This window comes from Clostridium carnis (assembly GCF_054657435.1).
On the sequence record NZ_BAAHYS010000001.1, the window covers coordinates 2,581,193 to 2,638,863 of the forward strand.

Below are 57,671 nucleotides of genomic sequence, written 5' to 3' on the forward strand. Positions count from 1 at the left end.
AAGTATTTATAGAAAAATGCTTTGAAGAAGAAATGATAAGTATTAAAAGTATTGAATTTTCATGTGAAGAAGAAGATTATCAGTTAATGATAAATAATAAAATAGTTAAAGTAATATATAGAGTTAATAAACCGCTATATGTAGATATAAATAAATGTATAAATAAAATTAGTGAAAATGATAATATATTAATGATAAAAGAAATAAATAATGAAGATGATTAATAAAGAAGGAAAATAAAAATTATTAGTAAAATAATAATTTTTATTTTTTTGCACAAATATATATTAAGAAAAATAAATGAAAGTCTAGTATATGCTAGAATGAGGAACTTTACAATGAAAAAAACAAAATCTGTGTTTTTTAAAATTAATTTAATATTTTTAGTATTTTTTCTATATGGAAAAGAAGTATATTCTTTATCTTATAGTGATGAAAAAAATATATTGTATACAATTAATGAGTATTTTAATTTAAAATATAAAATCTTATCTACTTTAGTTATTGATAAAGAATTTGAAAGATTTATAAGAGAGAGTGATGGAAATATAAGTGAAAAAGATATATTAAATTTAACTGTAAAAGAAAGATTAGTAGCAGATGTAGATTTAAAATTCGATAATTATACAAAAGATATAAAGATAAATTCAATTATAGTTAATAGGGATAATGCTACTATAGATTTAATTGAAAGTCATAAAATTTATTTTAATTGTAGTCCATCTGTAGAATCATCATTAAATGGAAAGAGACATAGAATTAGTTTAATTAAAGAAAATGAGCAGTGGTATATAAGCGAAGATAACTATTATGATGATATAAAGGAAGAGTATGATATATATAAGCGTGATAATATGGAGAGAGGTTCAATAGATGATTTTAAGAGATATTACATAGATAAAACTATAAAAGAATCTTCTAATGATGGTTATGATAAAAAAATAAAATGTCTTGATGTAGAAAGAAAAGAAGGAAAAGAAAGATTTAGAACAGGAGAGATAGAGGGAAATTATAATAGAAAAAAAGCAGCAGAATATGCAGTTTCAAATGGATTAACAATTAATAGTAAATATAAAAACTATGAAAAGTTAGGAGGAGATTGTACAAATTTTTCATCTCAATGTATTAAAGAAGGAGGGATTCCATTTGATAATTTAGGCCCTTATAAGTGGTTTTGGTATTCTGATAATAAAAGGACTCCATCATGGACCTCAGCTAATGAATTTAGGAAATATGCAATAAATAATAATAGAGAAAATAGCAACAATTTTGGTTTAATTGCTTGTGAAACTACTTTTCAAGATATAAATCTTTCAGATTTAGTTCAATTTAAAGATGCTACCCACACAATGGTTGTTACAGGATGTATATATCAAAAAGAAGATAAAGGAGATCCATGGAAAAATAAAAAAGATATATTAATAAGTCAGCATTCGGGATCAGAAATAGGAAGGTTAGTAGATTATCCATTATCTGTTAAACCAATATCCAAAGGTAGATTTTTTATAAAAATAAAGGGATATAATAAGTGAAAATATTATTGAGATAAAAAATATTTAATAATTTATTTTAATTATTTGTTGACAAAGTAATTTGATTATAGTATATTTTGATTATCAAAGTATTTAAAATTCAAAATACTTGGTTAGCACCAATTGAATTTTCGACAAAATTAGATTATTATTATAGATAGTATAATTATAGGACAATAATGGAGTGTGAATGATAATGAGAAAAGCAGAGAAAATAGTAAATGAATTATTGGTGCAAATATTTAATGATATTTTACAAATTGAAGAAAGAACTCTTAAGCAAGGACATTTTTCAGATTTATCTGTAACGGAAATGCATACTATTGAAGCAATCGGAATGTATGATAAAAGAACTATGAGCGAGGTAGCTCAAGATCTTGAAATTACAGTTGGAACGTTAACTACAGCTATTAATAAGCTTATAAAAAAAGATTATGTTGAAAGAAAAAGAATTGAGGAAGATAGAAGAGTAGTTTTAGTTGGATTAACTAAAAAAGGAAAGCTTGCTTATAGATTACATGAAAAATTTCATAGTGAAATGGTAAAATCAACAATAGATGGATTAACTGAAAAAGAAGAAGAAGTACTTATATCTTCCTTAGAAAGATTAAATGAGTACTTTAAGGAAAAGCATGAGTTAATCAAATAAGGAGAATTAAATGAAGGAGATAATTATTAGCGGAATTGGGGCTTATTTACCTTCTCGAATTGTAACTAATAGTGATTTGAGTACTTTAGTTGAAACTAGTGATAAGTGGATAACAGAAAGAACTGGAATAAAGGAAAGAAGAATATCAGAAGGAGAAGACACATCAGTAATTGCAAGTAAGGCGGCTTTAAAGGCGATTGAAAGTGCAGGGATTACTGCAAATGAAATTGATTTAATAATAGTTGCAACTGTAACTCCTGATATGTTTACTCCATCTGTTGCATGTATGGTTCAAAAAGAAATAGGAGCAGATAATGCACTGGCGTTTGATATTAATGCTGCATGTTCAGGGTTTTTATTTGCTATGCATACAGCAGAAGGAATGCTTAAGTCTTTTAATTATAGTAACGCACTAATTATAGGTGCTGAAACATTATCAAAAATATTAGATTGGACAGATAGAAGTACATGTATATTATTTGGTGATGGAGCTGGTGCAGCAGTACTTTCTAAAAGTAATAAAAAAGGAATAATTAAATCTATTAGCAAAACAGATGGAGCTAAAGGTGATTGTTTAGTAAGTGGAGCTATGGATGTTATAAATCCATATGTTCAGAATATTCAAAATAAAAAGAAATTTATTTCCATGGAGGGAAAAGCAGTTTTTAGATTTGCAACATCTATTATTCAAGAGTGCATTGAAAAAGTATTAGAAGAAAGTAATTGCACTTTAGATGAAATTAAATTTATAGTCCCTCATCAAGCAAATATAAGAATTATTGAATATGCATCAAAGAAATTAAATATAGAAAAAGAAAAGTTTTTTGTGAATCTTGATAGATTTGGAAATACATCATCAGCATCAATTCCTATAGCATTAGCAGAAATGAATGAACTTGGAAAGTTAAAAGATAAAGATAAAATAATTTTAGTTGGCTTTGGTGGCGGACTAAGCTATGGTGTAGTGCTTATAGAATGGAATAGTTGTATATAAAAAGTAAGGTATAAATCAAAAAAATTATATAAATAAAATTAAAATTTGGAGGAGATTGTTATGGTATTTGAAAAAATTAAAGAAGTTATAGTAGATCAATTAGGAGTAGATGAAAGTGAAGTTAAATTAGAAACTACATTTGAAGAGTTAGGAGCAGATTCATTAGATTTATTCCAAGTTGTAATTGAGTTAGAAGAAACTTTTAATATTCAATTAGAAGATGCAGAAGGGCTTAAAAGTGTTCAAGATGCAGTAAAATATGTAGAAGCAAAATTATAATAATACCCAAATAATAAGTCAGATAGTTTTATCTGGCTTATTAAATAGGAGGAGTTTTTATGAAAAAGACTAGAATTACAGAATTGTTAGGAATAAATTATCCAATTTTTCAAGGGGGAATGGCTTGGATAGCTGATGCGTCTTTAGCTGCTGCAGTAAGTGAAGCAGGAGGCCTTGGAATAATTACAGGAATTGCTCCAGTTGAGTGGGTTAGAGAAGAAATAAGAAAAGCTAAAAAATTAACTAATAAGCCTTTCGGTGTAAATATTATGTTAATGGCAGATAATGCAGAGGAAATAGCAAATTTAGTATGTGAAGAAAAAGTTAAAGTGGTAACTACTGGAGCAGGAAGTCCAGGTAAATTTATGTCAATGTGGAAAGAAAATGGAATAATAGTTATACCAGTTGTTGCATCAGTTGCACTTGCCAAAAGAATGGAAAAGTCAGGTGCAGATGCAATAATTGCAGAAGGGACAGAATCAGGAGGACATGTAGGTCAACTAACTACAATGACTTTAGTACCTCAAGTTGTAGATAATATAAATATACCTGTTATTGCAGCAGGTGGAATAGGCGATGGTAGAGGAGTAGCAGCTTCTTTTATGCTTGGAGCTGAAGGTGTTCAACTAGGAACAAGATTTCTAGTTGCAAAAGAATGTACAGTTCATCAAAATTACAAAAATAAAGTTTTAAATGCAAATGATATAGATACTGATGTAACAGGAAGAATAACTGGTCATCCAGTTAGAGTATTAAGAACAAAGCTTTCAAGGGAGTTTATGAAACTTGAAAAGCAAGGCCTAGTGGATGAAATGGAAAAGTTAGGAAGAGGAGCTTTAGCGAGAGCTGCAAAAGATGGTGATATTGATAATGGATCAGTAATGGCAGGTCAAATAGCAGGACTTGTAAATAAAGAACAAAGTTGTTTAGAAATAATAGAAGAAATATTTAATGAATCTTACAGTGTAATTAATGCTTTTGGAGGAAATAATGAATAGAAAAATAGCATTTCTTTTCTCAGGTCAAGGTGCTCAATATGTTGGAATGGGAAAAGATTTATATGAAAACATATATGAATGTAAGAAAATTTTTGATGATGGTGAAGAAATTCTAGGAATTAAAATTAAAGATATAATTTTTAATGGACCAGATGAAAAATTAATTCTTACAGAGAATACACAACCAGCCATACTTTTAACTTCTCTAGCTTGCTTAAAAGCATTGCAACTAAATGGAATTGAAAGTGATTATATTGCAGGATTAAGTTTGGGAGAATACACAGCTCTTGTTTATAGTGGAGCTATAGGTTTTGAGGATGCTGTAAGACTTGTTAGAGTAAGAGGGAAAATAATGGGCGAAGCATCTAACCTTGGTACAATGGCTGCAGTTTTAAAAGCAAATGATGAAAAGTTAAATGAACTTTTAAAAAGATCTTCTAAGTTCGGAGTTATAGAAGGTGCTAATTTTAATTGCCCAGGTCAAGTTGTTATTGCAGGGGAATTTAAAGCTATAGAGGAAGCTATTAAAATTTCTAAAGAAATTGGATGTATGGCTATACCTTTAAAGGTAGGAGGACCATTTCATAGCTCATTATTAGAAGAAGCAAGTTTTAAATTTGAAGAATATTTAAAAGAAATAAAAATAAATTCTTTAAGTAAAAATATATATTCAAATGTCAAGGGAGAAATATACAAAGAAGATGATGATATAAAGGATTTGTTAAGGAAGCAAATGATGTCTCCAGTTCTTTATGAAAAGACAATTAAAGGTATGATTTCAAATGGAGTAAATACATTTATAGAAATTGGACCGGGAAAAGCATTGTCAGGATTTGTAAAAAGAATAGATAAAACAGTAGATATATTAAATGTAGAAAACTTAGCTACCTTAGAAACTGTAATTAAAAATCTAAAGTAGTAAAATGAGGAGGAAAAAGGTTGAAAGGTAAATGTGCAGTAGTTACAGGAGCTACAAGAGGAATAGGAAGGGCTATAGCAAAAAAATTTGCTTCTTTAGGGGCAAATTTAGTAATTAATTATAGAAATAGTGATAATGAAGCAAAAGAGCTTGAAAAGGAACTAAAAGAGTTAGGGGTAGAGGTATTAATAATAAAGGCTGATATAAGTGACTTTAATGAGGCTCAAAATCTAATTTCTTCTGCAAAGGAAAGATTTGGATCAGTTGATATATTAGTTAATAATGCAGGAATAACTAAAGATGGATTAGTAATGAGAATGAAGGAAGAGGATTTTGATAGAGTAATAGAGGTAAATTTAAAGGGTGTTTTTAACTGTTTAAGAGCTGCTTCACAAATTATGATTAGACAAAAATCAGGTAAAATTATAAATATGTCATCTGTTGTAGGTGTAGTAGGAAATGCAGGTCAAATAAATTATTGCGCTGCCAAGGCAGGGGTTATAGGTATGACTAAATCTTTAGCTAAAGAGTTAGGTAGTAGAGGGATTAATGTAAATGCAATAGCTCCAGGATTTATACAAACAGATATGACAAATGAGCTTTCAGATAAAACTAAAGAAAATATAATTTTAAATATACCTATGAAAAAAATAGGAAATCCAGAAGATGTTGCAGATGTTGCAGCATTCTTAGCAGGACGTGAATCAAATTATATAACTGGGCAAGTAATAAATGTAGATGGCGGAATGGTAATGTAGTGGAGGAATATATATGAGTAAAAGAGTAGTAATTACAGGAATGGGAGCACTTACTCCTATTGGTAACGATGTAGATACATTTTGGAATAATTCAAAGGAAGGAAAATTAGGAATTGATTTTACAAAATCAATAGACACCTCTGATTTAGATATTAAAATATCAGGAGAATTAAAGGATTTTACTGCTGATAAAGTTATAGATAAAAAAGAAGCTAGAAGATTGGATAAGTTTTCTCAATATGCAATAGTAGCTTCAGAAGAAGCAATAAAAAATGCAAATTTAGATTTAGATAAAATAGATAAAAATAGATTTGGAGTTATCATTGGTTCAGGTATAGGTGGATTTGAAACTATGGAAAATGGGTTTAAAAATTTATTTGATAGAGGACCAAAGAGAGTACCACCACTATTTATTCCAATGGCTATTATAAATCTTGGAGCTGGAAATGTAGCTATAAAATATGGCGCAAAAGGAATATGCACTTCGGCAGTAACTGCATGCGCAACTGGAACAAATAATATAGGAGATGCATTTAGACATATAAAATATGGATATGCAGATGTGATTTTAGCAGGTGGATCTGAAGCGCCAATAACAAAAATGGCTATATCAGGTTTTAATAGTATGAGAGCTTTAAATTCTAAAAATGATCCAAGTAGAGCATCAATTCCATTTGATGGAGAAAGAGCAGGCTTCGTTATGGGAGAAGGGGCTGGAGTTTTAGTATTGGAAAGCTTAGATCATGCATTAGAAAGAGGAGCAAATATTTTAGCTGAAATAGTAGGATATGGTTCAACTTGTGATGCATATCATATAACTTCACCAGATCCAGATGGAGAAGGTGCAGCTAGAGCAATGAGCCTTGCTATAGAGGAAGCTGGAATTGATAAAGAAGAAGTTTCATATATAAATGCTCATGGAACTTCAACACAATTAAATGATAAATTTGAGACATTAGCTATTAAGAAGGCTTTTGGTGATTTTGCTTATAGCATACCAGTTTCATCTACAAAATCAATGACAGGACACCTTTTAGGTGCAGCAGGTGCAATTGAAAGTATTATATGTATTAAATCATTACAAGAAGGTTTTATAACTCCAACAATAGGTTATAGTGTTAAAGATGAAGAACTTGACTTAGATTATGTACCTAATAAAGGTAGAAAGGCAAATCTTAAATATGCACTTACTAATTCATTAGGTTTTGGTGGGCATAATGCATCACTATTATTTAAAAAGTGGGATTAGACCCGGAGGGAATTTATATGGATTTAAAAGAAATTAAAGAATTAATAGAGGTAATTAATTCATCAGAATTAGCTTATTTTGAAATGAAAATAAATAATGGATATATAAAGATGGATAAATCCCTGACTAGAAATTCTATAGAAACTGAAGCTAATGAAAAAAATATAGTTAAAAAAGATAACTTTAAAAGCTTAGAAACTACAGATGTAAAAGATGAAACTAAGGAGGAGGTAGTTTTAGAAAAGATAGATGATAAAGATTTATCAATAATAACCTCCCCTATGGTAGGAAGTTTTTATAGTTCTCCTGCACCAGGAAAAGAGTCTTTTGTAAAGGTAGGAGATAAGGTAGAAAAGGGAAAAGTTATATGCATTGTAGAAGCAATGAAATTGATGAATGAAATAGAATGTGAATATAATTGTGAAATTGTAGAAGTATTAATTAATGATGGAGAAATGGTTGAATATTCTCAGCCAATCTTTAAGGTAAGGAGAGTTTAACTATGTTAGGACCTAAAGAAATAAAAGAAATAATTCCACATAGATATCCATTTCTATTACTTGATAGGGTTTTAGAAGTAATAGATGGAGTAAGTGCAAAGGGATTTAAAAATGTATCAATAAATGAGCCGTTTTTTCAAGGACATTACCCTGATTACCCAGTAATGCCAGGAGTTCTTATACTAGAGGCTCTAGCGCAATTAGGAGCAGTTGCTGTAATGAGTAAAGAAGAGAATAAAGGTAAAATACCACTTTTTGCGGGGTGCAATAAAGTAAGATGGAGAAGGCAAGTAATGCCAGGAGATAAACTTGAATTATATATAGAGATTGTAAAATTAAAAGGACCAGTTGGTATTGGAAAAGGAATTGCTACTGTAGAGGGAATTAAAGTTTGTGAAGCAGAATTAATGTTTGCTATAGGGTAGGTGATAATTATGTTAAAGAAAGTACTAATTGCAAATAGAGGAGAAATAGCTGTTAGAATTATTAGAGCTTGTAGAGAGCTTGGTATATTAACTGTTGCTGTTTATTCAGAAGCAGACAAAGAGGCTCTTCATACACAATTAGCTGATGAAGCTGTTTGTATAGGTCCAGCGCCAGCAAAGGATAGTTACTTAAATATTGCTAATATTTTAAGTGCATGTGTTTTAACTGGTGCAGATGGCTTACATCCTGGATTTGGATTTTTATCTGAAAATCCACGTTTTGCAAAAATGTGTACAGAATGTAATATAAAATTTATTGGACCTGATTTTGAATCTATAGAACTTATGGGAAATAAAGCTAAAGCAAGAGAAGTTATGAAAGATGCTGGAGTACCTGTTGTACCAGGGTATGAAGGAGAGATTGAAGATGATGATCATGGTTTAGAAATAGCAGAAAAAATAGGATATCCTTTAATGGTTAAAGCATCAGCAGGAGGCGGAGGAAAAGGAATAAGAATAGTTAGAAGCTCTGATGAATTTAAATTAGCATATAATACTGCTAAAGCTGAAGCAAAAGCATGTTTTGGAGATGATAGGATATATATAGAAAGGTTTGTTGAAAAACCTAGACATATAGAATTTCAGATTTTGGCAGATGAATTTGGTAATTTAATTCATTTAGGTGAAAGAGAATGTTCTCTTCAAAGAAAAAACCAAAAGGTTTTAGAAGAAGCTCCATCAACTTTTTTAAGTGAATCTTTAAGAAATGAAATGGGTGAAGTGGCTAAAAAAGCTGCAAAAGCTGTAAATTATAAAAATGCAGGAACAATTGAATTTTTAGTAGATAATAATTGTAACTATTACTTTATGGAAATGAATACCAGAATACAGGTTGAACATCCAATTACTGAGATGGTCACTGGAATAGATTTAGTAAAAGAGCAATTAAAAATAGCTTCTAATATAGAACTTAAAATAAAACAAGAAGATATTAAGATATTAGGACATTCTATTGAGTGTAGAATAAATGCAGAAGATCCTAAAAATGATTTTAGGCCTTGTCCTGGTACAATAAAGGAACTTTGTATGCCAGCCGGTATGGGGGTAAGGTTAGATAGTGCAATTTATTGTGGATATAAAATTCCACATAATTATGATTCTATGGTTGGAAAGTTAATTACATTTGCCAAAACTAGAGAAGAAGCAATAATTAAGATGAAAAGATCTCTTCAAGAATTTGCAGTTGGTGGAGTTATAACAAATATAGACTTTCAATATTGGCTTATTCAACAAGAAGAATTTTTAAATGGTAATTATGATACTTCATTTTTATCAGAAAAGATGGTGAAGAAAGATGCTTAAGGATTTATTTAGAAAAACTCAATATGCCACTGTAAGTAAAATGGCTTTTACTAAATTAGAAGAAGTAAAACCTAATATACCTTCAGGTATGTGGAGTAAATGTGAAAGCTGTGGAAGTATATTATATACTGAAGATTTAAACTCAAACCTTCATGTTTGCAATAGATGTAATTTTCATTTTAGAATTGGAGCTAAAGAACGAATAAGACAATTTTGTGATAAAGATACTTTTAATGAACTTTTTAAAGAGATAAAAACACAAAATCCATTAAATTTTAAGGGGTATGAAGAAAAGATAAAAAGTTATAAAGAAAGCTCAGGAAATGATGAAGCGGTAGTTGTAGGTATATGTAAACTAAATGGTTTAAAGATAGCACTAGGGGTTATGGATAGTTATTTTATGATGGGAAGTATGGGCACAGTAGTTGGAGAGAAAATTACAAGACTAGTTGAATATGCAACTAAAAATAAACTTCCTTTAATTATTTTTACAACTTCAGGTGGAGCCAGAATGCAGGAAGGAATATTTTCTTTAATGCAAATGGCAAAAATTTCAGCTGCATTAGCAAAGCATAGTGAAAAAGGATTACTTTATATTACTGTATTAACAAATCCAACAACAGGTGGAGTAACGGCAAGCTTTGCTATGGAAGGTGATATAACTTTAAGTGAACCTAGTGCATTAATTGGATTTGCAGGAAGAAGAGTTATTGAAAATACAATAAAAGAAAAATTACCAAATGATTTTCAAAAAGCAGAGTTTTTACTTAAAAAGGGATTTATAGATGATATAGTTCATAGAAAAGAATTAAAGAAAAAGATATATATAATATTAAGTCTTCACGGGGTGATTGAGGATGAATAAGGATATAATAAAAGATATTAATTCATGGGATAAAGTAAATATAGCAAGACATAAAGATAGACCAAATGGAAAATATTATATAGAAAAGATATTTAGTAATTTTATAGAGTTACATGGAGATAGAAATTTTGGTGATGATAAGGCAATAATAGGAGGAATAGCTTCAATTAATGGAATAAATGTAACTGTTATTGCAATAACAAAAGGAGAAAACACAAAGGAAAATATAGAGAGAAACTTTGGGATGCCTAATCCAGAAGGTTATAGAAAAGCATTAAGGCTTATGAAACAAGCAGAAAAATTTAATAGGCCAGTTATATGTTTTATAGATACTCCAGGTGCATTTTGTGGAATAGGAGCTGAAGAAAGAGGTCAAGGTCAGGCGATTGCACAAAATTTAATGGAAATGAGTAGATTAAAAACACCCATTATATCAATAATAATAGGTGAAGGTGGAAGTGGTGGAGCATTAGGTTTAGCAGTGGGAGATAGAATTTTAATGTTAGAACATTCAATTTATTCAATTTTATCTCCAGAAGGTTTTGCATCAATATTATGGAAAGATGGAAGCAAAGCAAAGGAAGCTTCAGAAGTTATGAAAATAACAGCTCAAGATTTAAAGGAATTTAATATTATAGATAAAATTATTAGAGAGCCAAGAGGTGGAGCTCATAGGCATAAAATTAGAATGGCTATAGGAATAAAAAAAGAAATATTAGATTTATTGAAAGAGCTTGAAAATATAGATAAAGATACTTTATTAGAAGAAAGATATAATAAATTTAGGAATATGGGAAATTTTTAATGTATAGTATAATTAAAAATTAGATTTTAATAAAGTACTCCCTTTTTTATATATATAAATTGTTATAGATGAAAAAATATGATATTATTAAAAAAACATAAAATAGAAAAAGGGGGGGCATCATTGGGAAAGTGTAGTTTGGAAGTTGCACAATATGCAATAAAGATGGCTATTTCTTCCAGAGAAGAAGAAGAAGATTTAAAAAGAGAGTTTAAAAAGCTTGGAATATTAGCTACAGCAGTAAATATTGGTGGTAACATAAATGAATCTACATCTAAAATCTTAGAAAGAGCGTTAGTGGCTTCAAAAAGAAATAACGTTATAAGAGAAGAACACTTACATGAAGGTGGAGTTATTGGAGCAACAAGAGATGCCTTGATGCAAGTATGGAATAGAGCTAGTGGTCAAAATGTTGGTGGGAAAATAGGTATAGCTAGGAGTGGAGAACATTTAAGCGTTTGTATTTTTTTAAGTGTTGGTTTATTACATTTAGATGAGGTTGTAATAGGAATTGGACATAGAGCTGTTCCAAACTAAATAAATTAAAGAAAAATAAGCTATTTGCATTTGCAAATAGCTTATTTTTACATATTTTTTAATATTATTAACCTTTATAAAAAGAGTTTCTATATTAAAGATTATTTTACAAATGAATATAATTTACATTAAAAAATATAATAGCTAAAACAATTGAAATTTTACATAATTTTATATTTATATAAAAAAACGGTTAAGATTGTTATATTAATAACGAAGTTTTAACACTATATTCTAAAATGTCATAAAGTTAAAGAAATTTTAATGGAATTTACAATTTGTAGAAAATGTTAAATCGCATTAATAATAATAAAATAAAAATATAAAAAAAATAAGAATAATAATAAATTTTAAGGTAAAAATAGATATAAATGTTGAAAAAGAATAAGAAATTTAATAAGAAATATAGGGTGTAAGGGAGTGTTTTAGAAAAAAAGAAAATAATAGAAAAAAATAAAAGAAAAAAGATTGACAAAAAATAAACAATGTAATAAAATAAATTTGTAATCAGTTATGAGAACAAAATAAATTTTCAAATAATATTGAAAAAACTAAAATTAATATATATTGTAGGGGGAATAACAATGGCAGTAACAAATGCACAAGAGTTAACTCAAAGAATTAAGGAATTAAGAGCAGCACAAAAGGTGTTTGCTACATACACACAAGAACAAGTAGATGAAATATTCAGACAAGCAGCAATGGCGGCGAACGATAACAGAATTAAGCTTGCTAAAATGGCTGTAGCAGAAAGTGGAATGGGAATAGTAGAAGATAAAGTTATAAAAAACCATTTTGCAGCAGAATATATTTATAATCAATATAAAGATATGAAAACATGTGGAATTATAGAAGAGGATCATACATATGGTATAACTAAAGTTGCTGAACCAATAGGAGTTATATCTGCCATAGTTCCAACTACAAATCCAACATCAACAGCTATATTTAAAACTTTAATAGCTTTAAAAACAAGAAATGCTATAATAATATCACCTCATCCAAGAGCTAAAAATGCTACAATTGAAGCAGCTAGAATAGTTTTAGATGCAGCAGTTAAAGCTGGAGCTCCAGAAGGAATAATAGGTTGGATTGATGAACCATCAGTAGAATTATCTCAAAATGTTATGAGAGAATCAGATATAATTCTTGCAACAGGTGGCCCAGCCATGGTTAAGTCAGCTTATTCATCAGGAAGACCAGCTTTAGGAGTTGGAGCAGGAAATACTCCAGCAATTATCGATGAAACAGCTCATATAAAAATGGCTGTAAACTCAATACTTCTTTCAAAGACTTTTGATAATGGTGTTATATGTGCATCAGAACAAAGTATATTAGTTATGGATGAGATATATGATGAAGTTAAAAAAGAATTAGCTGCAAGAGGAGCATATATCTTAAAAGGTGAAGAAATAGATAAAGTTAGAAAGATAATATTAAATGAAAAAGGTGGCTTAAATGCTAATATGGTTGGTCAATCAGCTTATAAAATTGCTGAAATGGCAGGAGTTAATGTTCCAACAACAGCTAAGGTGTTAGTAGGAGAAGTTGAATCAGTAGAATTAGAAGAACCGTTCTCACATGAAAAGTTATCACCAGTTTTAGCAATGTATAGAGTTAAGTCATTTGATGAAGCTTTAACAAAAGCTTGTAGATTAATAGAATTAGGTGGTATGGGTCATACTTCAGTATTCTATACTGATCAAATAAAATCAAGAGATAGAATTGAAGCTTTTGGAGCAGCAATGAAAACTGCTAGAACTCTTATAAATATGCCAGCATCTCAAGGAGCTATTGGAGACGTATTTAACTTTAGATTAGCACCATCATTAACTTTAGGTTGTGGATCATGGGGAGGAAACTCAGTTTCAGAAAATGTTGGTCCTAAACACTTAATAAATGTTAAGAGTGTAGCTGAGAGGAGAGAAAATATGCTTTGGTTTAGAGTTCCAGAAAAAACTTACTTTAAATATGGTTGTTTACCAGTAGCTCTTCAAGAATTACATGAAATGGGTAAAAAGAAAGTATTTATAGTAACAGATAAAGTATTGTTTGAATTAGGATATACAAATAAAATTACTGATGTATTAGAAAGATATGGAATACAATATAAAATATTCTCAGATGTTGAACCAGATCCAACATTAAAGACAGCTAAGGCTGGAGCAAAAGAAATGTTAGCATTTAACCCAGACGTAGTATTATCACTTGGTGGTGGATCAGCAATGGATGCTGCTAAGATTATGTGGGTTATGTATGAACATCCAGAAGTTAGATTTGAAGATTTAGCTATGAGATTTATGGATATAAGAAAGAGAGTTTATAGATTCCCAACAATGGGTGATAAAGCTATGATGGTTGCAGTAGCTACTTCAGCTGGTACAGGATCAGAAGTTACTCCATTTGCAGTTATTACAGATGAACAAACAGGAGTTAAGTATCCACTTGCAGATTATGAACTAACTCCAGATATGGCTATAGTTGATGCAGAACTTATGATGACTTCTCCTAAGGGATTAACAGCTTGTGCTGGTATAGACGTATTAGTTCATGCTATAGAAGCTTATGTATCAATAATGGCATCAGAATATACTAATGGATTATCATTAGAAGCTATTAGATTAGTATTTAAATATTTACCAGATGCATATAATGAAGGAACTACTAATGTTAAGGCAAGAGAAAAAATGGCCCATGCTTCATGTATGGCAGGTATGGCATTCTCAAATGCATTCTTAGGAATTTGTCACTCAATGGCTCATAAGTTAGGTGCATTCCATCACTTACCACATGGTATGGCTAACTCATTATTAATAAATGAAGTTATTAAGTTTAATGCAGAAGATGCACCAACTAAACAAGCAGCATTTGCACAATACAAATATCCAAATGCGGCATGGAGATATGCTAGAATTGCAGATTATCTTCAATTAGGAGGAAATACTGAGGCTGAAAAAGTTCAATTATTAGTTAAGGAAATTGAAAAGTTACAAGCTAAAGTTGGAATGCCTAAGACTATTAAAGAGGCAGGAGTAAGCGAACAAAGTTTCTATGCAAATATGGAAGAAATGGTTGAGCAAGCATTTGACGATCAATGTACAGGTGCTAACCCAAGATATCCATTAATGAGTGAACTTAAGCAATTATACGTAAATGCTTATGAAGGTCCAAAGGCTCCAGCAAAAGAAACAAAAAAAGATAATAAGAAAAAGTAATATAAGATTTTAAATAAAAAACTCCAAGATCAATTTCTTGGGGTTTTTTTAATTTTGCTCCAATATAGTTTTGTAGTTTGTTCCATTTTATTATCACCATATTCATAAAAAACTTTATCTTTAATTTTCGTAGGTAGATATTGTTGCTTTACAAAATTATTAGGATAGTTATGAGGGTATAAATAATCTTTGCCATGTCCAAGTCTGTAAGCGCCAGAATAATGAGCATCTTTTAGATGAGGAGGTATATCTAATGTATCATCATTTTCAAGATATGACATTACATTTAAAATTGCTTTACAAGCAGAGTTTGATTTAGGACTAGATGCTAATAATATTACAGCTTGAGACAAAATGATTTTACATTCGGGTAAACCAATTTGGAGAGCACTATCAACACATGATTTTACAATTGTAATTGCATTTGGGTAGGCCAAACCAATATCTTCAGATGCAATTACTAATATACGCCTACAAATAGATTGTAAATCTCCTCCAAGAAGAAGCCTTCCTAAATAGTAAACACTTGCATTAACATCGGATCCGCGAATACTCTTTTGAAGAGCTGATAATAAATCAAAGTGAATATCACCATTAGTATCAAATGTGAAACTTTGAGATATAGAAAGTTCATTTATATCATTAACAGTAATTGTTACCTCATTTTTAACTTTGTAGTTTTTTAAATAAAGAGCAGCTTCTAAAACATTTAAAGCTTGCCTCATATCACCACCACCACTTAAAGACGCTATAAGATCTAGAGCTTCATTTTCTACTAGAATTTTATTATTAAGTTTATTTTCCAATCTTAATAAAGCTTTTTTTAATCCTTCTATTAAATCTTCTTTTGAAAGAGAATTAAACTTGAATACTAAGCATCTACTAACTAGAGCTTTATGTAATGTAAAAAATGGATTTTCAGCTGTAGAGCAAATTAAAGTAATACTACCATTCTCAATATAACTTAGAAGTGCTTGTTGCTGACGTTTGTTAAAAAGATGAACTTCATCTATCCAAAGTATAACCCCGTCTTGATTTTGTATATATTCAGTTTCTTTTATAACATCTTTAATATCATCTAATGAAGCAGTTGAAGCATTTATTTTATAAAATGATTTCTTTAATTTTTTAGCTAAAATTGTTGCAATTGTTGTTTTTCCAACTCCTGGTCCAGCATAAAATATCATATTACTTAGATATCCTACTTCAATTTGTTTTTCTAAAACCCTACAAATATGTTGCTGTCCAACAACATCATAAAATTCCTCAGGTCTTAAATAGTCGGCTAATCTATTCATATTATCACTCCTGTTGTAATTGCTATCTATATTATAAGTTACATATAAAAAAAATTATACCCAAAATAGAGATTATTTTAAGGGTATAAAAATACTTTTTCACCTTGTTGACAATAGTAGAGCAGTTTGATAAGATATAAAAGTAAAGACAAGTAAAATACTCAACATTAAAGGGGGGAAATAAATGAAACTTTCTACTAAAGGAAAATATGGAGTAAAAGCTATGGTAGACTTAGCTATACACTATGGTGAATCTCCAGTGTCTATAAAGACAATTTCACAAAGACAAAACATATCTGAGTATTATTTAGAACAATTATTTTCTCCACTTAGAAGAGCCAAACTAATAAAAAGTATTAGAGGAGCTCAAGGCGGATATGTATTAAATAAAAAACCATCAGATATAAAGGTATCTGATATTATGTATGTTTTAGAAGGACCAATAGAAATATCTGATTGTATAGAAGGTAGCGAATGTAACAATATAGATTGTTGTGCTACTAGGTTTTTATGGGAAAAGATTAAAAAGAGTATAGATGAAGTGATGGAAAACATTACCCTTCAAGATATAGTTAATGATTATAAGAAAATAAAGGATAAAAATGAAGAAATTAAGATCTTAAAGAGGAGTGAATAATAATGAGAACTGTATATATGGATTATGCAGCTACAACATATGTAAAACCAGAGGTGTTAAATGAGATGATGCCATATTTTACTGAGAAATTTGGTAATCCATCATCATTTTATGGTATATCAAGAGAAACTAAAATGGCTATAGATAAAGCAAGAGCCAATGTAGCTAAGGCACTTAATTGTGATGCTAATGAAGTATATTTTACAGGTGGTGGTTCAGAAGCGGATAACTGGGCTATAAAAGGAATTGCTTGGGCTCATAGAAAGAAAGGTAACCATATAATAACTACAAAGGTTGAACATCATGCGGTGTTACATACTTGTGAATATTTAGAAAAAAATGGATTTGAGGTTACATATTTAAACGTCGATAAAGAAGGATTCATAGATTTAGAAGAATTAAAAAATGCAATAACAGACAAAACAATTTTAGTTTCTATTATGTTTGCTAACAATGAAATTGGAACTATACAACCAGTTAAAGAAATAGGTGCAATTTGTAGAGAAAAGAAGATATTCTTCCATACAGATGCAGTTCAAGCTGTTGGGAATATTCCAGTCGATGTAAAAGAAATGAACATTGATTTATTATCTCTTGCAGGTCATAAAATATATGGACCAAAGGGAATAGGTGCTCTTTATATAAGAAAAGGAATAAAAATAGATAATTTAATTCATGGTGGAGGCCAAGAAAGAGCAAGAAGAGCAGGAACGGAAAATATTGCTTCAGTAGTAGGTCTTGGAAAAGCAATAGAATTAGCTACTGAAAATTTAGAAGAACATAGCAAAAAACTTATAAGTCTTAGAGATAAATTAATAGATGGGTTACTTAAAGTACCTCATACAAGATTAAATGGACCAAGAGGAGATAAGAGGCTTCCGGGTAATTCAAATATTACGTTTGAATTTATAGAAGGAGAATCAATACTTCTTTCGTTAGACTTTGAAGGGGTATGTGCATCAAGTGGAAGTGCTTGTACTTCAGGATCATTAGATCCATCACATGTATTACTTGCTATAGGATTACCACATGAACTTGCACATGGGTCATTAAGATTAACATTAGGAGATGGTTCAACAGAAGAAGATGTTAATTATGTTTTAGAAGTTGTGCCACCAATTATAGAAAGATTAAGAAATATGTCTCCATTATGGGAAGACTTTTTAAAGAAGGGAGAAAAATAATTATGATGTATAGTGATAAGGTTTATGATCATTTTAGAAATCCAAGAAATGTTGGGGAAATAGAGGACGCAAATGGTGTTGGTGAAGTAGGAAATGCTAAGTGCGGGGATATAATGAAAATTTACTTAAAAGTTGAGGATAATATAATAAAAGATGTTAAGTTTAAAACATTTGGTTGTGGATCTGCCATAGCATCATCTTCAATGGCAACAGAATTAATTATGGGAAAGACAATAGAAGAGGCGTGGGAATTATCTAACAAAGCTGTAGCTGAAGCTTTAGATGGTCTTCCACCAGTTAAAATGCATTGTTCAGTTCTTGCAGAAGAGGCAATTCATAAAGCAATAAATGATTATAGAAAATCACAAGGATTAGACCTTTGGGATTTTGAAGAACATGATGACATCCATGATCACGTTCATGGACATGAAGAATAACAGGTAGATATATGAAGAAAAAGGTAGTTGTAGGTATGAGCGGCGGAGTGGATAGTTCCGTCGCTGCATATCTTTTAAAGGAACAAGGATACGATGTTATTGGAGTTACTATGAAGCATTGGGAAGAAGATGACGATTTTGTTGAAAGAGAGGGTGGATGTTGTTCGCTTTCAGCAACAGAAGATGCTAGAAGAGTAGCAGATAAACTAGGTATTCCTTTTTATGTACTTAATTTTAAAGAATCATTTAAAGATAAGGTTATAGATTACTTTGTTCAAGAGTATATAGAAGGAAAGACACCTAATCCATGCATTGCATGTAATAAGCATATAAAATTTGATGAATTTTTAAGAAGAGCTAAAGGTATAGGGGCTGACTATGTAGCGACAGGGCATTATGCTAAAATAGAAGAAAAAGATGGAAGATTTTTATTAATTAGAGCAGATGATAATAAGAAGGATCAAACTTATGCATTATACAACTTTACTCAAGAACAGTTAAGTCAAACCTTAATGCCTTGTGGTGAATTTACAAAAGATAAAATAAGAGAAATTGCCAAAGAAATAGGTCTTGCAGTCCATAACAAAAAAGATAGCGAAGAAATTTGCTTTATTCCAGATAATGATCATGGTAGCTATATATTAAAATTAATGCCTAATAAAGTTAAGGAAGGCAATTTTGTTGATAAAAATGGAAATATTTTAGGAAAACATAAAGGAATAGTTTATTATACAATTGGTCAAAGAAAGGGGTTAGGTCTTGCACTTGGAAGACCAGTTTTTGTTACAGATATAAACCCTAAAACAAATGAAGTAGTTATTGGTCCGGAAGAAGATATATTCAAAACAGATTTAGTAGCTAAGGATGTTAATTTCATTCCTTTTGATAACCTAGAAGGAGAACTTAAGGTAACAGCCAAAGTAAGATATCAAGCACAACCGTCAGAAGCAATTATTTCTCCATTATCAAATGGTAGAATAAAGGTATCATTTAAAGAAAAACAAAGGGCGATAACTAAAGGCCAATCAGTTGTTTTTTATAATGGAACAGAAGTTGTTGGCGGAGGAATTATAGAAAGACTCATATAATTTGATATAGTAGTTTAAATTAAAATTCTCGCATAAATTGTGAGAATTTTTTTTGGTATTTAGGGGAGAATATAAAAGTAAGATTTTACTTTTATTTAAATAATATATAAAGGTTAAGATTATTTTAATTATTATAAATTTAGGAGAGGTATCTATGCTGAAAACAAAGGACTTTTATTTGGTTAAGGTTTATGATTTGAAAGGAAAATATCTTGGGGTTATAGATGATTTATGTATAAATTTTAATGAAGGTAAGATAGATGGTTTTTTTATTTCAAACTTTTCATTATTCTCAAAAAAAAATTATGTAAGAGTAGAAGATATAGTTTCATTAGAAGAAGTTTTAATAACAAATGAAATTGTATCATATAAAGGTTTGAGTTTTAAGAGTATAAAGGATTTAGATATAATAGACAAATTTAATATTATGAGGGGAGTTTTAGATGATTTAATTATAGAAAAAGAAATGTTATATATAAGAGGGTTAGTTATGAGCTCAGGAATATTTGATAAAATGATTAGAGGAAAAGAAATACTTCTTTTAAAAGACTGTGTTCTTGGTGAAGATTTTATATTATATGAGGGAAGCGATGAGGTAAGGCTACAAACTATACCACATGGTACAAATAATGTTAAATTACAAGAAGTATAAAAAAATAATAAATAGTACTGTAATTATTCTTTTGAGCTTAATAATAATTTTTATATATTTAAAGTTTAATACATTTAAATCAATTGTAAATATAATATTTATAGGTTTTATATTTGCATATGGTTTAAAGCCAATTAGAGATGCTTTAAGTGAAAAATTTAAATTATCTAAAAGGATTTCCTCAATATCTCTTATAATGACAATATTAGTATCAATAATTTTAATATTTTATTTAGTTATTCCTCAGCTGTTAAGGGAAGGAATGAATTTTGGAGCTATTTTAGATAATCTTGATACATATATAAATAGTTTAGCAAGTAGGTTTAAGTTAAGTGATATAGAATTTTTTGAAAAAGTATACTCTCAAATAAACGATGAAATAAATAGAGTTTTAGGAAATTTAATAAATAATTCAGTAGAGAATATATTTGTGGGATTTGAAAATATAGTTTCATTTGCAATAGTTCCTGTAGTTACATATTACTTTTTAGTAGATGGTGATCTTATATATAATAAACTTTTATTGATACTACCAACAGAAAAAAGAGTGGTTGCTAAAAAGGCAATGGGAAATATAGATAGAATACTTTCAAGATATATAATGAGCCAGTTACTCTTATCAGCAATAATAGGAGCATTAACTTTTATTATTTTAATAATTTTAGATGTTAAATTTGCTTTAATACTTGCAATATTAAATGGAGTACTAAACATAATTCCGTACTTTGGTCCTATAATTGGGGGCTTTCCAGCAGTTTTTATAGCACTCTTAGATTCTCCAAGCAAGGCTTTATGTACAGTTATTGCTGTATTTATACTTCAACAAATAGAAGGGAATATATTATCACCTAAAATAACAGGAGATAGTACAAATATGCACCCAATAATAATAATAATATTGCTTCTTGTAGGAGAAAAACTTGGTGGATTTGCAGGAATGATTTTAGCGGTACCTTTAGGAGTAATTGTAAAAGTTATCTATGATGATATTAATGATTATTTGTTTTAAGAGCTCTTGAAAAATAATTGACATATTTTAATAAATAAACTATAATTTCATTGAAATATAACAAAATTTAATATTAAGTGATGATAAGAATAAGTAGATATTGTTGATGATATATTAGAGAGGAAGTGTTTGGTGAAAACTTCTTACATTACAATATTGAAGCTATCTTGGAGCTTATATTTTCTAAGTGATGTATTAACATAATACATAATTAGGGTGGTACCGCGGAATTAATGTTTTCGTCCCTTTAGGCTTATTAGGGATGAAAACTTTTTTATTTATAAAAGTAAAGAAATAATAATTATAAAATTAGAAATAGTATTTTATGATTAAGCAGATTTAAATTATTGGAGGAAGATAGATATGAAATTTATGGGCGCAAATGAATTAAGAGAAGCTTATTTGAACTTTTTTGAAACTAAAGGACATTTAAAATTAGAAAGTTTTCCTTTAGTACCTAAAAATGATAATTCATTATTATTAATAAATGCCGGCATGGCACCCCTTAAACCATATTTTACAGGATTACAAGAACCACCAAGAAAAAGAATTACAACGTGTCAAAAATGTATAAGAACTGGGGATATAGAGAATGTTGGTAAGACATCAAGACATGGTACTTTCTTTGAAATGCTTGGAAACTTTTCTTTTGGAGATTACTTTAAGGAAGAAATTATTCCTTGGGCATGGGAATTTATCACAGAAACATTACAAATACCAAAAGATAAATTATATGTAACTATTTATTTAGAAGATGATGAAGCTTTTGATATTTGGTGTAAAAAAACAGATGTAGATCCTAAAAGAATATTTAGATTAGGAAAAGATGATAATTTTTGGGAAATTGGAGTTGGACCATGTGGCCCATGCACAGAAATTCATTTTGATAGAGGAAATGGAGAAATAACAACAGTAGAAGAGTTTATTAAAGCAAGTGATGAAGATAGAGTTGTTGAGTTTTGGAATCTTGTATTTACTCAATTTGATAAGGATGAAGAAGGAAATTATAATAAACTTGCAAATCCTAATATAGATACAGGAATGGGACTAGAAAGAATCGCAACTATAATGCAAGGAGTTAACAATATATTTGAAATTGATACAGTTAAAAATATATTACAAAAAGTATCCTCTTTATCTGGTGTTAGATACGGAGAAGATAATCAAAAGGATATATCTTTAAGAATAATTACAGACCATGTTAAATCAGTTACTATGCTTATTTCAGATGGAGTGCAACCAAGTAATGAGGGAAGAGGTTACGTTCTTAGAAGACTTTTAAGAAGAGCCGCTAGACATGGAAGACTACTTGGAATAAAAGGATTATTCTTAACTGATATAGTAGAATCAGTTGTAGAGAATTATGGAAAAGCTTATCCTCAATTAAATGAAAATAAAGATTATATAGAAAAAATAGTTTCACTAGAAGAAGAAAGATTTAATGAAACAATAGATGCTGGTATGAATATATTAAATGGATATATAGAAGAAATGAAGTCATCAAATGAAACTATTTTAAAAGGGGAAAAGGCATTTAAACTATATGATACTTATGGATTCCCTATAGAACTTACTGAGGAAATATTAGAAGAAAAAGGTTTAAAAGTTGATCATAAAGCTTTTAAGAAAGAAATGGAAGAACAAAGAAATAGAGCAAGAAATGCTAGAGGAGAATCATCATACATGGGTAGTGATGAAAATCCTATTAATAAGATAGATGCTTCTATAAATACTGAATTTATAGGATATTCACAAATGAAAACAGATGCACAGGTATTAGTTATTGCAGATGATAATAAGTTTAAAAATGAATTATTAGAAGGCGAAAAGGGATATATAGTTACAGATGTTACAACTTTCTATGCAGAAATGGGTGGTCAAGTTGGAGATAAAGGAACAATTGTAGGTGAATGTGGAGAAGCTTATGTTTATAATACTAAGAAAAATGTAGGTGGAAAAACAATTCATTATGTTAAAGTAACTAAAGGATCAATAAAGGTTGAAGAAAAAGTAAAATTAAATGTTGAAACCTTAAGAAGATCTAATATATGTAAAAATCACACTGCAACTCATATGTTACATGAAGCTTTAAAGGAAGTTGTAGGTAAACATGTAAATCAAGCCGGATCTTATGTAGATGATGAAAGATTAAGATTTGACTTTGCTCACTTTAAAGGTTTATCAGAAGAAGAAATAGATAAAGTTGAAGAACTAGTAAATACTAAGATTATGGATGTATTTACTGTTAATACAGATCTTATGTCACTTGATGAAGCTAAAGCTTGTGGTGCTATGGCATTATTTGATGATAAATATGGCAATAAGGTTAGAGTTGTTAGTGTTGGGGAATTCTCAAAGGAGTTATGTGGTGGTACTCATGTACAAAATGCTGGAGAAATTGGATTATTTAAAATCATAGCAGAAACAGGTGTAGCTGCAGGAATAAGAAGAATTGAAGCTGTTACTGGATTTAATGCTATTAAATATATGGAAGAAAAGCAAAGATTATTAAAAGAAGCATGTGGCGCATTAAAGTGTACAGAAAAAGATATATTAAAGAAAATATCAGCACAAACAATTGAATTAAAAGATAGGGAAAAAGAGATAGCAGATCTTAAGGGTAAATTAACTTCAGGAGTAGAAAGTGATATAGTAAATTCAGCTATAGATGTAAATGGAGTTAAAGTTGTGACGTATGCATTAGAAGATATTGATGGAAATGCGTTAAGAGATTTAGCTGATAAAATAAGAAATAAAATTGGTAGCGGAGTAGTTGTTTTATTAAGTAACGTGCAAGGAAAAGTAAATTTAGTTGCTATGGCTACTAAAGATGTTATTTCAAGTGGAGTACATTGTGGTAAGATAATTAAAGAAGTTGCAACAATTGTTGGCGGAGGTGGAGGCGGGAGACCAGATATGGCTCAAGCCGGTGGAAAAAATTCAGAAAAGATTAGTGAAGCATTAAAAAATACACCAGCAATAATTGAATCTTTAGTAAAATAGTGTACATTTATAATTATATGAGTTATAATTATATTAATAGCAATATATGAATAGAAATATAAAAATATGAGATAATATTTATAGGGACAATATTTTTTTAAATATAAGTAAGGGGGTGAGCTGCCTAGTAGCAGCGATACTATGAATAATAACTTAGATCATACAATGCAATTTAATTTAAACATTAATAAAGAAGATTTAACAAAATCAATTTTAACAGATGTTTACAATGCGTTACAGGAGAAAGGTTATAATCCTATAAACCAATTAGTAGGATATCTTATTTCAGGAGACCCTTCTTACATTACAAGCTACAACGGAGCAAGAGCTTTATTAAGAAAACTTGAAAGAGATGAAATTCTTGAAGAAGTTATAAAATCTTATTTAGAACTAAAATAAAAAGTGCCCGTTAAATCGGGCACTTTTTTGACATTTAAGGAGTGAAGTATGAGAATACTGGGTTTAGATGTGGGATCAAAAACTATTGGAGTTGCAATAAGTGATCCTTTAGGTTGGACTGCACAAGGTATAACAACCATTAGAAGAACAAAGAGAGAGCAAGATATAGAGGAAGTTAAAAAAATATGTAAAGAATATTTAGTTGAGACTATAGTTATTGGGCTTCCGAAAAATATGAATGGAAGTATAGGTGAATCTGGAGAACGTGTTTTAGAACTTTCAGAAGAAATAAAAAATGCAACAGGTATAAAAATAGAAATGTGGGATGAGAGACTAACAACTGTTGCTGCTCATAAGGCTATGTTGGAAGCAGACCTTTCAAGAGGAAAAAGAAAAAAGATTGTTGACAAAATAGCAGCTACATATATTTTACAAGGATATTTAGATAGAATAAATATGAAATAATTATTATTAAATGAAAATTATTATTGACAACAATAAATGTAAAATTTAGAATATATAAAAAAGGAGATATAAATATGGATAAAGATTTAAAACAAATAGAGTTATATGATGAAGATGGAAATTTAGTTAAATTGAATGTTGTAGCATTTTTTGATATGGTAAATCCAGATACTGAAGAAAAAGTTGAATATGTTATTGTTTATGATGATGAATATACTGAAGAAGATATATTTGCATTAAAGGTTGGAGTTGATGAAGATGGAGATGATCTTCTAATACCTATCGATGATGAAGTTGAACTTGCTGCAGTTCAAGAAGCATATAACACAATATTTGTTGATGAAGAATAAAATCTAAAGTAAAGGGGTGTTATTTATGGAACAAATAACTGGTATTGATTTTAATGTATTAAAAGAGGATTTAAAGCAAAAAGGATATAAATTAACGCCTCAAAGAAGAGCCATAGTAGATACTATTATAGAAAAAGAAGGCGAACATTTAACAGCAGAAGAAATATATGATGAAGTTAAGAAAAACTGTCCTGAAATAGGTTTAGCAACAGTATATAGAACAATATTGTTACTTGAAGAACTAGAAGTAATATGTAAGTTAGACTTAAATGATGGTTGTAGTAGGTATGAATTAGTTCACAAAGATGAAGGACATAGACATCATCATTTAGTTTGTAATGAATGTAAAGGTGTTATAGAGGTACAAGATGACCTTTTAGATGAGCTTGAAGAAGAAATAGAAAGATCATATGGTTTTAAAATATTAGATCATAGTGTTAAATTCTTTGGCCTTTGTAGAAAATGTCAAAGTAAAAATAATAGATAAAATAAAGGAAACCTCTCTTAAGAAAGAGACGACATCCTTTGTATTACATATTTTATGAAAAGGAGGGGACATCTTGAAAAATGAAAAAGCAAAGGTTAAGATTATGCCTTTAGGTGGGATAAATGAAATTGGAAAAAATATTACTGCCATAGAATATAAAAATGATATTGTTATCATAGATTGCGGCTTAAAGTTTCCAGATGAAGATATGTTTGGTATAGATATAGTTATACCAGATATAAGCTACCTATTAAAGAATAAAGAAAGAGTAACAGGGATATTCTTAACTCACGGACATGAGGACCATATTGGTGCATTGCCTTATGTATTAAAACAATTAAATGTACCTGTATATGGAACAAAGCTTACTCTTGGAATTGTGGAAACAAAGTTAAAGGAACACGGATTGTTATCTACAACTGAACTTATTAGAGTAAAACCAAGAGATGTAATTAAATTAAACTCTGTTTCTGTAGAGTTTATTAAAACAAATCATTCAATTGCAGACTCAGTTGCAATAGCAATACACACTCCCCTTGGAGTTGTGTTACACACAGGAGATTTTAAAATAGACTATACTCCTATTGATGGTCAACCTACAGATTTTGCAAGGTTTGCAGAATTAGGAAAAAGAGGCGTGCTAGTAATGATGGCAGATTCAACTAATGTTGAGAGACCAGGATACACCATGTCAGAAAGAAGAGTAGGAGAAAGTTTTATTCGTATATTTGGAAAAACGAAGGGGAGAATCATAGTAGCTACATTTGCATCTAATATTCATAGAATACAGCAAATAATAGATGCTGCAAGTGTCTATGGAAGAAAAGTAGCTGTATCAGGTAGAAGTATGGAGAATATAGTTGCTGTAGCTATTGAACTTGGATATTTAGAATTTGAAAAAGATATGTTAGTTAGCATAGATCAAATAAATAAATATAACAATGATCAAGTGGTTATTATTACAACAGGAAGTCAAGGAGAGCCTATGTCAGCTTTAGCAAGAATGGCTGCATCAGAGCATAGAAAGGTTAATATAGTAGAGGGAGATACAGTTATTATTTCAGCTACTCCAATACCTGGAAATGAAAAACTTGTTTCAAGAGTAATAAATCAACTATTTAAAAAGGGTGCTGAGGTGATATATGAGTCACTAGCAGAAGTACATGTTTCAGGTCATGCATGTCAAGAAGAGTTAAAATTAATGCAATGTTTAGTTAAACCAAAATTCTTTATTCCAGTTCATGGTGAGTATAGACATTTAAAACAACATGGTGAGTTAGCAATTAAGCTAGGCTTATCAGAAAAAAATGTTTTAATACCAGAAAATGGAGATGTAATAGAAGTTAATAGAGCAGGTATAAGGAAAAATGGTTCAGTATCTTCAGGTCAAGTTTTTGTTGATGGATTAGGAGTTGGAGATGTAGGAAATATAGTTTTAAGAGATAGAAAGCATTTATCTCAAGATGGTATATTAACTGTTGTTGTAACTCTTTCTAAAGAAAATAATGCTGTAATAGCCGGACCAGACATAATATCTAGAGGATTTGTTTATGTAAGAGAATCTGAAGGATTAATGGATGATGCTAAAGAAATAGTAAAAGATGTATTAAGAGAATGTGAAGAGAAAAATATAACTGATTGGGCAAGTCTTAAGTCAAAAATAAGAGACGAGCTAAGAAGTTATCTTTATGAGAAAACAAAGAGAAAACCTATGATATTACCTATAATAATGGAAATATAATTAAGTAGGTTGACAATTCATAAGAATAACCTTAGAATAGTAAGAGGCTTATAATAAAGAATTTGAATTGGAAATTGGATACATGTGTATCCAATTTTATTTTGGAGAAAATAAGTTATAGGTTTACACTATAATAATTTATATAATACTGGAGGAAACATAATGGAATTAATAAAAAGAAATGATATTAGAAATATAGCCATAATAGCCCACGTTGACCACGGTAAAACAACATTAGTTGATGCTTTATTAAAAGAAAGCAACGTTTTTAGAAGTAATGAAAAAGTAGATGAGAGAGTAATGGATTCTAATGACTTAGAAAAAGAGAGAGGAATTACAATTCTTTCAAAAAATACTGCTCTTATATATGATGATATAAAAATAAATATAGTAGATACTCCAGGGCATGCTGATTTTGGTGGAGAAGTTGAGCGTGTACTTAAAATGGTTGACTCAGTTTTATTAGTAGTAGACTCTTATGAAGGTCCTATGCCACAAACTAAATTCGTTTTAAAAAAGGCATTAGAATTAGGATTAAAGCCTATAGTAGTTATAAATAAAATTGACAAGCCAAATGCTAGACCAGAAATAGTTATTGATGAAGTTTTTGACCTATTCTTAGAATTAGGAGCAGATGATGAACAATTAGATTTCCCAATAATATATGCTTCAGCAAGAGAAGGTTTTGCAAGATATAATGTGGAAGATACAAATGAAGATATGACTCCTTTATTTAAAACTATATTAAAGCATGTTGAGGCACCAGAAGGTTATTTAGATGGACCTTTCCAAATGCTTGTAACTACTTTAGATACTAATGAATATGTAGGAAGAATAGCTATAGGTAAAGTACATAGAGGATCAGTTAAGAAAAATCAAACTGTAGCTTTAGTAAGAAAAGATGGAACTACTTCAAACTATAAGGTTTCAAATGTATTTACTTATAATGGTTTAAATAGAGAAGAGTCACAAGAGGTTGGTCTTGGTGATATAATTGCAATAAGTGGTGTTCCAGATTGTAACATAGGTGAGACTATTGCAGATGCTCAAAATCCAGAAGCTCTACCATTTGTTGAGATAGATGAACCAACATTAAGTATGAATTTTATGGTTAATGATTCACCATTTGCAGGTAGAGAAGGTGAGTTTGTTACATCAAGACATTTAAGAGATAGATTAATGAAAGAATTAGAAACTAATGTAAGTTTAAGAGTAAGAGAAATTTCTTCAGATTGCTTTGAAGTATCAGGAAGAGGAGAACTTCACTTATCAATTCTTATAGAAACTATGAGAAGAGAAGGATATGAACTACAAGTTTCAAAGGCTAACGTTATTTTTAAAGAAGAGAATGGTAAGAAAGTAGAACCTATGGAATACTTAACTATAGATGTACCAGAAGAATTTATGGGACCTGTAATGGAAAAGTTAGGACCTAGAAAAGGTGAAATGGTTAATATGACATCAGCTGTTAATGGATATACAAGATTAGAGTTTGTTATTCCAGCAAGAGGTCTTATAGGATTCAGAAGTGAATTTATGACTGATACAAAAGGTAATGGAATAATGAATCATGTATTCCACGGATATGCACCATATAAGGGTGAAATGCCAGGAAGAAGCAGAGGATCAATATGTGCTTTTGAAGATGGAGATGCAATTGCATATGGATTATTTAATGCTCAAGAAAGAGGAACATTATTTATAGGTGCTGGAGTTCCAGTTTATCAAGGTATGGTAGTTGGAGAATGTGCTAGAGCAGAAGATATTGATATAAATATCTGTAAAGGTAAAAAACTTACTAATACAAGAGCTTCAGGATCAGATGATGCTTTAAAATTAACACCTCCAAGACAAATGACATTAGAACAATGTTTAGAGTTTATAAATGCTGATGAATTAGTAGAAGTAACTCCAGAAACAGTTAGAATGAGAAAGAGATGTCTTGATGCTGCTGAAAGAAGAAGAATTGTAAGTAGAAATAAGAAGTAATTAACCTTATAAAAAACTTTATAAGTTAATAAAAAAGTATTATAATAAAGTGAATAGCCTAAAATAGGCTATTTACTTTTATATATAGGGGGTTTTTATGAGAAAGATAAAAACAGGTAAGATAATAATTTTAATAGCTATTATAGCTATTTTGATAACTCCAATTATATTCTTTAATAGAACCCTAAACAAACCATTAAACATAGAAAATGATATAATAATTAAAGTTGAAGAGGGAGAAAGTTTTTATAGTGTTTTAGGAGATTTATCGAAAGAAAATAAGATAAAAGGAGTTCCTTTTATAAAAGCTTACTTAAAGATAACAAGTAAAGAAATAGATGTAAAACCAGGTGAGTATAAGTTACATAAAGATATGAGTTTAAATGATATAATAACAACTATAACAAGTGAATCAGTTATTAATTTAATTAAGTTTACTGTTCCAGAGGGATACACTATTGATGATATAGCAGAAAAATTGCAACAAGAAGGTGTTTGCAATAAAGAAGATTTTATAAAAGTTGTAAAAGAACATAAAGTTCCTTCTTTTATTAAAGTAAATAGAGATAAAAGGTACAACTTAGAAGGATATTTATATCCTGATACATATATTTTAAAAAGAGATGACACACCTAAAATAATATTAGATAAAATGCTAAATAGATTTGAGGAAGTGTGGAATGAAGCTTTAGATAAGACAAATATGATTGTAAAACCTGAAAATGTAGAAAAAGTAATTACAATTGCTTCAATGATAGAAAAGGAAGCAAGAATTGATTTAGAAAGACCGATAATATCATCAGTTATTCAAAATAGAATTAAAAGTGGAATGATGCTTCAAATTGATGCAACAGTTATATATGCATTAGGAACTCACGTTGATAAGGTTTTATATAGTCATTTAGATATAGAATCACCATACAATACATATAGAAATCATGGTTTACCTATAGGACCTATATCAAATCCGGGTTTACCATCAATTTTGGCAGCATTAGAACCAGAGAAAACAGATTATTTATTCTATGTATTACAAAATAATGATAAGCATTATTTTACAAATAATTATGATGACTTTATTTTGAAACAAAAAGAATTAGGATATTAGTATTAATTGGAGGAAAAATATGAGTGGAATTACCTACGATTATATGGAAGATTATATAAGAAGTTTAATACCAAAAAGTCAAGGAATATATAAGGAACTTGAGGATTTTGCTATTGAACATAGTGTACCAATTGCGCAAAAAGAAACAGCTAAATTCCTAGAATTCATGGTAAGTATGAAACGTCCATTAAGGATACTTGAACTTGGGACTGCTATAGGTTATTCTGCAACTCTTATGTATGAAGCTGCAGGAACTAATCCAAGTATTACTACTATTGAACGTGATGAAACTATGATAAAATATGCTAAAGAAAACTTTAAAAGGTTTAACTTAGAAGATAAGATAACCATTAAAGAGGGAGATTGTTTAGAGATATTAGAATCATTAAAGGAACCATATGACTTAATTTTTATGGACGCCGGAAAAGGACATTATAATCATTTTCTGCCACATTGTCTTAGACTATTAAAAGATGATGGAATAATTATTGCAGATAATGTTTTATTTAGGGGAATGGTTGCATCAAAGGAACTTGTAAAAAGAAGAAAAATAACAATTGTAAAAAGAATGAAAACGTACTTAGATCTTGTATCAAAAGATGAGGATTTAATTACATCTGTAATACCAATGGGGGATGGAATTGCAGTGACTAAAAGGAGGTAAATTAAAATGAATAAACCAGAGATTTTAGCACCAGCAGGAAGTCTAGAGAAATTAAAGATAGCTATAGATTTTGGCGCAGATGCAGTATACATAGGTGGAGGAAGATTAAATCTTAGAGCCTTTTCTGATAATTTTACTAATGATGAAATAGCTGAAGGAGTAAAGTATTGTCATGATAGAGGAAGAAAAATATATGTTACGATGAATGTTTTTCCAAGAAATCATGATTTAACAGGTGTAGAGAGCTATATTAAGGGATTATATGATTTAGGAGTAGATGCGATAATTGTTGCAGATCCATCTATAATTGTTGCAGCTAAAGAAGTTGCACCAGAACTTGAAATACATTTAAGTACTCAAGCTAATATTGTTAACTGGAAAGCTACTAAGTTTTGGTATGAACAAGGTGTTAAAAGAATCGTTTTAGCAAGGGAACTTACATTTAATGAAATAAAAGGAATAAAAGAAAATATTCCAGAAGAATGTGAATTAGAAGCATTTATACATGGTTCTATGTGTATTGCGTATTCAGGTAGATGCTTAATTTCAAATTATATGCTTGGAAGAGATGCAAATAAAGGTATATGTTCAAATGCTTGTAGATACAAATATTATTTAGTAGAAGAAACAAGACCAGGTGAATATTATCCAGTTATTGAAGATGACAAAGGGACATATATAATGAATTCAAAGGATCTTTGTATGATTAATCATATACCTGAACTTATAGAAAGTGGAATACATTCACTTAAAATAGAAGGAAGAATGAAAAGTGAATTCTATGTAGCATCTGTTGTTAAGGCATATAGAGAGGCTATAGACTCATATATGGAAGATCCTCAAAATTATAAGTTTAAACAAGAGTGGATGGATACTTTACTAAAAATAAGTCATAGACAATATCATACAGGATTTTTCTTTGGAAAGACAGGAGAGCAAAACTATGATGTATCATCTTATGTAAGAGATTATGATATAGTAGGAATGGTTAAGTCATATAATCCAGAGACTAAAATTGCAACAATTCTTCAAAAAAATAGAGTTTTTGAAGGTGATATAGTTGAGGTTTTAAGAGCACATACACCAAATTTCGAGGTAGAACTTAAAGAAATGTATGATGTTGAAAAAGAAGCGAAAACTAATGTAGCTAATAGAGCTCATATGATATTTGAAGTAAAGGTAGATACTCCTTTAAAAGAAAAAGATATGTTAATTAAAGGGAAAAAGGTTTTAGAACTTTAAGATAAAAGAGGTGGAGTTATAATGAATAAGCCTATATTAATAGGAATAACTGGGGGAACTGGTTCAGGAAAGAGTACTATAGCTGATGAGATATATTCAAGTTTTTCAGATGAATGTATAGCTATGATACAACAAGATATGTATTACAAAGATCAAAGTCATTTAACTATGGAAGAAAGAATAAAAACAAATTATGATCATCCAAGAGCCTTTGATAATGATTTATTAATAGAACACTTAAAATCTTTAATAGATGGAAAAGGAATAAAGAAGCCAATTTATGATTTTTCTATTCATAATAGAGCTGAAGAAACAGTTAGAATTGAACCAAGAGATATTATAATAGTAGAAGGTATTCTTGTTTTAGAAGATGAAAGAATGCGTGATTTACTAGATATAAAAGTTTATGTAGATACAGATGCAGATATTAGAATCTTAAGAAGACTTGTAAGAGATATAAACGAAAGAGGAAGAACTGTAGAGTCTGTAATAGATCAATATCTTGGAGTTGTTAGACCTATGCATATGCAATTTACAGAACCTACAAAGAGATATGCAGATATAATTGTTCCTGAAGGGGGACAAAATAAAGTAGCTATTGATATTCTTGTAAGTAAAATAAAAGATATATTAAAATAATTGTATAAAAAACATCTCTCAAGGCGAGAATTAAGCCTAGGGAGGTGTTTTTTTGAATCCAAAAAATAGAATAGATATGAGAAAAGTTAAAGGGTTAATTGGGGTAAACCTTTTAATAATGATATTGTTAGGTATAAAATTATATTTTTTGCAAGTTCATCCATCACAAATTGTTTCGGGAGAAATGCAAAATCATCAAACGGAAAATATTTCGCAAATTAAATATAGAATTTTAGATACTAATGGCAAGGATGTTTTAAATTATAATAAAAAGTATATATTAGTTTTAGATACCAAACCATTTATGTTAAACAATTATGAAGAAACTTTAGAGGATTTAATGGCTTTAAACTTTATTATGAAATCAGAAGAAGAAAATTTTAACTATGCCGACATTATGAAGCAAGCTGGTAAACTATATTATTCTGTAAGTGAAGAAACATATAATAAAATTAAAAAATTAAAAAGTATAAAGGGAATTTATACATATGTTTATGATGAGATTGATGCGAAGGAAGCCTGGAGTACAGGTAACTTTTTAGCTTCGATGAATGAAGAAAATATAGTTGATGATTCTTTAGAAAGTGAATTAAATAATTATTTAGGAGATAATAAAACTCCACAGGCAAAATTTTATTTAGATGAAAAAGCTGTTTATGGAGAAGGTATTTTAGAGATTGGAGAAAAAAATAAGAATCTAAAATTAACTATAGACAAGGAATGGGAAAATAAAATAAGAGAGATATTAAAAAAAGACGACTATTCATTTTTAAAAAATATTGGAGTAGTAGTTTCAGAAGCAGAAACAGGTAAAATACGTGCAATGGTTCAAAAGGATGAAACACAAGCAAATGTAAATCTTGGTATAGAACAATTAGGGTATGAACCGGGATCAATATTTAAGGTAATTACAGAAACTGTAGGATTAGATTTAGGGTTAATAGGACCTCATGATGTATTTAGCTGTGATGGAGTTATTTGTAGTAAAAATGGAAAACCATATAGTCATGGAGCTCTTTCAATTGAAGGGGCATTAAAGGTTTCTTGTAATGATATATTTGCAAAAGTTGGAGCTTTAATAGGATATGATAGAATGATGAATTATTTAGAAAAAATGGGGTTATTTAAGCCTGTATTAAACTTAAAAGGAGAAAATAGAACTGAGGCTAAGGGTGTAAAACCAACTCCAGAAGATAGTATGAATAACATTTCAATAGGTCAAACTGTTATGGTAACACCAGTACAAATGGCTGGGCTTTATAATACTGTTGTTAATGATGGAGTATATATAAAGCCAAATATAATAGAATCAATAGTAGATGATAATGATAATATATTAAAAGAAATAAAAAATGAACAAGTAAGAGTTTTTAGTCAAACAGCTGCTAAAATATCACAAGATACAATGTCTAAAGTTATTTGGGAGGGCTCTGGATTTGAAGCAAAAGTTAAAGGAGTTAACATTGGAGGAAAAACAGGAACATCTACTGGACACGGTGGAACGAATCACGGTTGGTTTGCAGGGTATTTTGAAAAGGATGGGAAAAAATATACTATAGTTGTTATTGCACCTAATATTGGAGAGAAACATCCAGATGGAAGAGAACTAGGTGGTGGTAATACAGGAGCCCCTGTCTTTAGAGATGTTGTAACTGAACTTACAAAATAAAATATTAATTATAAGTAGACTTAAAGAATACTCTAATTTAAGTCTACTTAAATTTACATTTATTTTCTAAAAGTAAAGTATTATAATAATTATTCCAAATTTATTTTCTAAAAGTGAAGCAATATTTTAGCTTTTTATCATATGATATAATAAGCACTACTAGGAGGAAGTTCTGTGTTTTTTGTATCAAATATAATAGACCTGTTATGTAATTCTATATTTTTAACTGGATATATTACAGGTAATAATACATTCCCCAAACCGCTAGATGAAGAGGAAGAAGAACAATATTTAAAACTGTTAAAGGAAGGGGATAAAGAAGCTAAAAGTGTACTTATAGAAAGAAATCTTAGGTTAGTAGCACACATTGTAAAAAAATATTCGTTTCCTAATAAAGATATCGATGAATTGATTTCAATAGGTACTGTAGGCCTCATAAAGGCTATAGATTCTTTTGATGGATCAAAGGGTACAAGGCTTGCAACATATGCATCACGATGTATAGAAAATGAAATACTGATGCTTTTTAGAAATAATAAAAAACAAAAAAGTGAGGTCTATCTTCAAGATCCTATAGGTGTAGATAAAGAGGGGAATGAAATATGCCTAATGGATGTGTTAAGTAGTGAAAAAGATTCTGTTTTAGAAAAGGTTGAAAGCAATCTTCAAATAAAGTCTTTATATAATAAGATTTGCCTTTCATTAAGTACGAGAGAAGGGGAAATTTTAAAAATGAGATATGGATTAATCGATGGAAGATGTAGAACCCAAAGAGAAATTGCAGCATTACTTGGAATATCAAGATCATATGTATCAAGAATTGAAAAAAAAGCATTAAGAAAACTAAAAAAAGAATTATCAAGTAAATAATGCATAAAAATATTCTCTATGCAAAGATTATAATGTATAAAAAAAGGATTAAGTGTCTTTTTATAGAATAGTAATAATAATAGACATTAATTAATTTGCAGGGAGGATATAAAATGTATGTTTTAAAGGATTTACTATGTAAGACAATTGAAGAAGGCGCATCAGATTTACATTTAACTGTTGGGTTGCCTCCAACTATAAGAGTAAATGGAAGTTTAATAAGAATAGGAAATGAAAAATTAGTACCAAGTGGAATAGAAGAGTTTGCAAAAGAAATTTTAGGAGTAAATTTTGAAGACTATAATAAAGAGGGTGAAATGGACACTTCATACTCTTTATCAGGTGTAGGGAGATTTAGAGTTAATATTTTTAAACAAAGAAATAGTGATGCAATTGCAATAAGAGTTATAGCATTAAAAATACCAACATTAGATGAATTAAAGCATCCACAAATAATAAAAGATATAATTCATAAACAAAGAGGATTAGTTTTAGTAACAGGACCTACAGGAAGTGGGAAAAGCACAACTTTAGCAGCGATGATAAATGAAATAAATAATACAAGAGAAGCACATATTATTACATTAGAGGATCCCATTGAATATTTACACAAACATAATAAATGTATAATTAATCAAAGGGAGATAGGAAAAGATAGTAAAAGTTATAAGAGTGCTTTAAAAGCAATTTTAAGGGAGGATCCTGATGTCATACTTGTAGGGGAAATGAGAGACCTAGAAACTATATCCATTGCAATAACAGCAGCGGAAACTGGTCACTTAGTTTTCTCCACATTACATACTATTGGAGCTGCAAAAACTATAGATAGAGTAATAGATGTATTTCCACCACATCAACAACAACAAATTAGAGTCCAATTAGCAGCAGTTTTACAGGGAGTTATTTCACAACAACTAGTTCAAACTGAAAACAATAACGGAAGAGTTGCAGCGCTAGAGGTTATGGTTACTACACCAGGAATACAAAATTTAATTAGAGAAGGAAAAACTCATCAAATTGAGTCAGCAATTCAAACTGGTGCAAAATATGGAATGAAGACTATGGATATGGCACTTTCAGAACTTTATAAAAAGGGAATAATATCACCTGAAACTGCATTAACATATTCAGTTGATAGAGAAACTATTAAAAGAATAATGATGCTATAAAAATAAGAGGTAGAGATTCTACCTCTTATTTTTATAAATTTTAATAAATAATATAAATTATTTTAATTATATAGAGGAAATTATCAATTAATGTTGAATATTATTAATATTGAATAATTGAATTATTTTGAAATACATAATATGTTAAAATAATAACAAATATATATTTTTATGAAAAGTATATTTATATTGTATATAAATAGTTGTCTTATTGTGATTTAGATGCTAGAATAAAATAAATATTAAGTTTTATTAAATTTAATTATAAAAATAATGACTAATTTTATGACATTAGGAATTAATATAAGAACAAATGTATTTGCATGAAAGAATATTCTTATTTAAGTGGTATAAAAAGGTATTAAATCAAAAATATACTATTTAATTGTAAAAAGTATCTTTCTATTTCAAATTTCTTTGTTTTTTGAAGTATTAAACTATTGTTAAAAAGGGTTGTAATGATGTAAAATTAATATATAACAAAAATTATATTAATATCCAAATAAAATTGTCAAAGTAGGGTAGAGAAATTAATTAGGTAGAAAACTTTAAAAATTACTAGTAGATATTTTCTGAAGGAGGAATTAGTTTGTTAGATTTCGAAGTAGATATGCAAGAATTAACCAATATTAAAGTTATTGGTTGTGGAGGCGGCGGTGGAAATGCCGTTAATAGAATGATAGCTGAAGGGTTAAAAAACGTTGAGTTTATTGCCGTTAATACAGATAAACAAGCTTTAATGTTATCTCATGCAAATGTAAAAATACAAATTGGAGAAAAATTAACAAAAGGACTTGGAGCAGGAGCAAATCCGGAAATAGGTAAGAAAGCTGCTGAAGAAAGTAGAGAAGAAATAGCGGAAGCAATAAAAGGAGCTAATATGGTATTTATTACTGCCGGTATGGGTGGTGGTACAGGTACTGGGGCAGCACCTGTAGTTGCTGAAATAGCAAAAGCAATGAATATTCTAACTGTAGGCGTTGTTACTAAACCTTTCCCTTTTGAAGGTAAAAGAAGAATGAGACATGCGGAAATGGGAATAGAAAATCTTATGAAAGCTGTAGATACTCTTGTAATAATACCAAATGAAAGATTACTTTCAATGGCTGATAAGAAAACTACATTATTAGATTCATTTAAGTTAGCTGATGATGTATTAAGACAAGGTGTACAAGCTATTTCCGACCTTATTACAATTCCAGGGGTAGTTAATGCTGACTTTGCAGACATAGAAACAGTTATGTTAAATAAAGGATTAGCTCATATGGGAGTTGGTCATGGTACAGGAGATAATAAAGCGCAAGATGCTGTAAGACAAGCAATATCTTCTCCACTTTTAGAGACGTCAATAGACGGTGCTACAGGAGTAATTATAAACTTTACAGGTGGAGTAGACTTAGGTGCTATAGAAGTTTATGAGGCTGCTGATATAGTAAGAGAATCAGCAGATCCAGATGCAAATATAATATTTGGTGCTGTAATAGATGAAACTTTAAATGATGAAATAAGAATTACAGTTATTGCAACTGGTTTTGAAGAAGATAATAATAAATTATTAAGTAAAGAACCAGTATTTGAAAGAAAAGTAGTTCAAGAACAATCAGTAAAAAAAGAAGTTGAAGCTATGGAAACACCAAAAAGAGTAGATCCACTTTTAGATATTGACACAGAAAGTGTAAATATTCCTAGTTTTTTAAGATCTAGAAGATAAATAAAATAACTTAAGATATTAGATATTCAGTATTAATTGAATATCTAATATCTTTTTTTTATTTGCTTGAAAAATATATTAATGTTACATTTTATAAAATTAATAAAATAGCTGTAATTAAATGTAAAAAATCAGAGAGTAAAATATATTTTGTACATGGTTATTATGACAAAATTTTAAGGAGTAAGAGTTTATAATTTAATTACAAAGGAGGGGACAACGTATGGTGGTATATATAGACATATTATTATTTGAAAATTTTATAGTGAATTTATTTCTTTTATTAGCGACTATGAAGATATTAAGATATGAGTATAGGAAAACGATATACATATCGGCTATTGTTGGATCGTGTTATACTATAAGCTTATTTTTAGACGTACCATTTATAACATCACTTCCAGCAAAAATACTAGTAGCTATAATAATGATACTAATAGCTATTAAAAATATTAATATAGGAAACATAATAAAATCTGTAGTAACGTTCTTTGTTATTTCATTTACTTTATGTGGATTATGTTTTAGTTTTTCTCTTATGGAAAGTCAATATAGTATATATACAGATTTTATTATTAGTGATTATTCAATAAAATATTTATTAATATCATTAATGATATTATATATAGTTATAGTTAGATTAGTTGACTACTTTAGAGAAAGGGCTCTTGTGAAAGGTTTTATATATGATGTAGAAATATCACATATGGATGTTACTTTTTGCATAAAAGGTTTTTTAGATACTGGAAATGAACTACGAGAACCTGTTACTAATCTTCCATGTATTATAATTGATGAAAGCTGTTTTGGAAAAGTAAAAATGCCAAATGATAAATTATTTTATGTTTCATACAGTACAATTGGTGAAGAAGGTAAGTTAAAAGGGTTTAAAGGAGAAAAAATAAGAGTAAGGGGACCAAATGAAGAGTGGAGAAGCGTAGATGCAATTATTTGTGAATGTAAAAATAAAATAAATAAGGAAAATGAATTTAACGCCTTATTATCAAGGGGAATAGTGTAGGGGGTATTATGTTAGGATTAAATGTATTACTTAATAGGATTTTAGAAAAGTTAAATATTTTTAGGAGAAAGGTTCATTATGTTGGAGGAAATGATGCACTTCCACCTCCTTTAAAAAAAGAGGAAGAAGAAGAATTAGTTGAAAAATTAGTAAAAGGTGATGAAACAATAAGAGATATACTAATAGAAAGAAATTTAAGATTAGTTGTATATATAGCAAGAAAATTTGAAAATACAGGTGTATGTGTTGAAGATCTAATTTCAGTTGGAACAATAGGGTTAATAAAGGCTGTAAATACATTTAATCCTGAGAAAAAAATAAAGTTAGCAACATATGCTTCAAGATGTATTGAAAATGAAATTTTAATGTATTTAAGAAGAAATAGTAAGGTAAAAGCTGAAATATCTTTTTACGAGCCATTAAATATTGACTGGGATGGAAATGAATTATTACTATCAGATATATTAGGAACTGAAAATGATACTGTTTATAACTTAATAGAAGATGAGGTGGATAGAGAATTATTATTTTTGGCGCTTAAGCACTTGAATGATAGAGAAAAAGAAATTGTAAAGCTTAGATTTGGGTTAAATGGAACAAGAGAAAAGACACAAAAAGAAGTTGCAGATATGCTTGGAATATCTCAATCATATATTTCAAGATTAGAAAAAAAGATAATAAATAGACTAAAAAAAGAAATCAATAAAATGATTTAGGTTGTCTTTAGTATAAAAGGACTCTCTCTCGGAAATACTTTTAAATGCAGTATGTTATTACTTCCGAAGGGGTTGATGATTTTGATCATTAATAAAGTAGAAATATGTGGAGTAAATACCTCTAAGTTACCTATATTAAAAGAAAAAGAAAAAAGAGAGCTTCTTATAAAAATGAGGGAAGGTGAAACTTCAGCAAGAGAAACTTTTATAAAAGGAAACTTAAGGTTAGTTCTTAGTGTAATTCAAAGGTTTAATAATAGAGGTGAAAATGTTGATGACTTATTTCAGGTAGGATGTATTGGTTTAATGAAGGCAATAGATAACTTTGATTTAGGTCAAAATGTAAAATTTTCTACCTATGCAGTACCTATGATTATAGGTGAAATAAGACGATATCTTAGGGATAATAATGCTATAAGAGTAAGCAGATCACTAAGGGATATAGCTTATAAGGCACTTTTAGTTAGAGACAAATTGGTTAAAGATAATAATAAAGAACCAACAGTATCACAAATAGCTAAAGAGTTAAATTTACCTAGGGAAGAGGTTGTATTTGCCCTAGATGCCATTCAAGATCCAGTTTCATTATTTGAACCAATATATCATGATGGAGGAGATGCCATTTATGTCATGGATCAAATAAGTGATTCCAAAAACAGTGATGAAAGTTGGCTTGAAAACATATCAATTAAAGAAGCTATGAAAAAGCTAAATGATAGAGAGAAGTTAATATTAACACTAAGGTTTTTTAATGGAAGAACACAAATGGAAGTGGCAGATGAAATAGGGATTTCTCAAGCACAGGTATCTAGATTAGAAAAAACAGCCTTAAAACACATGAGAAAATATGTATAGAGCTCAATTTTGAGCTCTTTTATATTAAAAATAGTGTACATGCTATAAAATTAAATTTTAAGGGGGAGAGAACATGAACTTTATGAATGATTTTAATAATGAAGAGAATAATACAGAAGAAAATTATGATAATGATATAATATTACATTCGTTAAATGCCTTAAGAACTATGGAGGTAATTGATATTAAAGATGGTGCTAAACTTGGCTTTGTAAAAGATTTTGTAATAGATATACAAGAAAGTAAAGTTATATCACTTATACTTCCATCTAATGAAAGAGGCTGGTTTAGCAAAGAAGAGGATATTGAAATTCCATGGGATAAAGTAAAAAAAGCTGGAATAGATGTAATATTAGTTGATAGTTCTGACTTTATAAAAAGTAACTATGAAAATAATATCTAGATATATTTTTAAAATATATGTATAATGAATATATAAATTTTATAATTATACTTTTATATAGGAAGGCGTGAAGCTTATGAAATGTCCTTTTTGTTATTTTGAAGAGAGTAAAGTAGTTGACTCTAGATCTACAGATGATAATACAACAATAAGAAGAAGAAGAGAATGCTTAAAATGTAATAAAAGATATACTACCTATGAAAAGGTAGAAGATATTCCAATACTTGTTATTAAAAGAGATTTAACAAGAGAAAATTTTAATAAGGAAAAAATAGTTAATGGACTTATAATAGCATGTCAAAAAAGACCTATTTCAAGAAAGCAAATTGAAGATATTGCTGAAGATATAGAAAAAACTATTTCAAATAAAATGATAACAGAAGTTGAATCTGAACTTATTGGAGAAATGGTAATGGAACGTTTAAAGGATATAGATGAGATATCTTATGTTAGATTTGCATCTGTATATAGACAATTTAAAGATATTAATACTTTTTTAGAAGAAATAAAAAATTTAGTTTCTAATCATTAAAAGAGATTTATGCCAATAAAATGGCAAAATCTCTTTTTCTTTATTTAATATATAAGTTTAGTTAAAATGATGTTAAATAAAAAAGAATATAGATAAAAAAATAGAAAATATAAGCAATAAATGTTAAAATGTATTAAACTAAAATTAAAAGAGGTGAAGGGATGAAAAGATTAACTATTAAGGATTTAAAGAGAAAAAGAGATTATTTAATGTTAGAATTAGATAATATAAATGTTATATTCTCAACAGCAGAAGAAGGAAGAAGCTTTAATAGAAATGTAGAAAGTGGAGTAGAAAATCTTAATAGTATTAAAAAGGATTTTAATTTAATAAATGTTGAGTATTTAAATCAAATTCATAGTGATAAAGTTTTTATATTTGAAAATGGAAAAGATGTTAAAAGAGAAGAGGGCGATGCTTTAGTTACAAATGAAATTAAAACAGCTATTGGAGTTTTTACAGCAGATTGCGTTCCTGTTATTATTGTAAATGAGGATAAAAAGGTTATAGCAGCAATTCATAGTGGTTGGAAAGGTACGTATAATTCAATTACTACTAAAACATTAAATGTTATGAAAGACAAATATGATATAGATATCACCAAAACCAAAATATTTATTGGACCTCATATAAGAAGATGTTGTTATGAAGTATCTAATGAATTAAAAGAAAAGTTTTTAGAGCATACAAAAATAAGTGAAAAACAACTATTTGATGGAAGAAATTTAAGTATGGAAGAGTGTATACTTAAGGATATAAGAGAGTGTGGTTTTAAAGAAGAAAATATTTACTCACTGAACTTATGTACTCATTGTGAAAAAGAAATAAAGTTATATTCATATAGATCATCAGTTGGAACTTATGGAAGATTATTTTCGTTTGCATATATAAAGTAAGGGGGAGTTAAAATGGCTAAAGGGAAAATACTAGTAGTAGATGATGAAGAACATATTGTAGAACTTATTAGTTATAACTTAGAAAGTTCAGGCTATAATGTTATTAAGGCAAATAATGGAGTAAATGCTTTTCAATTAGCACGAGAAGAAAAACCAAATTTAATTTTATTAGATTTAATGCTTCCAGGTATGGATGGATTTGATGTATGTAAAGCAGTAAGAGGAGATAGTGATATTAAAAATACTCCTGTTATAATGTTGACTGCTAAAGGAGAAGAATTAGATAAAATACTTGGGTTAGAGTTAGGAGCAGATGATTATATAACAAAGCCTTTTTCTATTAGAGAATTACTTGCTAGAATAAAAGCTGTTTTAAGAAGAGGAAGTGTTGAAGAAGATAATGAAGTTTTCAAAAATAATAATTTGGTTGTAAATTTCGATAGAAGAGAAGTTTTTATAGAAAATAAAAAAATAGATTTAACTTTAAAAGAGTTTGAACTTTTAGAGATATTAATTAAAAATAAAGGTAAAATTCTAACTAGAGACACATTATTAGATAAGATTTGGGGATATGAATATGTTGGTGAAACTAGAACGGTAGATGTCCATATTAGATATTTAAGAAAAAAAATAGAAATAGATGATAAAAATCCTAAGTTTATTGAGACTATAAGAGGGGTTGGGTATAGATTCAACCCCAATAATTAAAATATGAAGAAAAGAATATTAGTTTCATCTGTAATAACAGTTTTATTTGCACTTATAATAGTTACATCATCTTTTATAGCCTTAGTTAACTTAAAAGAAATAGAGAAGATAAAAGAAGTTCTTTCAGTTTATAATAATATAATTATAAACTCAAATGATTATTCAGAAAAAGCCTTAAGTTATTTTAAAGTAAATAATATTAATGTTAGATTTACTTTAGTTAATAATAATGGAGATGTTATTTTTGACAATAAAAAAGAGGAGTTAGAGAATCATGGTGAAAGATCAGAAATAGTAGGAGCATTTAAATTAGGGAAAGCATCATCAACAAGATTTAGTAGTACTCAAAATATAAATTTAGTATATTATGCAACAAAAATTAATGAAAATACAGTTATAAGATCATCAGTACCTATTTCATCCATAAAAGTCTTTACATCTGAATATACAAAGTATTATATTATTGTAATATTGCTTGTTTTATTATTGTCATTAGCATTATCTAAGAAACTTGTTAGAGCAGTTATATATCCAGTAAAAGAGCTTGAATTAGCTACATCAAAAATAGCAAAGGGAGATTACAGTAAACGAGTTAAAATATATACTAATGATGAAATAGGTTCTTTAGCACATACTTTTAATAATATGGCAGATCAGCTCCAATTAAGAGTTAATGATTCTCTAGATAAGCAAAATAAATTAGAGGCTATATTAGAAAGTATGGAAAGTGGAGTAATTGCAATAGATAATAATCAGAAAGTAATGCTTATTAATCCATATGCAAAGAGGATTTTTGGGATAACTGAAGAAATAATTGGAGAAAATATAGGTGAATATATTATAGATTATGATATATTAAAGTTTATAAAAGATATGCCAGCAATAGAAACTAGAGAAGTTAAATTAATGCATCCAATACAAAGAGAGCTTAGGATAAAGAAAGCTCCTATAATAAACATTAAGAAAGCTCCTATTGGTATAGTTATTACAGTTCAAGATTTAACCGATATAAAAAGGTTAGAAAATATGAGAAGTCAATTTGTTGCTAATGTTTCTCATGAACTTAAAACACCTCTTACTTCAATTAAAGGTTTTGCTGAAACATTAAAGTACGTAAAGGATCAAGAAACAAGAAATAAATTTTTAGATATAATTGATAAAGAAGCTGAAAGATTAACTAGATTAATAAATGACATATTAGTACTTTCTAATATAGAAAATAATCATAGAATAATTGAAGATGAATTTAATCCAGCAGAAATCATAGAAGATGTAATTAATATGGTTACTCCTCAAGCGGAAAAAAAATTAACAGAAATAACATTTGTAAATAAAAATAAATTTAATCTAATTGGAGATAGGGATAAATTTTTACAGCTTATATTAAATTTAATAGAAAATGCAATAAAATATTCAAATAATAATAGTAAAGTAGTTGTAAGATCGTATAGTGTTAGAGAATTTATTTACTTTGAAGTTGAGGATAATGGAATTGGAATACCAAAAGAAGATTTACCAAGAATTTTTGAAAGATTTTATCGTGTTGATAAATCTAGAGTAAAAGGTGGTACAGGATTGGGATTAGCTATTGTTAAACATATAGTAAAAATATTTAATGGAGACATCTATGTTAAATCTACACTAGGTGAAGGAACCAAGTTTATTGTAAAGATAAAAAGACTCCAAATTATAAATGAATAAGATTATAAATAAAAAGTTGTGCTAATGTTAAAATCTCTTAACATTAGCATAACTTTTTTTAACTTATAACTAATATTTATTTAACTTTAAGGGATTAATATAAGTATGTAATAAAAAATAATAAATATAAAAAGATTGATTAATTGGAGGAGAATTGAATGAGAAAAAAGAGTTTAAAACTTATTTGCAGTGCGGTATTAATATCCATGGTTGGAGGAACTTTTATTGGATGCTCTAATAATGAAGATAGTAATAATGGTGCAAAATCAGCTAAAGTTTCAATTTCTGGATCAACATCAGTTGGGCCTTTAATGGAGAAAATAGCTGAAAAATATGAAGCAGAAAACTCAAATATATCAATTGAAATTAACCAAGTCGGATCATCAGCAGGAATTAAAGACACTATTAATGGAGTATCACAAATAGGTATGGCTTCAAGAGAACTAAAGAATGAAGAAAAAAGAGAAGTTGAGGGAACTATAGTAGCATATGATGGAATAGCTCTTATTACAAATAAAAATAACCCAGTTAAGAATTTAACTTTAGAAGAAATTAAGGGAATATACACAGGGAAAATTACTAATTGGAAAGAAATCCAAGAGGGAAAAGATGAGCCTATAGTTGTAGTTTCAAGAGAAGAAGGTTCTGGTACAAGAGATGCATTCCAAGAAATAATTGGTTATAAATCAGAAGAATTAAAGGCAGATTCAATTATCGCTAGTGGTAATGGAAATATTAAATCTACTGTAGAAGGTAACGAAAATGCAATAGGTTTTGTATCTTTTGAATATTTAGATGATAAAATAAATCAATTAACTGTAGAAGGAATTAAACCTGAAGCGGATTTAGTTAAATCAAAAGAATATAAAATTTCAAGACCTTTTATTTTAGCTACAAAGACTGATAAGTTAACAGATGAAGGTAAAAAGTTATTAGATTATATATTAAGTTCAGAAGGTCAAACAATAGTTAAAGAAAATAAGCTTATCCCTATTAAATAACTTTTAATTTTTTATAGAATGCCCTTATAAGGGTATTCTATAAAAAATATAATAATTAAATAAGATAATTAATAATTAATGACTAATAAATATATATTAATTATCAATTATTAATTATAAAAAATATATACATTTTATTTATAAAGGTGGTAAAACCACTTTGCTTTAGGAGGTTTTAAAAATGATAAATGCGAAGGAGAAAAGCAATAGTAGCAAATATTTAATAGAAAAAGTTTCACATGGGGTATTTTTGGGAAGTGCACTCATTGCAGTAATAAGTTTGCTTCTAATAATAGGCTTCGTATTTTTTAAAGGTTTAACTCCATTTATAAGCAAAGGATATTCTTTTAAGGAATTTTTCTTTGGAACACAATGGATACCTAGTTCAGATAAATTTGGAATACTTCCAATGATCTTAACATCTATATACGGAACAATTGGTTCATTACTTATAGGTGTACCAATTGGAGTTTTTACAGCAATATTTATAGCAGAAATAGCACCTAAAAAGGTTGGGAAATTTATTTCTTCATCTGTTGAGCTTTTAGCAGGGATTCCATCAGTATTATATGGGGTGTTTGGATTAGCTATAATAGTTCCTTGGATTATGAAAACATTCAATTTACCAAAGGGACAAAGCTTATTAGCAGTTATTATAGTATTATCAATAATGATGCTACCAACAATAATAACAGTTGCAGAAACGGCAATAAGATCTGTACCTAAATCATATAAGGAAGGATCATTAGCATTAGGAGCTTCACATATAGAAACAACATTTAAAGTCGTAGTTCCGGCAGCTAAGTCAGGAATTTTAGCAGCAATAGTTTTAGGTGTTGGTAGAGCAATTGGAGAAACTATGGCAATTATATTAGTTGCAGGTAATTCACCAATAATTCCTAAAATGATAACAGATGGTGTAAGACCACTAACAACTAATATTGCACTGGAAATGGGATATGCATTTGGTACACATCAAGAGATGTTGTTTGCAACAGGAGTAATATTATTTCTATTTATATTATTATTAAACTTAGTATTAAGTAAACTTTCTAATAAGGAAGGTAATTAGATATGAGAAAATTAAAAGAAAATATATTAAAAACTTTACTTTATGTATCAGCAGGACTTACTGTTGCATCACTTATATTCATTTTAGGCTTTATATTTTTAAAAGGATATAAATTAATATCATTTAAATTTTTAATAAGCAATTATTCTGCATCAGGTGATGGTGGAATATTACCGATGATTGTAGCTACTTTATATACAGTTGCAATATCTATTTTAATAGCAACTCCAATAGGAATACTTTCAGCTATATATCTTAGAGAATATGCAAAGCAAGGGAAAATTGTAAAAATAATAAGATTTGCTACAGAAAGTTTAGCAGGAATACCTTCAATTGTATATGGACTTTTTGGATCTATATTTTTTGTAGTAACATTAAAGTTTGGATATTCTCTTTTAGCAGGTGCATTAACAGTATCAATAATAATTTTACCTGTTATTATACGTACAACTGAAGAAGCATTAAAATCCGTGCCAGACTCATATAGAGAAGCTTCATTAGGTCTTGGAGCTACAAGATTTCAAACACTGTATAAGGTTATAGTACCTAGTGCAATACCTGGAATATTAGTTGGAGTAATACTTTCAGTAGGTCGTGTAGTTGGGGAATCAGCAGCTATATTATTAACAGCTGGAACCGTTGCAAAAATGCCACATGGAATAATGTCAAGTGCAAGAACTTTAACAGTTCAATCATTTTTAGTAACACAAGAATCTGGAAATATAGAACAGGCCTCAGCAGTAGGTATAGTTCTTATAGCTATAATTTTAATACTAAATATAGGCGCGAAATTAATTACAAAAAAATTTGATAAAGCAAATTACTAATTTATTGATATATTAAGAGGTGTAAAAATGGCAAATGAAATATTACCTAAAATAAGAGTAAGAGATTTAGATTTATTTTACGGAGAAAATCAAGCATTAAAAAAAATTAGCATAGATATTGAAGAAAAAAAAGTTACAGCCTTTATTGGTCCATCCGGATGTGGAAAGTCAACTTTTTTAAGAACTTTAAATAGAATGAATGATTTAATTGAAGGTGTTACAGTTAAAGGAGAAATTCTAGTGGATGGAGAAGATATTTATAAAAGTAGTGATGTTATTGCACTAAGAACTAAAGTTGGAATGGTATTTCAAAAACCAAACCCATTTCCTATGTCAATTTATGATAACATAGCATATGGACCAAGACTTCATGGGGTTAAAGATAAAAAAACTCTTGATGAAATCGTAGAAAAAAGTTTAAAAGGTGCAGCACTTTGGGATGAGGTAAAAGATAGATTAAAAAAGAGTGCTTTAGGACTATCAGGAGGTCAGCAACAAAGATTGTGTATAGCTAGAACTATAGCAGTTTCTCCTGAAATAATATTAATGGATGAACCAACTTCAGCATTAGATCCTATTTCAACTAATAAAATGGAAGAATTAATGGATGAATTAAAAAAGAAATATACTGTTATAATTGTAACTCATAATATGCAACAAGCTGGTAGAATTGCAGATAAAACTGCTTTCTTCTTAAATGGTGAAATAGTTGAATATGGTAATACAGAAGATATATTCTATAAACCAAGAGATAAAAGAACAGAGGATTATATTACTGGAAGATTTGGTTAAAATAATGTATAGAGGTGAAGAGTTATGATGAGAGAAATATTTAGTAATAAAATAAAACTATTAAATTCAGATCTTATTGAAATGGCAAGTTTAGTAGAAAAACAAATATATGATAGTGTTATGGCTTTGAAAAATCAAGATGTTGATTTAGCAAAATTTGTAATGAAAAATGATGATAAAGTAGATAATTTGCAAAGAGAAATAGAGGAGAAATGTATAAAGTTTATGGCTACTGAATCTCCATTAGCTAAAGATTTAAGAAGTATTTATACTACTTCTAAAATAGTAACAGATTTAGAAAGAATGGCGGATTATGCAGTTGATATATGCAAAATAGTATCAAGAGTTCAAGGTGTAAACTTTTCAAGGGAAATAGAACCAGTTTGGCAAATGGTTGATATTATAATTGAAATGATAAAATCAGCTGTTGAGGCTTATGTAAAGGGCGATGTAGAAGCAGCATATGAAATATGTGATATGGATGATAGAGTAGATGAAATCTATCAAGGAATGTTTGAAATAGTTTTAAAGAAAATGGGAAAAGATGAATCTATGATTAATCAAGGAACTCAAATATTATTTGCATCAAAATATATAGAAAGAATAGGAGACCATGTAACAAATATTTGTGAATGGATAATATTTTCTAAAAAAGGAAAGTATGTAGATTTAAATGAGTAACACTAAATAAAATATAAAACTTTAAGCACCCTTAATATTTAGGGTGTTTTTTTAGATGATTTTGATATATACTATTTTATAGAAAATATTTCAATAAAAGGTATATTGGAGGACTTTATGAATAAAAAATCAAAATCTAAAGAAAAAGTTATAAAGAAAAAATCTATAAAAGGAGAACTTCTTAAAACTATTATTCCAATAGTCGTTATAGTTGCAATATTAATAAGTCTTGTAGCGATATATAGTGTTAATAAATTATCAAATGATTTAGTTGATAAAGAGTTATCAAATGGTTTTAAAAGTTCTAAGGAATCATTGGAGGAGTACTTTAATAATATAGAGGAAAGGTTAGACATAATAGAGAAAAGCAAATTAGTTCAAAGTTCATTAAAAAATAATAATATAGAAAATATTAAAAGTCTTCTTAAAGGATTAAAAGGAGATAATACAAATATTGTTACTACATTTTTGTTAGATAACAAAAAAAGTTTACATACATATTCAAGGGATAGTAAATTAAATGAGATTAAAAATGTAACTTTAGAAGGAAACCTATATGATAAAACAATAAAAAATGAAATTGCATGGAGTGGCCCTTTTAAATCACCTATTTCAGGCCAAGAGGTTATAACTGTCGCAAGAAGTATAAAAGATGGAGAAAATACTTTAGGGGTTTTAGGTATAGAAGTAGAGCTTAAAGATATATCTAGATACTTTTCAGAGAAAACCTTTAGTAATACAGGATACTCAATGTTACTGTTAGATGATGGTACAGTAATTTCAAATAGTAAAGATAGCTCTAAAATAGATGAGAAGTATGCAAACTCAGATCTTATAGAGCATATACTTACAGAAGGTAGTGGAAAAGCAACTATGGATATAGATAATGAAAAACATTTATATCAATTTAGTTTAAATAAAAAAACAGGATTTAATTTAGTTAGTATAATTTCATTTAAAGAATATGAAAAAGAAGTAAAATCTATTATTATAAAGCAAGTTATAATTTTAATATTTTTAATTTTAATAGCATCAATATTTATATCAATAGTTTCTAGGAAAATAGCAGAAAGATTAAAAAAAATTATGATAGAGTTAAATAAGGCTGGTGATGGTGATTTAAGTGCCAATATTACAGTACAAAGTAATGATGAAATAGGATCTATGGCTATAGCTTTTAATAAAATGGTAGAAGATTTTAAAGCAATAGTTTTAGAAACAAAAAATGCTACGGACTTATTAGGAGAGAATACAATCCAATTCGATATTGCATTTAAAAGTGTTACTGATGCATCTAAACAAATAGCTAAAACTATGGAGCAAATGGCTGAAGAGGCTAATGAACAAACACTAGAAACTAATAACATATTTAATAAGATGGAAGTATTTTCTGTAGAGATAGATAAAACAACAAATAAATTAAAAGAAATGTACAAGCTTTGTAAAGAAACAGAATTAACTTCTAAAGGTGGTATAGCAACAATAAATTCACTTGTTCAAGGGGCTGAAGATACAATGCTTGTTACAAATGAGGTAAACAAAAGTGTACGAAATATAGAAAGTGGATCTAAAAAAGTTGAAAGTATAGTTGAGTTAATTACTGATATAGCAAATAAGACTAACCTTCTTTCATTAAATGCTTCTATAGAAGCTGCTAGAGCGGGTGAATATGGAAAAGGATTTGCTGTAGTGGCTGATGAAATAAGGAAACTTGCAGATCAGAGTAAAGAAGCTACAGAAAGTATTACTAGTATAATTATAAATATGCAGGAAATAATAAGAGAAACAGTTGAGAAGTTAGAAAAAATAAATAAAGTTAGCAATACACAAAATAATAATGTAGAAGAAACTAGAGTATCGTTTGAAAATATATTTTTAGGTGTAATAAATTTAAATGATACACTAAAAGAAATAGAAAGCTTAAATAACTCTCTAATAGTAGAAAAAACTTATATTTCAAGTTCTATAACAAATTTAGTTTCTTCTGTAGAGGAGACTTCAAGTTCAATTGAAGAAGTAACAGCCTCAACAGAAGAACAGTTAAGTACACTTGAAGAGCTTAATAAACTTTCATCAGATATAGTAGAATTAAATAAAGGATTAAATGGAATTTTGAAAAATTTTAAGGTTTAATTTATATAAGAGAGGCTTTAAATAAGCCTCTCTTGTTGACTAGAGAATATTATTAATGTAATATAACATAAGAATAATATGTTTGCATTGAGGTGAAAAAATGAAAAACCTAATTACTAAAGTAGAAGAAGGCAGTATAGCAGAAGAGGTAGGTATCGAAGTAAATGATATTCTTTTATCAATAAACGATACTCCAATTGATGATATAATAGATTATAAATTCTTAGCGGCAGATGAAGAAGTAGTTTTAGATATAGAGAAGCCAAATGGTGAAATTTGGGCTTATGAAATAGAAAAGGAATATGGAGAAAGTCTAGGGCTTGAGTTTGGCGGCGGTATAATGGATAAAGCAAAAAGTTGTACAAATAAATGTATGTTTTGTTTTATAGATCAATTACCCAAAGGTATGAGAGATACATTATATTTTAAAGATGATGATTCAAGATTATCATTTCTTCAAGGAAACTTTGTAACACTTACAAATATGAAGGATGAGGATATTGATAGAATTATAAGATATAAAATAAGTCCTATTAATATTTCAGTACATACAACAAACCCAGAACTTAGAGTTAAGATGCTTAAAAATAGATTTGCAGGAAGCATAATGGAAAGACTTAGAAAGTTAAAGGATGCAGGAATTGAAATGCATGCTCAAGTAGTATGTATTCCTAATGTAAATAATGGGGAAGAATTAAAAAGGACTGTTAAAGATTTATATGAACTTTCTCCATATGTTAAAAATGTTGCAGTTGTACCAATAGGAATTACTAAATATAGAGAAGGTCTTGCAAAAGTAGATACATTTACAAAAGAATCATCTAGAAATGAAATTTATATGATAAGGGAAATGCAAGAAAAGTATTTAGAAGAAACTGGGACACCTTTTGTAAGGTTATCAGATGAGTTTTATTTAGTAGCTGAAGAAGAAATACCAAATGAAGAATTTTATTGTGGATATGAGCAATTAGAAGATGGTGTTGGTATTGTACGATACTTTAGAGAAGCTATAAGAAAAGATGTAGAGTTTTTAAATACTAAGTCTATTGGAAGCTTTTCAATGGTAACAGGAACATTAGCGTATAATGAGATTTTAAGTGCTTCAAATATTATAAAAGAAAAAAATCCAAATATAAAATTAGAAGTGTTTAAAATAGTTAATAATTTCTTTGGAGAAACAATTACTGTAGCTGGTCTTTTAACAGGAACTGATATAATAGATCAATTAAAAGGCAAGATAAATACTGATTATTTAATTATGCCTGATAATATGTTCAGAAAAGGCTATGAATTAGGGCCATCTAACGAAAGAATTATGTTAGATGATATAAAGATTAAAGATTTAGAAGAAGCATTAGGTATTAAGGTTATAGTTTGTGATTATACAGGTGATGACCTTATTGACATAATAAATACAAACTGTAAGGAGGAAAAATAATGGGTAAACCAATAGTTGCTATAGTTGGAAGACCAAATGTAGGTAAATCAACGTTATTTAATAGATTAGCAGGACAAAGAATTTCAATAGTGCAAGACACTCCAGGTGTTACTAGAGACAGAGTTTACGCACAAGCTGAATGGCTTAATTATAATTTTACAATGATTGATACAGGTGGTATAGAACCAGAAAGGGAAGATATCATCGTTAAACAAATGAGAAGGCAAGCAAATATTGCTATAGAAACAGCAGACGTTATAGTATTTATAGTTGATGGTAAAGAGGGACTTACTCCAGCTGACCATGAAGTTTCAAATATGCTTAGAAAAAGCAAGAAACCTGTAGTTTTAGTAGTTAATAAAGTAGATTCATTAAGAGAAGAAGATAATGCATGGGAGTTTTATAATTTAGGAATAGGTGATCCAGTAACAATATCAGCATCACAAGGTTTAGGTCTTGGAGATATGCTAGATAGAGTGGTTGAGCATTTTGATAGAGTAAATTCAGATGAAGAAGAAGAAGATATTGTAAAGATTGCAATGATAGGGAAACCTAATGTTGGAAAATCATCACTAATAAATAGATTATTAGGAGAAGAGAGGTTAATTGTATCAGAAGTAGCGGGTACTACAAGAGATGTTATAGATAGTACATTAGAAAATGATTTAGGAAAATTTACTTTAATTGATACAGCTGGATTAAGAAGAAAAAGTAAAGTTAAAGAAGAAATAGAAAGATATTCTGTTATAAGAACTTATGCAGCAATAGAAAGAGCGGATGTTTGTATTCTTATGGTTGATGCAACAGAAGGCGTAACAGATCAAGATGAAAAAATTATAGGATTTGCTCATGAAATGAATAAAGCTATAATGGTTATAGTAAATAAGTGGGATCTTATTGAAAAAGATGATAAAACTATGCAAAGATATAAAGAAGATTTACAAATGAAACTTAAGTTCTTAAAATATGCAAAGTATTTATTTATCTCAGCAAAAACTGGTCAAAGAGCTCATAAAGTATTAGAAGTAGCAAAGGAATGTTATGATAATTATTCAAAAAGAGTTCAAACAGGAGTTTTAAATGAGGTTATAAATAAAGCAATTCTTATGAAAGAACCACCGATAGTTGGACTTAAAAGATTGAAAATTTACTATGCAACACAAGTGGCTACAAAGCCACCTAAGTTTGTATTTTTTGTTAATGATTCAAGTGCATCTCACTTTTCATATGAGAGATACATTGAAAATCAACTAAGGGATAGTTTTGATTTTAGTGGTACAGGATTACAAATAGAATATAGACAAAGGAAGGAATAGTATGAGTAAAGTGACTTTTTTAGGAGGAGGTAGTTTTGGTACTTCCTTAGGAATATTAATTGCAAACAAAGGAAATAGCGTAAGTATATACGATAGAGATGAAAATGTAGTTAATGATATTAATCAAAATGGTAAAAATGATAAGTATATTAAGGATTTAAAAATACCTAAGAATGTCACAGCTTATAATAACTTAGATGAAGCTTTAAAAGAAACAAAATATGTTGTTTTATCTATACCATCACATGTAATAAGGTTAGTTTCAAATTCTTTAAAAGGAAAAATAAAAGAAGATGTTATTATAATTAGTATTGCTAAAGGTATAGAACAAGGAAGTAATTTAAGACTTTCTCAGGTCATTAAAGAAGAGCTACCAAATAATAAAGTAGTTATACTATCAGGTCCTAGTCATGCTGAAGAGGTATCTTTTAATATTCCTACTACTGTAGTTGTATCATCAGAGGATATGGAAGCTGCAAAAAAAGTTCAAGATTTATTTATTACTTCTAATTTTAGAGTCTATACAAATGATGATTTAATAGGAGTAGAAATAGGAGGGGCAGTGAAAAATATCATTGCCCTTGCAGCTGGAGTTTGTGATGGTATAGGATATGGAGATAACTCAAAAGCTGCACTTATGACTAGAGGGATGGCAGAAATAGTTAGAATAGGAATGAAACTAGGAGGTAGAGCAGAAACATTTTTAGGTCTTACTGGTATGGGAGATTTAATAGTAACATGCACTAGTTTACATTCAAGAAATAGAAAAGCAGGATTTTTAATAGGATCGGGTAAAAGCACTGAAGAAGCTATTGAGGAAGTCGGAATGGTAGTAGAAGGAATAAAAGCTTGTAAGGCTTTTTATGAGTTAAAAGAAAAGCTATCTATTGAAATGCCTATAACTGATATACTCTACAAGATATTATTTGAAAATAAAAATCCTAAAGAAGCTGTTATAGATTTAATGGCAAGAGAAAAAAAAGATGAAATATATTACTAATTAAAAAGAAGCGGTTATCGCTTCTTTTTTATTTATAAATAAGAATAATTAAGATATTTTAATAATAATATTTACTAAAGGGAGGGAAGAAAAATTAAATTAAGTAAAAAAAGTTGTATACTTTTTTTAAGTTTAGAATATATATATAGTGTTAAAAATAATTAGGAGGGTATAACGTGGACGGCTTTAATATATACAAAGATATAGCTGAAAGAACACAAGGGGACATATATGTTGGTGTTGTTGGTCCTGTTAGAACTGGAAAATCAACATTTATAAAAAAATTTATGGACCTTATGGTAATACCAAAGATTGATAATACTTATAAAAAGGAAAGAGCAAAGGATGAATTGCCACAAAGTGGTTCAGGAAAAAGTATTCATACAACAGAACCTAAATTTGTACCAAATGAAGCTGTAGAAATAACTATTGATGAAGATATAAAATTCAAGGTTAGAATGGTAGATTGTGTCGGTTATATTGTTAAAGGTGCAATAGGATATATGGATGGAGAAGATGCTAAGATGGTTAATACTCCATGGTATGATTATGAAATACCTTTTGAAGATGCAGCGGAGATAGGAACAAGGAAAGTTATAACAGATCATTCTACAATAGGATTAGTAATAACAACTGATGGAAGTATTACAGGGATAGAAAGAGATGAGTACTTAGAAGCAGAGGAAAGAGTTATAGATGAATTAAAGGCTATAAATAAACCTTTTATAGTTGTACTTAATAGTAAGAACATTAATTCTCCAGAAACAAAACAATTAAAGAGAGAGTTAGAAGAAAAATATAATGTTACCGTTCAAATTATGGACATAGCTAACATGAATGAAGAAGATATAGAGGATATATTTAAACATGTACTTAGAGAATTCCCAGTAAAAGAAATAAATATTGAAATGCCAAAGTGGGTTGAAAAATTGGAACCAGAACATTGGCTTAAAAAGAATTTCTTTAGCATAGTAAAAGGAATGTGTGAAAACATAAATAAAGTTAGAGATATTAAAACAACAATAAGTCTTCTAAAAGAAGAAGAGAATTTAGGAGCAACAGACATAAGCGAAGTAAGTTTAGGTGAAGGGGTAGCAACAATATCTATGAAGCCTAAAGATGGTATTTTTTATAAAATATTAAGTGAAATTTGTGATTTGGATGTTGAATCAGAAAGTGATCTATTATCTTTAATAAAAGAATTAGATTTTGCTAAGAAGGAATATGATAAAGTTAAAGATGCTTTAATAGATGTAAGAGAAACAGGATATGGACTAGTTGCACCTCAATTATCAGAAATGAAATTTGAGGAACCGGAAATGGTTAAACAAGGAACTAAATTTGGTGTTAAACTTAAAGCCTCAGCTCCATCATTACATTTTATAAAAGCTAATATTAAAACAGAGATTAGTCCAATAATGGGATCTGAAAAGGAAAGTGAGGAACTTGTTAAGTCATTAATGGATCAATTTGATAAGGATCCATCATCATTATGGCAAAGCAATATGTTTGGTAAATCATTAGAGGTGTTAGTTAAAGAAGGATTACAAAATAAACTTTATAAGATGCCAGAAGATGTACAAATTAAAATTCAAAAAACACTTCAAAAGATAATTAATGAAGGTAGCGGCGGGTTAATTTGTATTATTCTTTAAGGTTATTATAATTAAAAATAGTAATA

The 57,671-nt window shown here is 28.8% G+C and carries 56 protein-coding genes and 1 other annotated feature (1 of these 57 cut by a window edge); of the genes, 55 read left to right on the forward strand and 1 reads right to left on the reverse strand.

The annotated features are described in order from the left end of the window. From ACYQ1T_RS12440 to adhE, 16 genes are all read left to right on the forward strand, one after another. Positions 1–224, forward strand: partial view of an MgtC/SapB family protein gene (locus ACYQ1T_RS12440; protein WP_459835236.1) — the 3' end only. Its footprint begins 511 nt before the window's first position; only the last 224 of its 735 coding nucleotides appear in the window; the start codon falls outside the window, past its left edge; its stop codon occupies positions 222–224. Positions 225–338: 114 nt separating this feature from the next. After that, positions 339–1,532: an amidase domain-containing protein gene (locus ACYQ1T_RS12445; RefSeq protein WP_459835240.1), complete on the forward strand. Its 1,194-nt coding sequence runs from the start codon at positions 339–341 to the stop codon at positions 1,530–1,532. Positions 1,533–1,728: 196 nt separating this feature from the next. Next, positions 1,729–2,181: a MarR family winged helix-turn-helix transcriptional regulator gene (locus ACYQ1T_RS12450; protein ID WP_459835242.1), complete on the forward strand. Its 453-nt coding sequence runs from the start codon at positions 1,729–1,731 to the stop codon at positions 2,179–2,181. A 10-nt stretch (positions 2,182–2,191) separates the two neighbouring features. Beyond that, the gene (locus ACYQ1T_RS12455) at positions 2,192–3,175 is read left to right on the forward strand and encodes a beta-ketoacyl-ACP synthase III (RefSeq protein ID WP_459835245.1); all 984 of its coding nucleotides are present in this window, start codon (positions 2,192–2,194) and stop codon (positions 3,173–3,175) included. Positions 3,176–3,235: 60 nt separating this feature from the next. Continuing rightward, positions 3,236–3,454, forward strand: a complete 219-nt coding sequence (locus tag ACYQ1T_RS12460; protein ID WP_459835248.1) for an acyl carrier protein — start codon at positions 3,236–3,238, stop codon at positions 3,452–3,454. Positions 3,455–3,513: 59 nt separating this feature from the next. Then, positions 3,514–4,452 (forward strand): enoyl-[acyl-carrier-protein] reductase FabK, encoded by a 939-nt coding sequence (gene fabK, locus ACYQ1T_RS12465; RefSeq protein ID WP_459835250.1) that lies wholly within the window; start codon positions 3,514–3,516, stop codon positions 4,450–4,452. Continuing rightward, positions 4,442–5,371: an ACP S-malonyltransferase gene (gene fabD / locus ACYQ1T_RS12470; protein WP_459836543.1), complete on the forward strand. Its 930-nt coding sequence runs from the start codon at positions 4,442–4,444 to the stop codon at positions 5,369–5,371. Before fabK ends, fabD begins: the two co-directional genes overlap by 11 nt. A 20-nt stretch (positions 5,372–5,391) precedes the next feature. Then, positions 5,392–6,129 carry a 3-oxoacyl-[acyl-carrier-protein] reductase gene (gene fabG, locus ACYQ1T_RS12475; protein ID WP_459835253.1) on the forward strand — a complete coding sequence of 246 codons (738 nt, stop codon included), beginning with the start codon at positions 5,392–5,394 and terminating at the stop codon, positions 6,127–6,129. A gap of 13 nt (positions 6,130–6,142) precedes the next feature. Next, positions 6,143–7,378 carry a beta-ketoacyl-ACP synthase II gene (fabF, locus tag ACYQ1T_RS12480; RefSeq protein WP_459835255.1) on the forward strand — a complete coding sequence of 412 codons (1,236 nt, stop codon included), beginning with the start codon at positions 6,143–6,145 and terminating at the stop codon, positions 7,376–7,378. 17 nt (positions 7,379–7,395) lie between these two features. Beyond that, on the forward strand, positions 7,396–7,878 hold the full coding sequence (gene accB / locus ACYQ1T_RS12485) for an acetyl-CoA carboxylase biotin carboxyl carrier protein (protein WP_459835257.1): 483 nt from the start codon (positions 7,396–7,398) through the stop codon (positions 7,876–7,878). A gap of 2 nt (positions 7,879–7,880) precedes the next feature. Next, the gene (gene fabZ / locus ACYQ1T_RS12490; protein ID WP_459835260.1) at positions 7,881–8,303 is read left to right on the forward strand and encodes a 3-hydroxyacyl-ACP dehydratase FabZ; all 423 of its coding nucleotides are present in this window, start codon (positions 7,881–7,883) and stop codon (positions 8,301–8,303) included. Positions 8,304–8,312: 9 nt separating this feature from the next. After that, on the forward strand, positions 8,313–9,665 hold the full coding sequence (locus ACYQ1T_RS12495) for an acetyl-CoA carboxylase biotin carboxylase subunit (protein WP_459835262.1): 1,353 nt from the start codon (positions 8,313–8,315) through the stop codon (positions 9,663–9,665). Next, positions 9,658–10,530, forward strand: a complete 873-nt coding sequence (gene accD, locus ACYQ1T_RS12500; RefSeq protein ID WP_459835265.1) for an acetyl-CoA carboxylase, carboxyltransferase subunit beta — start codon at positions 9,658–9,660, stop codon at positions 10,528–10,530. The genes ACYQ1T_RS12495 and accD overlap by 8 nt, the downstream gene beginning before the upstream one ends. Further along, positions 10,523–11,335, forward strand: a complete 813-nt coding sequence (locus tag ACYQ1T_RS12505) for an acetyl-CoA carboxylase carboxyltransferase subunit alpha (RefSeq protein WP_459835267.1) — start codon at positions 10,523–10,525, stop codon at positions 11,333–11,335. The genes accD and ACYQ1T_RS12505 overlap by 8 nt, the downstream gene beginning before the upstream one ends. Positions 11,336–11,458: 123 nt before the next feature. After that, positions 11,459–11,872, forward strand: coding sequence for a HutP family protein (locus ACYQ1T_RS12510; protein ID WP_459835269.1), 414 nt, complete (start codon positions 11,459–11,461; stop codon positions 11,870–11,872). Positions 11,873–12,456: 584 nt separating this feature from the next. Next, complete coding sequence (gene adhE / locus ACYQ1T_RS12515) at positions 12,457–15,087, forward strand: bifunctional acetaldehyde-CoA/alcohol dehydrogenase (protein ID WP_459835271.1); 2,631 nt, start codon at positions 12,457–12,459, stop codon at positions 15,085–15,087. Positions 15,088–15,116: 29 nt separating this feature from the next. On the opposite strand, the gene ACYQ1T_RS12520 is transcribed toward adhE, so the two are convergent. Beyond that, positions 15,117–16,385 carry a replication-associated recombination protein A gene (locus tag ACYQ1T_RS12520; RefSeq protein ID WP_459835273.1) on the reverse strand — a complete coding sequence of 423 codons (1,269 nt, stop codon included), beginning with the start codon at positions 16,383–16,385 and terminating at the stop codon, positions 15,117–15,119. 184 nt (positions 16,386–16,569) lie between these two features. Between ACYQ1T_RS12520 and ACYQ1T_RS12525 the strand changes: the two genes are divergently transcribed. The 39 genes from ACYQ1T_RS12525 (at position 16,570) to spoIVA (ending at position 57,645) form a co-directional block, all read left to right on the forward strand. Further along, positions 16,570–17,022 carry an RrF2 family transcriptional regulator gene (locus tag ACYQ1T_RS12525; RefSeq protein WP_459835276.1) on the forward strand — a complete coding sequence of 151 codons (453 nt, stop codon included), beginning with the start codon at positions 16,570–16,572 and terminating at the stop codon, positions 17,020–17,022. Between the two features lie 2 nt (positions 17,023–17,024). Further along, positions 17,025–18,206: a cysteine desulfurase NifS gene (gene nifS, locus ACYQ1T_RS12530; RefSeq protein ID WP_459835278.1), complete on the forward strand. Its 1,182-nt coding sequence runs from the start codon at positions 17,025–17,027 to the stop codon at positions 18,204–18,206. Positions 18,207–18,208: 2 nt separating this feature from the next. After that, positions 18,209–18,643, forward strand: a complete 435-nt coding sequence (gene nifU, locus ACYQ1T_RS12535; RefSeq protein WP_459835280.1) for a Fe-S cluster assembly scaffold protein NifU — start codon at positions 18,209–18,211, stop codon at positions 18,641–18,643. An 11-nt stretch (positions 18,644–18,654) separates the two neighbouring features. Further along, a complete protein-coding gene (gene mnmA / locus ACYQ1T_RS12540) occupies positions 18,655–19,731 on the forward strand; it encodes a tRNA 2-thiouridine(34) synthase MnmA (protein WP_459835282.1) in 1,077 nt (358 codons plus the stop codon). A gap of 154 nt (positions 19,732–19,885) precedes the next feature. Next, complete coding sequence (locus tag ACYQ1T_RS12545) at positions 19,886–20,383, forward strand: PRC-barrel domain-containing protein (RefSeq protein WP_459835284.1); 498 nt, start codon at positions 19,886–19,888, stop codon at positions 20,381–20,383. After that, positions 20,349–21,392, forward strand: a complete 1,044-nt coding sequence (locus tag ACYQ1T_RS12550; RefSeq protein WP_459835286.1) for an AI-2E family transporter — start codon at positions 20,349–20,351, stop codon at positions 21,390–21,392. The genes ACYQ1T_RS12545 and ACYQ1T_RS12550 overlap by 35 nt, the downstream gene beginning before the upstream one ends. Before the next feature lie 71 nt (positions 21,393–21,463). Then, positions 21,464–21,642: a binding site (T-box leader), on the forward strand. A gap of 113 nt (positions 21,643–21,755) precedes the next feature. Further along, on the forward strand, positions 21,756–24,395 hold the full coding sequence (gene alaS, locus ACYQ1T_RS12555; RefSeq protein WP_459835288.1) for an alanine--tRNA ligase: 2,640 nt from the start codon (positions 21,756–21,758) through the stop codon (positions 24,393–24,395). 141 nt (positions 24,396–24,536) lie between these two features. Then, on the forward strand, positions 24,537–24,794 hold the full coding sequence (locus ACYQ1T_RS12560; protein ID WP_459835290.1) for an IreB family regulatory phosphoprotein: 258 nt from the start codon (positions 24,537–24,539) through the stop codon (positions 24,792–24,794). A gap of 48 nt (positions 24,795–24,842) precedes the next feature. Then, on the forward strand, positions 24,843–25,259 hold the full coding sequence (ruvX, locus tag ACYQ1T_RS12565) for a Holliday junction resolvase RuvX (RefSeq protein ID WP_459835292.1): 417 nt from the start codon (positions 24,843–24,845) through the stop codon (positions 25,257–25,259). A 74-nt stretch (positions 25,260–25,333) separates the two neighbouring features. After that, positions 25,334–25,609: a DUF1292 domain-containing protein gene (locus tag ACYQ1T_RS12570; RefSeq protein WP_459835294.1), complete on the forward strand. Its 276-nt coding sequence runs from the start codon at positions 25,334–25,336 to the stop codon at positions 25,607–25,609. A gap of 25 nt (positions 25,610–25,634) precedes the next feature. Then, complete coding sequence (locus tag ACYQ1T_RS12575) at positions 25,635–26,096, forward strand: Fur family transcriptional regulator (RefSeq protein WP_459835296.1); 462 nt, start codon at positions 25,635–25,637, stop codon at positions 26,094–26,096. 73 nt (positions 26,097–26,169) lie between these two features. Continuing rightward, entirely contained in the window at positions 26,170–27,837 is a 1,668-nt protein-coding gene (locus tag ACYQ1T_RS12580) for a ribonuclease J (RefSeq protein ID WP_459835298.1), read from the forward strand. A gap of 162 nt (positions 27,838–27,999) precedes the next feature. Further along, complete coding sequence (typA, locus tag ACYQ1T_RS12585; RefSeq protein WP_459835300.1) at positions 28,000–29,826, forward strand: translational GTPase TypA; 1,827 nt, start codon at positions 28,000–28,002, stop codon at positions 29,824–29,826. A gap of 97 nt (positions 29,827–29,923) precedes the next feature. After that, positions 29,924–30,934 carry an endolytic transglycosylase MltG gene (mltG, locus tag ACYQ1T_RS12590; RefSeq protein ID WP_459835303.1) on the forward strand — a complete coding sequence of 337 codons (1,011 nt, stop codon included), beginning with the start codon at positions 29,924–29,926 and terminating at the stop codon, positions 30,932–30,934. 19 nt (positions 30,935–30,953) lie between these two features. Continuing rightward, a complete protein-coding gene (locus ACYQ1T_RS12595; protein ID WP_459835305.1) occupies positions 30,954–31,598 on the forward strand; it encodes an O-methyltransferase in 645 nt (214 codons plus the stop codon). Between the two features lie 6 nt (positions 31,599–31,604). After that, the gene (locus ACYQ1T_RS12600; protein ID WP_459835307.1) at positions 31,605–32,840 is read left to right on the forward strand and encodes a peptidase U32 family protein; all 1,236 of its coding nucleotides are present in this window, start codon (positions 31,605–31,607) and stop codon (positions 32,838–32,840) included. A gap of 21 nt (positions 32,841–32,861) precedes the next feature. Further along, positions 32,862–33,479, forward strand: coding sequence for a uridine kinase (gene udk, locus ACYQ1T_RS12605; RefSeq protein ID WP_459835309.1), 618 nt, complete (start codon positions 32,862–32,864; stop codon positions 33,477–33,479). Between the two features lie 118 nt (positions 33,480–33,597). Next, positions 33,598–35,148 carry a penicillin-binding transpeptidase domain-containing protein gene (locus ACYQ1T_RS12610; protein ID WP_459836546.1) on the forward strand — a complete coding sequence of 517 codons (1,551 nt, stop codon included), beginning with the start codon at positions 33,598–33,600 and terminating at the stop codon, positions 35,146–35,148. A gap of 174 nt (positions 35,149–35,322) precedes the next feature. After that, entirely contained in the window at positions 35,323–36,018 is a 696-nt protein-coding gene (sigK, locus tag ACYQ1T_RS12615) for an RNA polymerase sporulation sigma factor SigK (protein WP_459835311.1), read from the forward strand. Positions 36,019–36,131: 113 nt separating this feature from the next. After that, positions 36,132–37,187: a type IV pilus twitching motility protein PilT gene (locus tag ACYQ1T_RS12620; protein ID WP_459835313.1), complete on the forward strand. Its 1,056-nt coding sequence runs from the start codon at positions 36,132–36,134 to the stop codon at positions 37,185–37,187. Positions 37,188–37,776: 589 nt separating this feature from the next. Continuing rightward, entirely contained in the window at positions 37,777–38,898 is a 1,122-nt protein-coding gene (ftsZ, locus tag ACYQ1T_RS12625) for a cell division protein FtsZ (RefSeq protein ID WP_459835316.1), read from the forward strand. Between the two features lie 223 nt (positions 38,899–39,121). Then, complete coding sequence (locus ACYQ1T_RS12630) at positions 39,122–39,919, forward strand: sigma-E processing peptidase SpoIIGA (protein WP_459835318.1); 798 nt, start codon at positions 39,122–39,124, stop codon at positions 39,917–39,919. 8 nt (positions 39,920–39,927) lie between these two features. After that, positions 39,928–40,635 (forward strand): RNA polymerase sporulation sigma factor SigE, encoded by a 708-nt coding sequence (gene sigE, locus ACYQ1T_RS12635; RefSeq protein WP_459835321.1) that lies wholly within the window; start codon positions 39,928–39,930, stop codon positions 40,633–40,635. Between the two features lie 81 nt (positions 40,636–40,716). Next, positions 40,717–41,490: an RNA polymerase sporulation sigma factor SigG gene (sigG, locus tag ACYQ1T_RS12640; RefSeq protein WP_459835323.1), complete on the forward strand. Its 774-nt coding sequence runs from the start codon at positions 40,717–40,719 to the stop codon at positions 41,488–41,490. Positions 41,491–41,572: 82 nt separating this feature from the next. Next, positions 41,573–41,893 (forward strand): YlmC/YmxH family sporulation protein, encoded by a 321-nt coding sequence (locus tag ACYQ1T_RS12645; protein ID WP_459836548.1) that lies wholly within the window; start codon positions 41,573–41,575, stop codon positions 41,891–41,893. A gap of 76 nt (positions 41,894–41,969) precedes the next feature. Then, on the forward strand, positions 41,970–42,425 hold the full coding sequence (nrdR, locus tag ACYQ1T_RS12650; RefSeq protein WP_459835326.1) for a transcriptional regulator NrdR: 456 nt from the start codon (positions 41,970–41,972) through the stop codon (positions 42,423–42,425). Between the two features lie 161 nt (positions 42,426–42,586). Then, positions 42,587–43,321, forward strand: a complete 735-nt coding sequence (gene pgeF / locus ACYQ1T_RS12655; protein WP_459835328.1) for a peptidoglycan editing factor PgeF — start codon at positions 42,587–42,589, stop codon at positions 43,319–43,321. 12 nt (positions 43,322–43,333) lie between these two features. Then, positions 43,334–44,029 (forward strand): response regulator transcription factor, encoded by a 696-nt coding sequence (locus ACYQ1T_RS12660; RefSeq protein ID WP_459835330.1) that lies wholly within the window; start codon positions 43,334–43,336, stop codon positions 44,027–44,029. A gap of 3 nt (positions 44,030–44,032) precedes the next feature. Next, positions 44,033–45,730 (forward strand): HAMP domain-containing sensor histidine kinase, encoded by a 1,698-nt coding sequence (locus ACYQ1T_RS12665; protein WP_459835332.1) that lies wholly within the window; start codon positions 44,033–44,035, stop codon positions 45,728–45,730. Between the two features lie 158 nt (positions 45,731–45,888). Further along, positions 45,889–46,731, forward strand: coding sequence for a phosphate ABC transporter substrate-binding protein (locus tag ACYQ1T_RS12670; RefSeq protein ID WP_459835336.1), 843 nt, complete (start codon positions 45,889–45,891; stop codon positions 46,729–46,731). Positions 46,732–46,912: 181 nt separating this feature from the next. Then, positions 46,913–47,803 (forward strand): phosphate ABC transporter permease subunit PstC, encoded by an 891-nt coding sequence (gene pstC / locus ACYQ1T_RS12675; protein WP_459835338.1) that lies wholly within the window; start codon positions 46,913–46,915, stop codon positions 47,801–47,803. A 2-nt stretch (positions 47,804–47,805) separates the two neighbouring features. Next, on the forward strand, positions 47,806–48,630 hold the full coding sequence (pstA, locus tag ACYQ1T_RS12680) for a phosphate ABC transporter permease PstA (protein WP_459835341.1): 825 nt from the start codon (positions 47,806–47,808) through the stop codon (positions 48,628–48,630). A 27-nt stretch (positions 48,631–48,657) separates the two neighbouring features. After that, positions 48,658–49,422 (forward strand): phosphate ABC transporter ATP-binding protein PstB, encoded by a 765-nt coding sequence (gene pstB / locus ACYQ1T_RS12685; protein WP_459835344.1) that lies wholly within the window; start codon positions 48,658–48,660, stop codon positions 49,420–49,422. Between the two features lie 24 nt (positions 49,423–49,446). After that, positions 49,447–50,103, forward strand: coding sequence for a phosphate signaling complex protein PhoU (gene phoU, locus ACYQ1T_RS12690; protein ID WP_459835347.1), 657 nt, complete (start codon positions 49,447–49,449; stop codon positions 50,101–50,103). 117 nt (positions 50,104–50,220) lie between these two features. Further along, positions 50,221–52,236, forward strand: coding sequence for a methyl-accepting chemotaxis protein (locus ACYQ1T_RS12695; protein WP_459835350.1), 2,016 nt, complete (start codon positions 50,221–50,223; stop codon positions 52,234–52,236). 100 nt (positions 52,237–52,336) lie between these two features. Then, positions 52,337–53,674, forward strand: coding sequence for a DUF512 domain-containing protein (locus ACYQ1T_RS12700; protein WP_459835353.1), 1,338 nt, complete (start codon positions 52,337–52,339; stop codon positions 53,672–53,674). Next, positions 53,674–54,990, forward strand: a complete 1,317-nt coding sequence (der, locus tag ACYQ1T_RS12705) for a ribosome biogenesis GTPase Der (protein WP_459835355.1) — start codon at positions 53,674–53,676, stop codon at positions 54,988–54,990. The genes ACYQ1T_RS12700 and der overlap by 1 nt, the downstream gene beginning before the upstream one ends. Position 54,991: 1 nt before the next feature. Beyond that, the gene (locus ACYQ1T_RS12710) at positions 54,992–55,990 is read left to right on the forward strand and encodes an NAD(P)H-dependent glycerol-3-phosphate dehydrogenase (RefSeq protein WP_459835358.1); all 999 of its coding nucleotides are present in this window, start codon (positions 54,992–54,994) and stop codon (positions 55,988–55,990) included. Between the two features lie 176 nt (positions 55,991–56,166). After that, complete coding sequence (spoIVA, locus tag ACYQ1T_RS12715) at positions 56,167–57,645, forward strand: stage IV sporulation protein A (protein WP_459835360.1); 1,479 nt, start codon at positions 56,167–56,169, stop codon at positions 57,643–57,645. Positions 57,646–57,671 lie beyond the last annotated feature (26 nt).

What these genes read in the sequence shown, in the direction of transcription:
- sigE (WP_459835321.1), top strand. Translation starts at nt 39,928, where the DNA reads ATGTTAGGATTAAATGTATTACTTAATAGGATTTTAGAAAAGTTAAAT.
- ACYQ1T_RS12445 (WP_459835240.1), top strand. Translation starts at nt 339, where the DNA reads ATGAAAAAAACAAAATCTGTGTTTTTTAAAATTAATTTAATATTTTTA.
- fabF (WP_459835255.1), top strand. Translation starts at nt 6,143, where the DNA reads ATGAGTAAAAGAGTAGTAATTACAGGAATGGGAGCACTTACTCCTATT.
- pgeF (WP_459835328.1), top strand. Translation starts at nt 42,587, where the DNA reads ATGAAAAGATTAACTATTAAGGATTTAAAGAGAAAAAGAGATTATTTA.
- ACYQ1T_RS12575 (WP_459835296.1), top strand. Translation starts at nt 25,635, where the DNA reads ATGGAACAAATAACTGGTATTGATTTTAATGTATTAAAAGAGGATTTA.
- der (WP_459835355.1), top strand. Translation starts at nt 53,674, where the DNA reads ATGGGTAAACCAATAGTTGCTATAGTTGGAAGACCAAATGTAGGTAAA.
- ACYQ1T_RS12665 (WP_459835332.1), top strand. Translation starts at nt 44,033, where the DNA reads ATGAAGAAAAGAATATTAGTTTCATCTGTAATAACAGTTTTATTTGCA.
- fabZ (WP_459835260.1), top strand. Translation starts at nt 7,881, where the DNA reads ATGTTAGGACCTAAAGAAATAAAAGAAATAATTCCACATAGATATCCA.
- ACYQ1T_RS12560 (WP_459835290.1), top strand. Translation starts at nt 24,537, where the DNA reads ATGAATAATAACTTAGATCATACAATGCAATTTAATTTAAACATTAAT.
- ACYQ1T_RS12505 (WP_459835267.1), top strand. Translation starts at nt 10,523, where the DNA reads ATGAATAAGGATATAATAAAAGATATTAATTCATGGGATAAAGTAAAT.
- ACYQ1T_RS12520 (WP_459835273.1), bottom strand. Translation starts at nt 16,385, where the DNA reads ATGAATAGATTAGCCGACTATTTAAGACCTGAGGAATTTTATGATGTT.
- fabK (WP_459835250.1), top strand. Translation starts at nt 3,514, where the DNA reads ATGAAAAAGACTAGAATTACAGAATTGTTAGGAATAAATTATCCAATT.
- ACYQ1T_RS12630 (WP_459835318.1), top strand. Translation starts at nt 39,122, where the DNA reads ATGGTGGTATATATAGACATATTATTATTTGAAAATTTTATAGTGAAT.
- ACYQ1T_RS12660 (WP_459835330.1), top strand. Translation starts at nt 43,334, where the DNA reads ATGGCTAAAGGGAAAATACTAGTAGTAGATGATGAAGAACATATTGTA.
- udk (WP_459835309.1), top strand. Translation starts at nt 32,862, where the DNA reads ATGAATAAGCCTATATTAATAGGAATAACTGGGGGAACTGGTTCAGGA.
- ACYQ1T_RS12610 (WP_459836546.1), top strand. Translation starts at nt 33,598, where the DNA reads ATGATATTGTTAGGTATAAAATTATATTTTTTGCAAGTTCATCCATCA.
- ACYQ1T_RS12595 (WP_459835305.1), top strand. Translation starts at nt 30,954, where the DNA reads ATGAGTGGAATTACCTACGATTATATGGAAGATTATATAAGAAGTTTA.
- ACYQ1T_RS12600 (WP_459835307.1), top strand. Translation starts at nt 31,605, where the DNA reads ATGAATAAACCAGAGATTTTAGCACCAGCAGGAAGTCTAGAGAAATTA.
- phoU (WP_459835347.1), top strand. Translation starts at nt 49,447, where the DNA reads ATGATGAGAGAAATATTTAGTAATAAAATAAAACTATTAAATTCAGAT.
- ACYQ1T_RS12525 (WP_459835276.1), top strand. Translation starts at nt 16,570, where the DNA reads ATGAAACTTTCTACTAAAGGAAAATATGGAGTAAAAGCTATGGTAGAC.
- accB (WP_459835257.1), top strand. Translation starts at nt 7,396, where the DNA reads ATGGATTTAAAAGAAATTAAAGAATTAATAGAGGTAATTAATTCATCA.
- accD (WP_459835265.1), top strand. Translation starts at nt 9,658, where the DNA reads ATGCTTAAGGATTTATTTAGAAAAACTCAATATGCCACTGTAAGTAAA.
- ACYQ1T_RS12670 (WP_459835336.1), top strand. Translation starts at nt 45,889, where the DNA reads ATGAGAAAAAAGAGTTTAAAACTTATTTGCAGTGCGGTATTAATATCC.
- ACYQ1T_RS12700 (WP_459835353.1), top strand. Translation starts at nt 52,337, where the DNA reads ATGAAAAACCTAATTACTAAAGTAGAAGAAGGCAGTATAGCAGAAGAG.
- ACYQ1T_RS12545 (WP_459835284.1), top strand. Translation starts at nt 19,886, where the DNA reads ATGCTGAAAACAAAGGACTTTTATTTGGTTAAGGTTTATGATTTGAAA.
- ACYQ1T_RS12570 (WP_459835294.1), top strand. Translation starts at nt 25,334, where the DNA reads ATGGATAAAGATTTAAAACAAATAGAGTTATATGATGAAGATGGAAAT.
- ACYQ1T_RS12695 (WP_459835350.1), top strand. Translation starts at nt 50,221, where the DNA reads ATGAATAAAAAATCAAAATCTAAAGAAAAAGTTATAAAGAAAAAATCT.
- ACYQ1T_RS12495 (WP_459835262.1), top strand. Translation starts at nt 8,313, where the DNA reads ATGTTAAAGAAAGTACTAATTGCAAATAGAGGAGAAATAGCTGTTAGA.
- pstA (WP_459835341.1), top strand. Translation starts at nt 47,806, where the DNA reads ATGAGAAAATTAAAAGAAAATATATTAAAAACTTTACTTTATGTATCA.
- mnmA (WP_459835282.1), top strand. Translation starts at nt 18,655, where the DNA reads ATGAAGAAAAAGGTAGTTGTAGGTATGAGCGGCGGAGTGGATAGTTCC.
- ACYQ1T_RS12645 (WP_459836548.1), top strand. Translation starts at nt 41,573, where the DNA reads ATGAATGATTTTAATAATGAAGAGAATAATACAGAAGAAAATTATGAT.
- nifU (WP_459835280.1), top strand. Translation starts at nt 18,209, where the DNA reads ATGATGTATAGTGATAAGGTTTATGATCATTTTAGAAATCCAAGAAAT.
- ACYQ1T_RS12550 (WP_459835286.1), top strand. Translation starts at nt 20,349, where the DNA reads ATGGTACAAATAATGTTAAATTACAAGAAGTATAAAAAAATAATAAAT.
- mltG (WP_459835303.1), top strand. Translation starts at nt 29,924, where the DNA reads ATGAGAAAGATAAAAACAGGTAAGATAATAATTTTAATAGCTATTATA.
- nrdR (WP_459835326.1), top strand. Translation starts at nt 41,970, where the DNA reads ATGAAATGTCCTTTTTGTTATTTTGAAGAGAGTAAAGTAGTTGACTCT.
- pstB (WP_459835344.1), top strand. Translation starts at nt 48,658, where the DNA reads ATGGCAAATGAAATATTACCTAAAATAAGAGTAAGAGATTTAGATTTA.
- adhE (WP_459835271.1), top strand. Translation starts at nt 12,457, where the DNA reads ATGGCAGTAACAAATGCACAAGAGTTAACTCAAAGAATTAAGGAATTA.
- ACYQ1T_RS12620 (WP_459835313.1), top strand. Translation starts at nt 36,132, where the DNA reads ATGTATGTTTTAAAGGATTTACTATGTAAGACAATTGAAGAAGGCGCA.
- ACYQ1T_RS12455 (WP_459835245.1), top strand. Translation starts at nt 2,192, where the DNA reads ATGAAGGAGATAATTATTAGCGGAATTGGGGCTTATTTACCTTCTCGA.
- ruvX (WP_459835292.1), top strand. Translation starts at nt 24,843, where the DNA reads ATGAGAATACTGGGTTTAGATGTGGGATCAAAAACTATTGGAGTTGCA.
- ACYQ1T_RS12460 (WP_459835248.1), top strand. Translation starts at nt 3,236, where the DNA reads ATGGTATTTGAAAAAATTAAAGAAGTTATAGTAGATCAATTAGGAGTA.
- pstC (WP_459835338.1), top strand. Translation starts at nt 46,913, where the DNA reads ATGATAAATGCGAAGGAGAAAAGCAATAGTAGCAAATATTTAATAGAA.
- nifS (WP_459835278.1), top strand. Translation starts at nt 17,025, where the DNA reads ATGAGAACTGTATATATGGATTATGCAGCTACAACATATGTAAAACCA.
- alaS (WP_459835288.1), top strand. Translation starts at nt 21,756, where the DNA reads ATGAAATTTATGGGCGCAAATGAATTAAGAGAAGCTTATTTGAACTTT.
- ACYQ1T_RS12710 (WP_459835358.1), top strand. Translation starts at nt 54,992, where the DNA reads ATGAGTAAAGTGACTTTTTTAGGAGGAGGTAGTTTTGGTACTTCCTTA.
- ACYQ1T_RS12450 (WP_459835242.1), top strand. Translation starts at nt 1,729, where the DNA reads ATGAGAAAAGCAGAGAAAATAGTAAATGAATTATTGGTGCAAATATTT.
- typA (WP_459835300.1), top strand. Translation starts at nt 28,000, where the DNA reads ATGGAATTAATAAAAAGAAATGATATTAGAAATATAGCCATAATAGCC.